Genomic DNA, 56605 nt, shown 5'->3' with positions numbered 1-56605 from the left:
ACGATTTGAAGGCCGCGGGGTTCAATGTCGGAAGCCGGTGTTCCGGTCGCTCCATCGCTATTTGGAGTTGGGCGGCTTTCCTGCTTCGGAAGAAGCGGAGCGTACCGCGCTCTCGATCCCCCTGTTCCCGTCGCTCACGGACGAAGATGTGGCCCAGGTGCAGGTCGCGCTGCGTTCGGAGTGGTCATGAAGACGCTCGAAACGGAACTGGCTCATCCATTCTATGCCACGACGTGGCGTTGGATTACGCCGGTTGTATCCGGAGCAACAGCCGGGGCCATCGCTTTGGCTATTCCCTCTGTTCGAGAACTCTTTCAGCTTGAAGGCTTGCGATGGTTACATATCTTTCTCTTTGCGTTTCTTGGTACCGGAGCCATGACCCCGCTGATGGTCAGGATCGGCCATCGATGGAACCTTGTCGATATTCCTGTTGATCGTAAGATTCATGTCTATCCCACTCCACGGCTCGGCGGTCTAGCTCTCTATGCCGGCTTCCTCGGATCGTTGCTGTTGAATTCCATCATACCCGATTGGATGGTTGCCATCCTGGTGGCCGGCTCGCTTCTGTTGATTATCGGCGTCATCGATGACATTCGAGAGCTGCCGGCCTCGGCAAAACTGTGTGGACAATTGCTGGCGGCGGGTATCGTGATTGCCTCGGGAAAAATCTTGACACTGTTTTCGCCCGGACTCCCCGGAGATGCGGCCAACATTGTTCTGACGCTTTTTTGGATCGTCGGCATTACGAACGCCTTCAATTTTTTCGACGGCATGGATGGATTGGCTACAGGTTTAGCGGTACTCATGGCCGGGTTCATGGGCGTCGTTTCGTTTGAAACCGATCAGGCAGGGTTAGGCTGGCTTGCGATCGCCATGATCGGAGCTGGTCTCGGGTTTCTGCCGTATAATTTTCGCGGCAGACGTCCGGCCGTCATTTTTTTGGGCGATGGCGGTTCGACTTTCATTGGATTCACGCTGGCCTGTCTGGCGGTGAAGGGCAGCTGGGCGGATTCAAGCCCGATCGTGTCCTTCAGCAATCCATTGCTGATCTTCGGAGTCCTGATCTACGACATGGTCCACATCACTGTCGAACGGGTTGCGACGGGAAAGGTCAAATCTGTGAAAGCGTGGCTGGACTATGTCGGCAAGGACCACCTGCATCATCGTCTCGAGCGCGCCTTAGGTTCCCGACAAGCCAGCGTCGCCATGATTTTTCTCTTCACGATCTGTCTCGGGCTGGCGGCCTTAGCGCTCCGACATGCCGGGACAATGGAAGCGGTGCTGCTCCTCATTCAGGCCGGCTTGATTGCCGCGATGATTACTGTGCTCGAAATCAGCGGCCGCCGCAGATAGGACTTGCACTCCTTCTCTATTCCCGCTAGAAGATCTCCCCATGGTTCCCACGGTTGAATGGAAGGACGGCGCCGTTCGCCTACTCGATCAACGCCGGCTCCCAGAAGTAGTGGAATTCCTCGACTGTCGGGACTACCAGACTGTCGCGGAAGCGATCCGTACTCTGAAAGTTCGTGGCGCGCCGGCGATCGGTGTGACAGCAGCCATGGGTGTTGCCTTGGGTGCACAGGCGATCAATGCGACTGAGTATTCTTCCTTCGCACCGACAGTCTTTAGGATCTGCGATGAACTCGCGGTGACCAGACCGACCGCCGTGAATCTGTTCTGGGCGATCGAACGAATGAGGCAAAAACTGGAGTCGTTGCGGGCTCAACCGGTCCCAGTGATCAAGCAGGCTCTTATCGCAGAATCTCAAGCGATACTTGAAGAAGACATTAATCTCTGTAAGACTATCGGGCGCCATGGAGCAGAGTTGATCCGCAACGGGCAGACGGTCTTGACCCACTGCAACGCGGGCTCACTCGCCACGGCAGGGTATGGGACTGCCCTTGGAGTGATCAGATCAGCATGGGAGCAAGGCAAGAAAATCAATGTGATTGCTGATGAAACTCGTCCTGTGCTTCAAGGTTCCCGTCTCACGGCGTGGGAACTCATGCAGGATCATATTCCCGTCACGCTGATCACGGACAACATGGCCGGCTCACTCATGAGGCAAGGAAAGATTCATCTCTGCGTCGTCGGCGCCGATCGAATCGCCGAGAACGGAGACGTAGCCAATAAGATCGGGACTTATTCCGTGGCGGTTTTGGCGAGAGCGCACAACATTCCTTTCTATGTCGCGGCCCCCTATTCGACCATTGACCTCAAAACAAAATCGGGGGCTGATATTCCGATCGAACAGCGAAATCCATCAGAGGTGACCACTATCCACGGAAGCCATCCGGTCGCACCCAAAGATGTGCTGGTCTACAACCCCGCCTTCGACGTGACCCCGGCCGAACTCATTACCGCCATCATCACCGAGCGAGGTGTCTTCAAACCCGGCGAGCTTGCCGACCAGTTTTGCCGGTAGCAGGACAGCTGCTCGAGCCGGGCTCTGTTGTTTCGGCAGATTGAATAATCGGTTAGCACTCGGGGAACTTGCTATACTACCTGCATAAGGGGAGGGCATGTACGAGCCGAATTATGCTGGATATACCCGATGATACCTTGCTGGCTCTGAAACTGTCTCCAGAGGGAATGGGGGAAGCGTTGCGCATGGCTGGAGCTGTCAAGCTGTTCGAGTTGGGGCAATTGTCTTCAGGGGCTGCCGCCCAAGCTGACGGTGTGTTCTCCAACCGCCGCCGCCACGATGTCGTTCCACCATGACCTGGGTCCCGGTGAAACGGAAGTGCTGATGCTGGCTGGTGAGGTTGGTGGTGTCGTAGCTGTGCGCTGAACAGCCCCTGCTAAGCCGCAGGAGAGATGTCCCGTGGATCGAGGCGGGAGATTTTTAGATTGGCCGCTCGCTTGGTGGCTTGAGCAAGGTCGTAGTCGAGCTGGAGGCCAAGCCAAACTTCAGGGCTGCTGCCAAACGCCTTGGACAGCCGGATGGCCATATCAGGAGAAATACCCGCCCGCCCGTTGACGAGGTTGTTAAGCGCCTGCCGCGTTACGCGCAAATGCCTGGCCGCGTCGGTGACGGTGATCCCAAGAGGCTCGATGCACTCCTGCCGGACAATCCGTCCTGGATGTGGGGGATGTTTCATCAGCATGGGTATATCCTCCTAATGATAGTCCAGAAAATCCACGTCGTACGCATGACCGTTTTCAAACCGAAAGATCACGCGGTAATTCGCCCGGACCGTCACGGCATAGAAGCTCTTTAAGTCGCCCTTCAGCGGGTGGAGCCGAAAGCCGGGGAGATTCATATCCTCCGGTACTCGGGCTCGGTTCAGGACGGCAAGAATATTTTCGATCTTCTCAAGATACTCAGCCCGAATCCCCTTGCGGTCGCCGTCCTCAAACAGCCGTTTCAAACCCTTGTGCCGGAAGCCCTGGATCACACAACGAAGGATAAACTGCTAAGTGGCACTTGTCAATTGTCTGAACGTGTGGCTGGCCCAAGCGCATGCTACTGAGATTTGCCGTCCAGCATGTAGTCTGCCACTGAATCGTTTTCGATTCAGGCCGACCATAGGTACACCACGTTCGTGATCTTCCCGGGTTCGTTCACAAAGCCTATCCAAATCAGCAGGAAAAACCATTTCTCATCTCAGCACCGTCCATCTCACTTCCCAAAGATGGGAGAGAAGTTCGCCGCGAATCCGGTCACGGGAACCGGCTCGATGACCGTTCCCATCGCCACCTCGCCAGGCCGTTCGGGATTTGGACCGCAACTTTCACTCTCTTACGATTCGTGCGCAGGCAACGGCCCATTCGGATTTGGGTGGAGTCTGTCTCTTCCGGCTATCACCCGAAAAACCGACAAAGGTCTGCCCAAATATGAGGACGCCGAAGACTCGGATGTCTTCATTCTCTCCGTTTCGGAAGATCTCGTTCCAACTCTGATTAAGAATGCGGCCGGAAAATGGGAGCCGGAAGTTATCCCCGACAGAATCGTCGGTAGTCAGGTCTATCGCATCAGCCGCTACCGACCTCGCATCGAAGGACTCTTCGCCTGTATTGAGCGCTGGACGAACAAGAACAAGCCAACCGATGTCTTTTGGCGCTCCATCTCCAAAGATAATGTCACCACCTGGTACGGCAAGACGGCTGAAAGTCGCATCCAGGACCCTACAGATTCCGCACGGATCTTCAGTTGGCTGATTTGCCAGACCCACGATGATAAAGGCAACGTACTGGTCTACCGCTATAAGCCAGAAGATTCCAAGAATGTTGATGCCTCGAAATCACACGAACGAAATCGCATCAGCCAGTTTCCTTCTTCCCAGCGGTATTTGAAGCGCATCCGCTATGGCAATCGTGCCCCATATTTTCCAGAGCTGAAAGCAGACACTGCCTGGCCCGAGCCGCCAGGCGTGCGCCTGCGCATTAGGCCGTCTAGGTGGCTGTAACGTGGATTCCATGAGCTTCAGCGAAAATCTTCTCAAAGGCGAGATAATCGGGAGCCTTCTCAAACAACGGCAGCCGCCAACCCGGCGATTCAGGACGTGGTAGGCAAGGCTTCCAGCAGGCAATCGGGGACGGCGAGGCATGGTGGATCTTCTAACGAAATCGAGGCAACTCTGTCATAAAAAGACTCCCGACCCTTTTTATGTCGGCTCAGTTCCAACGAGAGGCCAGGCAACATGAGGAGCGGGCTTTCCAGCCGGCACCCGCTCCTTGAGAGATCGAGGATGATGCCCGTCCCTTCGGACTGTGCGGAGCCCGACACCATGGCGTGAAACTGCACACCAACTCGAGGCGCAGCCCGCTGATCATCCACCTTCAGATTCATGACTGATCGACGCTCCGTCTTCCCATCAATGAGACCAATCGCTTCCCCCTCAGAAAGAAAATGGGAACAGATCGCTTTGTCTTTTACCGTGATGGGTTCACTGTGCGTTGTTCGTTCAGACACACATTATCCCGCGTAGGTATGTCAATCGGCAATAGCCAGTAGAGCGGAGGGGGAGGGAAACTTTGGCTAAGAGCCCTTCGGTCGTCCGCGTGGTCGTAACGTGGATTCCATTCCAAACCGTGTCGCAATGTTCTTCTACATCTCACAAAGCGCGGGCGGCCCATGTCCATTTATTATTGTCTGATGGTGGGGCGGGGCGATTTGAACCTCCGACATCCCGCTCCCAAAGCAGGCGCGCTACCGGGCTGCGCTACCGAAAAGAGGATTTGAACCTCAAACCCCTGGGTCCCGAACGCAGTGCGCAACCGGGCTGTGCTACCAGCAACACACTTTTAGTCCATCACCGCCAGGAGCCCTTTCTTGACAGTGCAGCTGTAACCCCCAGATCCGTAGTCTAGTGCTCTATCCATTGGGCTATGGGTGCAAGAGTAGTCGCCCAACCCGGAGATTCAGGACGTGGTAGGCGAGGGTTCCAGCAGCCAATTGGGACACAGCGAGGCATGCCAGAGTTTCTAACGAAGGCGTTGTACCTCCGTCAAGAAAAGACTTCCGATGATCATCTCGAAGGCTCCTCATGTGGAGTATAGAGTCTGCGTCGTGCAAGACGCGGCGGCTCTTCTCCACCTACACCGAGGAGGTTGCGATGAGATCTTATGCGGGAATCGATTTGCATGCGACGAACAGCGTTGTGGTGATCCTCGATGACGACGACCGCGTGCTCTATCAGAAGCGGCTGCGCAATAACCTCGCGCTGATCCTCACAGCACTGGAGCCGTATCGGACTACGGTGCAGGGCGTGGTCGTCGAATCTACCTATAATTGGTACTGGTTGGTCGACGGGCTCATGGAGGCCGGCTACCGGGTCCACCTCGCCCATGCGCCAGCCCTGCCGCAGTACAGTGGGCTCAAGCATGCCGACGATCAGCATGATGCACAGTGGTTAGCCCATCTGCTCCGTCTGGGCTTGCTTCCCACCGGCTATATTTATCCGAAAGCCGAACGGGCCGTCCGCGATTTGCTCCGCAAACGCAGCCAACTGGTCCGGCACAAGACCATGGTGGTCCTCAGTCTGCAAAGTCTCCTCACACGATTAACCGGGACACGGCTCTCTCTCCTCCGGCTCCGACAGCTCACCCCGGAGGGCGTCCGGGCTCTCGTCCCGTTTCCCGCACACGTGCAGACGGTCATGAGTTCGTTGGTGGTGCTGGAGTGTCTGGAGCAGGAGATTCGCACGATCGAGGGTACGGTCCGGGAGGCGGGAAGGACGCAGCCGGGCTATGCGCTCTTACAGACCGTTCCTGGCATCGGGCCGATCTTGGCCAGCACGATTCTCTTGGAAGTCGGCGACTTGCGGCGGTTTGCGACCGTCGGGCACTTCGCCTCCTACTGTCGCTGCGTCGGCAGCGAGCACGTGAGCAACGGCAAGCGCAAAGGGACCGGCAACACCAAGAAGGGCAACAAATATTTGAGCTGGGCCTTCATCGAGGCCGCCCACTTCGCGATTCGCGATGAGGCGGTGATGCGCACGTATGATCAGCGGAAGCAGGCACGGACGCATCCCCTCGTAGCACTGAAAGCGGTGGCGCATAAACTCGCACGCGCCTGCTCTCACCTGTTGCGCGAGCAGGTGCCCTTCGATCTGGCCCGCGCCTTCGGCTCGGCGCGGCAGAACTGGGGGGAGCTGGGAGCTCGCAAAGGGGTTGGGGTCTGCCCCCGCACTCCCGATTCGCCCCGGGCTTCCCCCTTCAACTCCCTCGCCACAGGCGTGGGGGACTGAGACGCCTCGGTCATGAGCCAGAACGGGGATGGCACCAGCCCGCTGGTCGCCAGACATCCTGTGCGTATATCCGGTGGACGTGACCGGGAACCGACGGTGGTCTGGGGCACGACGTGCCAGGGGCTGGAGTCGATCCTCCATGAGGCTCGCTCCTGTGCCGTGATCCTGATGGGTGACTGGGGCGGCTCAGATCAGAGCTGACCCTGATGACGAGGACAACCGGGATGCGACGGGGTCCCGCGACGGAAGGGCGAGGGGAGATGTCATCGTCTCATCCTTCGCCCCGTTTGCAGAATACGAAGGGCACGAGGTCCTATGCCGCTTGACCGGAGCCTTCGAGATGGGCGACCCCTTTTATTTTTGTTCTGTTTACCCTCGCTTTTCCCGTTCTCTTTAATTCCTTGGGAGCAAGTCTCGAAAGGTCAGGTAGCCGCGCTCCCCAAGCCGATTAATCAGCACGGAAGCTTGTTTTTGTACCTCTGGGTTCTTGCTTGTGGATCCGATTCCAAGGATGTGTCGCAGTTCTTTGGTCCAGCTATGGATATCCCATCCTTCCTTGTCACCCTCGACCATAAGGAAAGCGCACTCAATAGTTTCTTTCGACATTTCTGATGGCAGACTTACAAGCTGTTCCATCACCAAGTAATCTGGATCGACTTTGCCACCAGTTATCCTTAGAACATTAATCAGTTGTTTTGTCGACCAGGTGAAGTCAAACTTTCCAGAGCCAAACCACCATCCAAAGGCACTTGCTTCCTTCAAAGATGAAGCGGGGTTTTGATTGATCTCGCTGAATCTCCAATTCCACATTGCTAAAAGTCTGTTAGGCAGTTCTGGCGATATATCTTCATTCATATGTTTAGCACTACGACCTAAGAATTTGAGAGCATCAGCGCGAGCGCCATCATCGGCACAAGCAAAGAATTCAGCAATTAAGCCACTGGGTTCTATTTCAAGCAACCCTCGCCAATAGAAGACCATTAGATGTTGGGCGAGGTGTGAGTGTATCTTTGGGACGATCTCATGTGTTTTTGTTAAAGAACGCAGTTTTGTGATTGCGTGTCTGTATGTTGGAGTGAGAAGAGGTAATACGTCGTTGTATGGCTCACGGTATAGGATGTAGGCTTCCCATGCAGCGTTCCAACTATCCGCATTGTCTGGAGGAAAGATTTTTGATACTGCATTGGTTGCCCACTCTCGATCTAAAAGTGCCAGCCAAGGAAACCATGTCCCATATACTGCTCGAATGGCTAGACTATGATCGTTCTCATACTCTAGGTGTTTGTCTAGGACTTCCCTGACTTCCGGCATGACCGTAAAAGAGGACGGGAGTTTTTGTGCTGTATTGTCGGCCTCTAAACACCTCCTAACCCACAAGCCATATTCAATTACAGCTTCCATCGCTTTCCCTCGAACTGTATTTATGGCGTGCTGTAGATGGTGTCCTTCGTTGTGTTGACTCCGGTTGGCTTCGTCTTCTGTCGTTGGGTCAGGATCCTCTGTTAACGCTGAAAGGACGCTCCAGACTCTTGCGCGAGTTTCGATACGAAGGGTATTCGGGCCGCCATTGAATCCCGCACTCAGCAAGCGAGCAATCCTGGCTCTAGTCCACCCCCAATCGGTATCTGCTGACCACTTATCGACTATCCTGTCTCGAATGGTTCGATTCTGATTAACTGCCCAATGACAAAGGTCCAATACAGGTGTCCACGGAAACAGCGTACCGTTGCCTAGTGCTTGACCAATTCCTTCTAGAAAGGACCTCACATATGTGGGGTCAAGTCCATAGAATATTTCCACGCCATCAATGTATTTCGTAGGTTCAAGACTCACCATCTCTTCAATGATCTTTCCCAAGCCAGCTCGAGATGGGCCTTGCCTTGATCCTCTTGGTTCCGGTGTCCAACCTTTCAGAAATTCTCGAAGCTTAGACGGAGGCATTGACTTGAGGTCTTCGAGTGTTCGAGGGCTGGCATGACCAACATATCCAGAGGTCATATATGATTCAAATTCCGGATGCTCTGGGGCCGGTATTTCTGATGTTATGTGCGCATATGTTGCTGCCCACGGTTCAGGCAAAGAATCGTGTATAAGCACAAGCTGTTTCAGCTGCCAGTGCGTTTTGTAACTGGCTATTTCTTCAGCTGATGGGGGCTGGCCCGTTTCCTTCGACCAGTAAGCAGCACGTTCTTCGATGTCAGAAGGCCCGGTGTCTATCCATGTCAGTATTGTGTTTTGATCGGCTTGACTGAGGTCTTTGAATCGTTCTTTCAGAAGAAGAGCGTACTCATGGCGCAATCGGTGGTCCTCGAAAAACGCCTCGTTTGTGAGGGCGTGAGCAACCTCCGATTCATTTCCTGTTGGGAAAAGCCTCATAAGGTGTAAGCAAAGTCTCTCGATGATGTTGCTCGGCTTTGCGGGCAAATCATCCGATATTCTTGTTCCTCGAAGCAGTTTAAGAATTGCACGAAGCTCAGTTGAATGGTCCCGCAACAAGCTCTCTGCTGAGTCTCGTATGGCAGAGATCAATAGCTCCCGAACTGTGTCGTCATGATTCTGTTCATGGCTCTCAATGGCAGGTCGCCAAATATACGAATATTCGTCATCTGAATCAGGCGATGCCTTGAGGTAGGCGGCCAGCAGCTGACATAAGAGCTCGATAGTAGCGTCTCCGGCCTTTTCAGTAAGATTGGCAAGATTGTCTTCAAGAATAGAGCGATAATCAGAAAAAGAAACTCTAGTTTCTGGTTTTGTCGAATCAATACGATCTTTCTCTTCGTCAGCATCCCTATCAGTCTTTGGTCTGGGGGTAATGGCTAGCAGAGCGCGCGCAATTTGAAGCGCTCTATCAACTTCGTTTGATGAAGCCAGATAGCTTATGTATCTGCCAATGGTTTCATGGAGTGAGAGGTTGTACGGGGTATCAATCCATGCAATGGCATTCTGAGCTAGGCGTGCGGCATCGCTTCCCGGCAACTTCATAGCTGCCTTAATGAGATCTGCTCGGACTCTAGAGTTTTCAGTTTCAGGGACACTGAGAATTGTGTCCATGACGACAGAAGGATCCGTAGCGTCTCCGGCAACTCGTGCAAGGTACTCAGATGCTGGCCACGGAGGTATTCGAATTCTGTTGCCATCGGATTCTAGTTGAGGTGGCCTGTTAAATACTCCTTTCTCTTTTAGTGGCCGTATCCAATGTGGATTGTTAAGGCGATCGAGGAAATAACGGCTCTGCTCAGTTCGGCAGAGCATCGAAACCGCCCTATCTACTTGTTCAGATGTTGGTGTCTTCCAGGATTTCATCAAGCGACTCAATCGTGACATAGAACGCTCTACCAATCGACATTAGACAGGACTCAAATATTTCAAAATTGTGAATGATTTCTGGCCAGTCATAATCGGCATCGGCTTTTCCGGCACCATGACATTTCCCTACAGCCCAACTAACAATTCTGACATATTCCAAAAGTGCCGGACGAACTCCCTGGCCGTGTTTGTCGTCCTCTGGGGCAATAGCATTGAATAGCCTTCTCGCCTTGTCATAGGGTTTTTCTCGAGTGCGTGAATGATCATCCATCAACTTACTCAGTTTATCGTAAAGTTGAGTGGGAATTGGCACCGGATCAGCAGGCGTTGATCCATTTGCTGTAGCTAATGAGGTAATCGCTGAGACGACGCTCCGATGATCTTTCCATAGAGGTGAAAGTTCGTCCAAGCGATTTACATACTGAAGATTTGCAGTATTGTCTTCTTGCCCTGCCCAGTAGTCAGGCAATCGATTGCCAATTTCTCGAATGGCATGCGCGATAAATCTGACCCTCCCTGGTAGCTGATTTTCGCAAAGCATTATTACCGCGCCCTCGTATAACTCTGCTAGGCCTGGTGACTTGTTTCCTAGCCAGGTCCTCAGCTCGATACGCTGAGGATTCCAGGAAGGACAACTATTCTGGGCACGGGGCGACGTATTTGGGGCTGAACTTCCTTCTGGTTCCATCTAGCTTCAGGTAAGACGAGGGTTGAGCGGCATATTACTTTTTTGAGGGGGCTTAGGTCTATTCGAACCGTTCAATTGTATTGATCGGGACTTGCAGGTTGTTGGTTTACTGTGCAGCTCTTACGCTTTCCCTCTCTTGCACTCCTGCTCTCGGTCTAGGGAGGAACGAAATAGACCGGTATGAGGGACGAATAGGCGGATGGGATCGGGCGTTAACTAACTGTATCGCTGCCATCGGCAGATCTCGAAAGCCCGTAAGCTATAGAAAGGCAAAGCGACTATTTCAGGGATGTATCTAAAGGAAGTCGGCCAGGCTTCGGCCTGCACAAGTGCCGCCGCGGTAGCCAGATGCTCAACGCCGCGCCTTTCTTCCGCGGTAGGGGTGCGGCGGTCGCGAAATAGGTCCCAAAGGTGCCGAGGCTGGTTCCAGCCACGGAATTGATCGGCATGCTCCAGGCGCCCATGAAGCCTAGCGACAGCGGCAGGTGACGAAGCTCGGCCCACTTATCGTCCAGACGGAAGTCGGGGGTCACGACGACTGTTCCCGTTGCCGCTGAAGCCGCGCACGTGCCGACTTGGACGTTAGGTTTCAATCAATCGATCGCGCTATCGGCCAACTCGAGCCGCCATGGCGAAGTGAAAGAAATAACGGTCGAGAGAAGCTAAATCGCTGCCGTAGGTGTTCCCTCTGAACATCGCATCGCAGAGCAGCTCCCGCGCGCGGGTCAGTTCTTTGCGCCGGCCTTTCCACCGCTCATCCGCGATCGTCAAATCCAATAATTCTAGAGCACGATCGAACACCTGCTCGCAGCGCTGCGGATCCTTTCCATACCAACGGGCGGCGCGTGCCACGTCGCTCCCGACATTGGCCAGTTGCTCCACGAGCGAGAGGGTGTGCCATCGTCCTGCGGCTAATTGCTCGTGCTCGTGAATGGGTGCCATGTTAGCCCTGCACCAATCGATTGACGATGGCTGTCACGAGGTTCCGGATCTCCACGCGCTTGACGTATCGAGGACGGTTTCCATCGGAGTTAGGCCGATACCATGCATCGTGGCCCGTCAAATAGCCCAAAACGGAGGCATTGTAAGCTTTTCTCATTTTTTGGGTCCATCATCCCATTTAGAATCAGTTTCTCCACTTTCCAGGCTTTCGGAGTCCGGCTATAATACCGAAATGGAATCGATCAAATACATCTATTGGCAGGATGAAAACCACTGGCTCGGCTACCTGCAAGAATATCCCGATTACTGGACCCAAGGGGAGTCTCTCGAAGACCTGCAAGCCCACCTTCGCGATCTGTATTACGATCTCACCAGCGGTGAAATTCCCGGAGTGCGCAAGCTGGCAGAGCTCACACTTCAGTGAAGCGAAAAGACCTGATCCGGCAGCTCGAAACCAACGGTTGCGTGCTCGTTCGTCATGGCGGAAAGCACGATTGGTATCACAATCCCGTCACGAAAGTTTCCCAGCCTATTCCCCGCCACACCGAGATTAATGAACATCTCGCAAAACGCATCCTAAAAATGCTGACCAATCCCTAGCTTCTCCCGCACCGTATAATTTGATAGCTCATGTGATAGTCAGCTGCTTTGATTACACGGCTCCTCTTCTTTTTTACGTAAGGAGTGGTCAGATGATCCTTTACTGCGCGCATTGAGGGACCACAGCTTCACCGTGGGGCCTCAGCGAGGACTCTTCTCCGCTCTATATGCGGGGCAATCAGGTGCTTTCCTAATTGCGCGCATTGACCGAGCACCTCCCAAGGTCTGAAAGTCTGATCTGCCCCTGTGTGCGCGGTCAGCGAGCAGGGGAAAGTATCTGGTTGCCCCGTATTCCCTCCCGCCCTTGCATATCGTTCTTCAGCCCCCGTACAATATTCTATTTTGCGCGTAACTTATTGGCTTTCCAGTCATTTAGGAGTTTAAAGCGAGCAGGATAGGCTGAATGAAAGCCGAGTATTCAAAAGGAAATCGGGCGTCGAAGGAGCTGATTCAGCTTCACCGCCGGACCTCTTTTGAGGCCAGCGGCCGGAAGATGAAGGTGATGCTGATCTTCCCACCGGACTGGTACCCCTCCGAACCCTATCTCAGTCTGCCCTCTCTCACAGCCGTTCTTCGCCAGGCCGGTCATACGGTCATTCAAAAAGACATCAACTGTGAAATGTGGGACTGGTACTTCAGCGAGGATTTTCTGAAGAAGGTTTTGCGTCGGGTGCCGCAGCAATTGGATCGGCTTCGCAAGCTGGCGAAGAAGCGGGACTTGGCCGAGTGGGAGATGGATGTGCAGCTGGCGCTCTGCGATGTGACGCGCCCACGGATGGAGAAACTCATTCGAGATGCGGAAGAAGCGAAGGATATCGTCAGAAGTGAAAAGTTTTATGATATCGATAAATTAGAATGGGCGATACAAATCTTTCGCGAGGTCACCTCGGTCATTTCACTGGTCTATGCTCCGGCGCGGATCTGCATGCCGCCGATGGAAACCAATCTATCGTACAAGCCGTATGTCTCCGCCGAAGTGATGGATGCCGTGCAGGATGAACAGGTCAACGTGTACCGGGATGTGTTCAACCAGCTCGTGAAGCCGGCGATCGAGCAGGAACAGCCGGACGTGGTCGGGATCTCGATTGTCTTGCAGCAGCAGATGTTCTCCACCATGACCTTTGGTGCCCTCATCAAGCAGCACTTTCCGGACATTCATATTACGATCGGCGGCAATACGGTGACCCGCCTGCGCGACGTGCTGCGCGATTCACCGCTTTTTCAGTATTTTGACAGCGCCGTGGTCTACGAAGGGGAGACGGCGTTCACGCAACTGGTCGAAGCGATCGGCGCTAAACAGAGTTTAGCCAATGTGCCGAACACGATCTATAAGGACGAGATGGGCATTCATGTTTCTCCACTGAGTTATGCGGAGGATTTGTCGACACTGCCGCCGCCGGACTTCGACGGCTTGCCGATCGAGAAGTATTTTGTGCCAACGAGGATACTTCCCTATCTGGCGACGCGGGGATGTTACTGGGGGCGCTGCGAATTCTGTGACCATGGTGAGGGCTATACGTCCGGCTATCGGTCGAAGAAGATTCCGGACATTCTCTCTGACATCACCTATCTGCGCGACAAGTACGACGCCAAACATTTTCACTTTACCGACGAGTCCTATCCACCGGCTTTGTTCCGCAAGCTCACGAGCGGGTTAATTGAGAGCCGGATGGGGATTTTCTGGACGACTCATATGCGGTTCGAGAAGAGTCTGTTGGAAGATGCCGTTTGGCAGGATGCGAAGGAGTCGGGCTGCCGCTATCTTCACTTTGGGTATGAATCGGGAGTCGAGCGTGTGCTGCGACTGATGGACAAGGCGACGACGGCAGAGGTCATGACAAAGCACCTGAAGCTGACGGCGGAGGCGGGCATCTGGAACCACTGCATGGGCTTCTTCGGTTTTCCCGGTGAGACGAAAGAAGAGGCCTGGCAGTCGGTGCAGTTCCTTGAGCAGAACAAGGACCATGTCCATTCGTTGGGGTTCGGGACGTTCGACTTAGGCCGACACAACCCGGTGGCCAAACATCCGGAGAAGTGGGGCGTGACGGCCTACAAGAATCCGGATTGGGATCTGGCGCTCGATTACTACTACACAGTGAAAAACGGCATGAGCATCGAAGAGGCCGAGCGAGTATTTGAACAGTTCGAACGGAACCACAATCCCGGCTGGGATTTGCGTCTCTATATTCGGGAATATATCTTTCTTTATATCGCAAGGTTTGGTTTAGGAAAGCTGCCTGATCTTCAGTATCAAGCCGTCAAAACTACGGGAGTGGTGCCGACGTTAGCGGGAAAAATGTGAGTGGGGCCTGTCTGTTGATCTGATGATTTGTTGACACTGTTGAGTGTCCAGAAACCAACAGATCAACAGATTCTGTCAAATTGATGATCCAATGAGCGAACTGCTCCAAATAGACGGTTTGGCGCCGCTGACGAAGGGAATACGCAAGACTTCGAGGGTGATGCTCCTGTTCCCGCCTGAATGGGTTCCGACAGCACCGTACTTAGCATTGCCCTCGCTCACAGCCGTCTTGCGTGAGGCGGGCCATACGGTCATCCAGCGCGATATCAACATCGGCATGTGGGATCACTTCTTCAGCATGGAATTTCTGATCTGGGTGAAGGGCCGGCTGGGTATGCAGCTCAAGGCGCTGCACGCGAAGGAGAAAGCGGGGCTTCTCACGGAACGGGATGTGGACCAGGTGGCCGTCGTGGAGCAGGCCGATGCCGTCGATGTGTTCGATCTGGCGGATCGGGCTGAAGAGGCTAAACTGATTGTGCGTGGCGAACGTTTCTATGAGGCCGAGACGCTGGAGGGGGCGCTCAATACTTTTCGGGAGACGATGGTCTATATCTCTGCCGCCTACTATCCCGCCTCGCTCGTCTTTTATCCGATGGAGAGCAATTTGGGCTATCGCCCCGGTGTCTCCAAAGAAGTGTTTGCCTGTTTAGCAGATGAGCAGGTGAACGTCTATCGGGATCTCTGCAATCAGTTGGTTATGCCGGACGTGGCGAGAGAACAGCCGGACGTCGTCGGGATCTCCATCGGGACACAGATGCAGCTCCTGGCGGGCCTGACTTTCGCGAAGATGATCAAGGAGGTGTTTCCCCAAATCCATGTCGTGGTGGGTGGGAACATCATCACGCGGCTTCAAGAAGACCTCATCAACCATGAGAGGTTCTTTGCGGAAGTATTTGATTCGGCGATTCTCTATGAAGGGGAGCATGCCTTGCTGTGGCTCATCGAAGCGTTGAATGAGCAGCGGCCTCTCGCCTCTATTCCTAACCTCATGTATCGAGATGAGTCAGGTCTCCATCGGAATTCTGAAGTGTATACCGAGAAGACCAATGAGCTACCCTTGCCGGACTTTGAGGGCATGCCGCTGGATCGCTACTTCGTTCCGGAACTGATCATTCCCTACTTGGCGACGCGCGGCTGCTATTGGGGTCGCTGTACGTTTTGCGACCATGGTCAGGGTTACTTCGATCAGTACCGGGGGATGGCGGCTCAGCGGGTGGTTGACCAGATCAAGGCTCTAAGGGATAAGTACCAGTGCCGACACTTTCTATTTTCCGATGAATCCTATCCACCGGCACTCTTCAAGAAAGTTTCGCAGCTGCTAGTGGACCAAGACGTGAAGATCAAGTGGACGACGCTCATTCGGTTTGAAGAGACTCTGCAAGATCAAGCCACCTGGAATCTCGCGGCGAAGGCCGGCTGCTGCACCCTCTATTATGGGATGGAATCGGCGAACGAGCGGGTCTTGAATCTCATGGACAAGCACGCTCGGAAAAGCGTCATTGAACGCAATCTCCAAATGGCAGCGAAGGCGGGGATTTGGAACCACGTGATGGCCTTTTATGGCTTTCCCGGTGAGACGTTTGAGGAGGCCATGGAAACTCGTCAGTTTGTCCTCGATCATCAGCCGGTGATTCATTCCCTCGAACTCTTCTACTTCGTGGCCTACCGCCATACCCCAATGGTGCGTCATCCGGAAAAATTCGGCATTACGATCCACAAGCAGGAGGAGTACGATCTGCCGCTGGACTATTATTACACCTTGAATGACCCGAAGACACTGTCTTGCCTCGACGCGATGCAGCTCTGCGAGGAATTCTATAAAAACGATTTTCATCCCTGGGCCGTGCGGGTAAACTCTCGCGAACATGTCTTTCTCTATATCTCGAAGTTTGGGACGAACCGGTTGCCGCAAATTTATGCTCAGCAGACGCAGCCGGTGGGATCACCGGACGGAGTGTCAGGCTTGATTACCTGGCCGGTTGTGCATTCGCAAGGCGACGAAGGAATGTCACGTGTAACCAGTCACGACACCGGCTGAGGTGGGAAGCGTCAAATGTCGGGCGTGAGAGCAGATTGTTGTTGAGGATTACCGTTCGGCTTCGTCGGGAATAAACACGGCAGAGATCAATGCATAGGCGGCTTCGATCGTCCGAGTCATGTCTTCAGCTTTTTGAAACTGTTGCATGTATTGCTTCGGATTGTTGGTGAGACCGGCATAGCGCGTGGGATTCCAGTTGTAGAGCTGGACGCGTTTCGCCCGTTCCAGGTCTTCGGTGGTGATGGGCAGCGTGAGGTCAAGAATGTCCAACGCATGGGCGACATCCTGTTCGGTGATGTGGTTCATGGGCGGAGTCTGCCAAAGATAACGAGCCCTGTCAAATAATGGCGATTGTTTTTGATGGCATGGATTCTCAGGTGGTGCGATCCAGACGAGTTCGGGAGTGACCATGGTTGAGCAACGGTCTCTCAAATTCTACCAGGCCGACGTCTTTACCTCTCAACCGTTCGGGGGTAACCCGGTGGCGGTTTTCCCCGACGCGGATGGACTGACAGACGACGAGCTGCAACAGATTGCGCGGGAGATGAATTTGTCGGAAACAGTGTTCGTCTTACCACCGACCGATCCTGCTGCAGTTGCGCGGTTGCGGATCTTTACCCCGACCCAGGAAATTCCCTTTGCCGGCCATCCGGTACTGGGCACATTTTACGTGTTGGCCCAGCTCGGGAAAGTTTCTACTCGGGAACAAGTGACGCATGTCATGCAGGAATGTAATATCGGCCTATTCCCGGTGGAATTGCATGCAGAACAGAGTCGTGTGGTGCGGGTCGTTATGTCTCAACCCAAACCGGAATTTCTCGATCCTATCGACGCGATCGACGATGTGTATTTGGTCGGTGGAGCTCTCGGCTTGCCGAAGCACGTGATCGCCGATATGAAATGGCCCCTCCAAGTCGTGTCGACCGGCTTACCGGTCTTGATCGTGCCGGTGCGAACGTTGACGGCCGTCCGGTCGATCAACCCTGATGCGTCGGCCATCACCAATGTCTGCGAACGGTTTGGGGCCAACGGGATTATGGTCTTCACGACGGTGACGGTTGAATCGTTCGCATCTGTCCACGCGAGGATGTTTGCTCCGAAAATCGGCATCTTGGAGGATCCTGCGACGGGGAGCGCTGGCGGCGCACTTGGAGCGTACCTGGTTCAGAACGGCGTCGTTGAAGTTGGACCGAGGACGGACATCCTTGTTGAACAGGGCTACGAAATCGACCGGCCATCCCGGATTCTGGTGCAAGTTGAGTCGGATGACGATGTGATCCAAGGTGTGAAAGTCGGTGGGCAGTGTGTGATGGTGGTGGAAGGAGTGTTGAAGTTTTGAAATCGTGGGACCTGTCAGCGAGGAGCTCAACCGTCCTCGCACCCCGCCCGGTGTAGGGACCCCGCTGCGGGCGGTTGAGCACCCACCTCGCTGCCACCCACGATTTCAAGTTGTAGTGGAGAAAATGAAGAAATGAAGGTGGTACTTTTTCGCGAACATGGTGGGCCGGACAAGCTCTTGTACGAAGAGCTGCCGATGCCGAAGATCGGTCCGCAAGACGTGTTGATTCGGGTGAAGGCCTGCGCGCTGAACCATCTCGATATTTGGGTCAGGCAGGGGAGTCCTGCCTATGCCGTTCCCTTGCCCCATGTGGGAGGATCGGACGTCGCCGGGACTGTTGAACAAGTGGGGACCCATGTCGAAGGCATCGCTGTCGGAACACCAGTCTTTGTGTCACCCGGTATCAGTTGCTGGAATTGCGAGTTCTGCTTGGCTGGGCGGGACAATATGTGCCGAACGTACAACCTTTTGGGAGCCAGGATGCATGGCGGCTATGCCGAGTATGTGAAGGTTCCGTTTCGGAATGTGCTGCCGATACCAGAGAATATGACCTTCGAACAGGCCGCCGCGTTTCCACTTGTTTCCGTCACAGCGTCGCACATGCTGTTTGCGCTGGCCGGGCTCCAGTCTGGAGAAACTGTGCTCGTGATGGGAGCGGGGAGCGGCGTCGGGATGATGGCTGGTCAGTTGGCTAAGCTGGCGGGTGCGCGTGTGATCACCACAGTCGGTTCCGATGACAAGATTCCCAAAGCGGTTGTCTTGGGAGCCGATGCGGTGATCGATCACTCCAAGGAAAAGGTCTCGGAGCGGATCAAATTGCTGACGGAAGGGCGAGGCGTCGATGTGGTTGTCGAACATATCGGACCGGAGGTATGGGACAGCTGTTTGGAGTCGCTCGCAAAAGGCGGCCGGTTGATCACGTGCGGTGCGACCACCGGTGGGGACGTCAAGCTGGACCTTCGTTATCTCTATTCCCGTCAGCTCACGATCAAGGGGTCGTATATGGGCACGAGGGCTGAACTTGTGAAAGCGGCGGAACTCATGGGCCGGAAACGATTGACCGCCGTGATCGATCGTACGTTTCCACTGTCGGAGGCCCGTGCAGCACAAGAACTGATGAACAGCCGGAAGTTTTTCGGTAAGATCGTGCTCGTCTGCTGAGTCCTGAGTGCTGGCCACTACGCATGTCCTACTTTCCCCTACTCCGCAGCTTTGCGGCGAACACTCCGGCTCATGTGAGCGAACAACCTCGCACGTTCCACTCATTCATGATAATCTACGCTGGACCGAACGAAGCCGGCGTTCGAGCGTCGGCAATCCACTACGACAATATGAATATGAAAGGGGGAGGGAATGCCTACAGTTAGTCAAATTGCGAACAAGAGTCCAAAGTCCATCGGACTGAAGATGTCGATTGCCAGTGCAGCCAGGACAATGCGCCAGGCTCGTGTGGGATCGCTGTTGGTAAAAAAAGGCAAACAATTGGTCGGAATTGTAACGGACACCGATATCGTGCGCCGTGCGGTCGCGAGCGGCAAACCATTGGGCAAGTTGACGGTCGAGAAAATCATGACGGCGCCGATTTGCACGATTGAGGGGAGTGAGACGGTCGATGATGCCCAAGACATGATGGCTGAATTGGGTGTGCGCCATCTGGGCGTCACCAAAAACGACGAGATCATCGGCGTCGTCTCCGTGCGCGATCTGCTGCGGCATTACAAGCGGTACGCTCAGTCGAAGATTTCGACAGAAGGGATCTACGAGGAGCCGAAGATTACTCAGGATTGAGTCAGGAATGAGCGGTGAGGACTGAGATGAAAGCCGACGATCTTGCGGCCCTCAGTCCTCAACCCTATTTTGTGAGTTCTCTGACCAGGTGGCCCAGCTCTGGAAGGATGAGTTTTTCCATCGCGAGGCGGACGGCGTTTTCCGAGCCGGGGATGGAGAAAAGCACGCGACCGTCGATAATGCCGGCAGTGGCCCGGCTCATCATGGCTGATGGCCCGATCTCTTGATAGGTGAGCAACCGAAAGATTTCGCCGAATCCATCGAGCCGCTTTTGTAACATTCCGTCCAGAGCCTCGAAGGTCGAATCGCGTCGCGAGATTCCTGTGCCACCGTTGACGATGATGACCCGCACTTCCTCATTGGCTGTGCTTTGAGCGATCCGAAACTGAATCTGCTCCGGCTCGTCCCTGACGATATGATAGGCGGCGACACTATGGCCTTGCCCTTCAAGCAATTTCTGAATCAGTCGTCCGCTGCTGTCGGTTTCAGGCGTACGGGTATCGCTACAAGTGATGACGACGCACCCGATTGAGCTGGGAGCATGGTCCTTGTGCTCCTGATGGCTTGGTGTGGTCATGGGCTAAGGGACACGCTATCAGTAATCAGGTCGAGCAATCAAGCGGCAGTCTCATCTGACCGTTCGAAACGGACCGTCGATGACGAAGGTTATTTCCACACGGAATCCGGATTCAGCGTCGCTGCCGGTGTTCCTTTCGCGACATGTTCATCAAGAATGGTGACGACGTCCGCCTCAGTGACCTTGGAATACCAGGTGTTGTCCGGATAGACGACGACCGTCGGGCCCTGCTCACAGGGGCCGAGGCAACCTGTGGCGCTCACGAGGACTTCTCCGGGTGGGACGGATCGCTGCATCAGTCCCATGTTGAAGGCCATCAGCAGCTGCGCAGCACCGGCCGACCCGCAAGACGGTTTGGGGTGGCCGGGGGGACGGGAATTGGTACAGACAAGAATATGATATTTTGGTTTCGGCATAGTCTCCTCAATAGAAAATCGACATGGAACATGTCGCGACGGCACGTTAGCGAGGCCGATACGACTCCCACTCCTGGATCACTTCCTCCGGAAACTTCCACTGTTTGAGCCCTTTGAGCACCCAGTCCAGATAGTGGTCTTTGGGCTTAAACTTCCCGATCGGGTTTGCTGCGTAGGTGGTGACGAGTTCTTTTTCTCCGCTCGCTGCCGAGACGGTGACTTGGAGGTGGCGGTACGCTCCTTGCGGCACGTCCTGCTCAAACTGATCCATGATGTTCACGTCTTCGTCCGTTACTTCAAACACGCCGCCCCAGGTCCTTTCGCCTGGTGAAGGCACGATACTGACGAGTCCGCACCGCCATTGTGACGACCATCGGCAAAATTTGACGGTATGGTCCGACAGGGTCGCGAGATAGAGAAATCTGTGTTCGGGGGCTCGCCGCTTGAGTTGTGAGGGATTGAGGAGATCACCGTACAAAAAGAACTTCATGCACCGTACTCATGTTGTGCCGACCGCCTTGAAGCTTGCTCGTACTTGTAACACACCGGCTTTTCACCAGACAAGCGGCACTCATCTCGCGACCAATTCTCGACGCTGCATTGACATGGCGTCTAGGCCTTTCCTAAGATGCCGTGCAGTCAACAAGGGTCCTCGACTCTTGGTCTCCGACACGACGACAACACCCCGGCATGACTGACAGCAGTACCTTCTCTCGATCGCCCGGCATCCACCTCATCCGCTACGCAGTCGCTGCAGTCCTGCTGCTGGGTGGACTCTACTATGCATGGACCACGCTCCCGTCGACAACTCCGTCGAGAGACAAGCGAGAAGCTGAGGCATTGACCTTGGTGCAGGGTCATCCGGCAATTGGACACCCGACGATCCTGCAAGCCATGAACGAGCATGTCCGTATCATGAAGGATCGCGGGCAGGGGGTTCGCCTCGGCGAATGGCGAGTCAAGCATGTCGAGGGAGATATCTACGAGATCCGTGTGCAGCTTCGCGATCAGGGGGTGCGCGGTCAATGGTTCGAGCGAGACTTCATCTGGCATGCGCATCTCGAACTTAAAAAGGTCAATGCAGCCTCTTTGCCGGCGGATGGAGTGACGCCGAAAGGGACCGACAGTGACCCGTGAACCGCTCCTTCGCCGCATGCTCCATCACAACGTTAAGCCGGTCCTCTGAGAACCGGTGGAATGGCGATCTGAACTTCATCGCCTTGGATCTGAACCTTGCAGCACGCGACTTGGAAGTTCGGGTTGCCGACTCGTTCTCCTGAAATGACACTGAATTTCCAGCCGTGCCAGGGGCATTCGACAACCGCCTCGCACAGTTTCCCTTCTCCGAGTGGACCGCCCGCGTGGGGACAGGAGTTATCGACCGCATAAAAATTTCCATCCACGTTGAAGACCGCAACACAAATCCCGTCGACTTCCACGGTTCGTCCCGTGCCGGGTGGAATCTCGTGTGTGAAGGCCACTTTGACGAAATCGTTCATCATGGTCATCTCTTCATCGGTCCGCCCCATGCGGCATCAGAAGGGCGCTTGCTTGATTTCAACGCCACCTTATGGCATAGAACTATCAGCCTCTAGTCCTGAACAGTCCCTGGCCGCTGTGGAGGACGATTGGGGTGAGGTTCCTTTATGGAAATGACCCTCCTGCTCAATGCGACCTATGAACCCCTGCGGGTCGTACATTGGCAAAAAGCGATCGCGCTTCTCTGGCAAGGGAAAGTCGAAGTCTTGGAGGTATACGACAGGGAGATCCATGGGATTTCCCTATCGATCAAACTTCCAGCCGTGATGCGGCTGCTGAAACTGGTTAAACTGAAAGACAGTCATCGTGCCGTCAAGTTTTCCCGCATCAATATTTTTACGCGAGACGGGTACTGTTGCCAATACTGTAATCACAGGTTTCGGACGGAAGAGCTGACGTTTGATCATGTCGTGCCCATCGCCAAGGGTGGGAAAAAGACATGGGAAAATATCGTGACTGCCTGCTGGCGATGCAACAATCGGAAGAGTGGGCGTACACCGGAAGAGGCAGGCATGAGGTTAAAAAAGCGGCCCATGAAACCTCGATGGAGCCCCGTCATTACTATTACCATCGGCATTCGCAACACACCGGAAAGCTGGCGTGATTATCTCTATTGGAATCTGGAGCTCGATGCAGATCCAGCCGATACGTAACGCGCAGCCTTGAAGTAATCGTCGACAGCCAATCGACCAGAAAGGGCTCTCTCCGGCAAGTCTTCCAAGACCACGCACGAAGTTATTCCAGCCTTTCAAGCCTGCTGCATTATAGCGACGGACTGATCAAAAGGGGAAATGGAGTGTGGATTCCTGAAATCCCTCTTGCATGACGGAGGTCCATTCTCGGATACTGAGCCATTCGATCGAAACGGGAGTTGCGTCATGGCTGCCAATCCTGGTTTTCCCTTGGTCTTGGACGTGAGAGGCTGGCCGGTTCTGGTCATCGGTGGCGATGAGGAGGCATCGGAAAAATCTCAACGCCTGCTTGAGTCCGGTGCCCGGGTCACGGTGCTCAGTCCTACGCTGAACGAACCGCTACGCCTGCTGGCGGCTTCGGGGAAAATCATCCATCGCGGACGACTGTTTCGGGAAACGGATCTCGAACACGCTATTCTCATTCTCAATACTATTCGAGGCGATCGTGACTTCGCTCAGATGTTGTCGGCCAGAGCCCGAGAAAAGCGCGTACTGCTCTGGTCGGTAGACTACCCGGAGGCAAGCAGCGTCACGATGCCGGCAGTCGTGGCAGTGGGACATGTGCGAGTCGCGATCAGCACAAGTGGAGTGGCACCGGCCCTTTCGGGGTTCATGAAAGAGGATCTGGAACAGATCCTCGATGCAGAATTCATCGAGTTCGTCGAGTGGCTTGGGCATCTGCGTGAGCAGGCCAAGAAGAATGAGCCGGATTCCGAAAAGCGACGGGCACTGCTCCGCGACGCGTTGGACGGGTTTCGTTTCCTCGGCAAGGTAGGATATCCCAAAGTATGGGCAGAGAGGCGCACTGAGGCCCTGACGAACAAACAATCTGATACGGAGAAATAAGAAGGAGCATCGATGGTTCTACTGGAATTCAGCATGTCGCCCTTGGGAAAAGGCGAGAGTGTCGGGAAATATGTGGCCCGTTCCCTCGATATTATTGATAGGAGCGGAGTCGCGTATCGATTGAACCCGATGGGAACGGTCTTAGAAGGCGAATGGGAGCAAGTCTTCTCCGTGGTGCAGCAATGCTATGAGCGGATGAAAAAGGATTGCAACCGCGTTTCCTGTACGATCAAAGTCGACTACCGAAAGGGCTATTCCGGGCGTCTCCAGAGCAAGGTTGCCAGCGTCGAAAAGAAGCTCAAACGATCAGTTAAACAATAAGGAGGTGCACTTTCCGGTGCTCTGCTGTAGACCTCCTACGCATCAAGAGGTTCAGCTCCTCAGGCATTTCCCCCATCTTTGGACCGGCTTCCCCCCACTGATGCAAGGGGGCAACCCTTCGTATTGCAAAGCTCACGAAGTCGCCATATACTCCGCCAGCCATACGTGCTATTCCTGCAGGTGAACGCTGCAGGTGATCAAGACCTGTGGCCCTGTTCCGTCCTACGACCTTTGCAATGACTGCGCTGGAGGCGCCACCGTCCACTCCGCCACATAGACTTGTTGTCTTAGGGGATGACGCCATGACAAGCAGCACGATCGACATCGTCGAAGCCAAGATCGTCCCGAACATCGAACTCCTACCAAAAGATCGAACCATTCTTGAGCAAGGCGCAATGGCCTTTCGCCCGTTCGGTTTGGATGAACAGGGTCAAACAATCCGAGACCTCAGCGGCGTCAGCATCAGAGCGGTGACGGTCTTTTTAGAGAAGTTGGTCACGTCGGAAGGACGCGCGTCTGCTGGAAAAGAAGCAAGCGAGGAGTTGTGCCGCCTCTTGAATGACCGCATCAAGGATCCCGTCTATCACGTGACTCCGGAATTCTTGAGGAACCCCTGGAACAGTTACTCGTACGAATTCACCTCGTATTTGTATGAGTTCTGTGAACGGATCTCGGGCGACCCCCGCTTTGCCTTCAAAGCGGGGGCGGAAAAGGTGTCTCCCATCATGCTGGCCCTGACTCGTCCCTTTTCCCTGTCGCAGATCTACACGATGTTTCCCTACTTTGGGAATAAGTTTACGTCTGGATCTGTCGAGTTCCGCGTGGTGGAAGTCACGAGCAGTACGGCTGCGGTGGGGATGCGGTTCACTGACCGGACGCTTCGACAGTTCGGGCCCTACCGCAGGCGCTGTGCTTGCCTAGTCTGTCAGTCTGCCCAGGGCATCATGGTCGCAATGGCTGATCGCATCCACGGTCTCGCCCAGGCGGAAGCGATCGAGACCTCTTGCATCGGCAATGATGATGAATGGTGCCAGTGGACGATTCGATGGCAGGAAGAGAGCCGGTATCGGAAGCGATTCTGGCGAGTGACATCACCCCTTGAACAGACACGACCGACTCGACTGAGCAGTGAGTCGGTCGTCGGCGGAGAGAGTGCCCAAGAGGCACAGACTTCGGCAGAGACCCGTGTCGAGCCTTCGCCCCATGTGCAGCAGAGTGTTACATGGTTTTTATGGGGAGGGCTGTTGGGTGTTGCTCTCATGGCGGGAGTCGGTGTGCTCAATCCGGCGGTGAGTCTCGGCGAGGTGTTGTTAGTCGGATTGTGCCCGATCCTCGCTGTGGGCATCATGGTCAATCGACGGCTTCTTCGTGAGAGCGAGCGACGCGAGGCCTTGATCCAAGAGCAGATTACATTCGTCGAATCCAGGCATGAGGAATTGCGCGAAGCCTATTTGGAACAAGAGCAGATGCGGGTGGAGCTGCGCCGGAAAGTGGCCCAACTCACGGCGCTTCATCGAGCTGGGCTCTCATTCGGCTCGACCTTCGAGCGAGATGCTCTCTTGCATCAGGTGTTGGAAGCCTTGACGCACGAGCTCAACTACAACAGCGCCATGGTGTCCATGTTTGATCCCTGTGAAAATTCCGTCCAACATATCCGTCTGATCGGCGCGCCTCGGGAGGTTGAAACGTTCGCCCAGTCCTGTCGGATTCCAATCACCGATCGCGAGAGTCCAGAGGGGACAGTGGCCCTTCAAGGACGCCCCCTGTTGGTCAAGGATATCGAGTCGATACGGCACAGCCTTCATCCCCTCAATCAACGCTTAGCCGAATTGAGCGGGACCAAAGCCTTGGTCGTGGTTCCCATCAAGACCAAAGACCGTATCTGGGGGATGTTGACGGTCGATCGCTCGCACAATCAAAGCGTGACGGAAGACGATTTGGAACTGATGACGACGGTTGCGAGTCAAGTCTCTATTGCCTTGGATAACGCGTCAGCCTACCAGCAGATCGAAGCGTGGAATCAAGGGTTGGAGGCCAAAGTAAAAGAGCGCACCGAAGCCCTTGAGCGGGCCGACCGGTTGCGTGCGCAATTCCTCTCTCATGTGTCCCATGAATTGAGAACACCGCTTACCTCCATCAAGGGATTCATACAAAATCTGCTGGATGGACTGACCGGACCGTTGAACGAAAAGCAGCAGCGGTATCTTGTGCGTATGTCAGAAAACTCTGATCGGCTGGTTCGTATGATCGAGGATCTTCTCGATCGCACCCGTATCGAGACCGGGCGCTTGGAAGTGCATCCGGCCGATGTCGAGCTCGAACCTTGTCTTGCCGAGGTGATCGAGCAACTGAAGCCGCTGGCTCAAGCAAAACAACACGCACTGGAATTCCGTTGTGCCGACACCGAAGTCATCGTATGGGCGGATCGCGATCGTTTGATTCAGACGGTCGTCAATCTGGTGCAAAACGCCATCAAGTTCACCCCGCCGGGCGGAACCGTGTCGGTCGCCTGCGAGTTGCCGAATCACCGCAGGGCAACCGTTCTGGTTCGGGACTCGGGGCCCGGTATTGCTCCGGAATACCTTGACAAGATTTTTGAGCCGTTCTTCCGCATCCAACAAGGCCAGCGCACGGCTCCCAAAGGGTTGGGACTTGGACTTTCAATCGTGAAAACGCTGGTGGAGTTGCAAGGAGGAGAGGTGGCGGCTCGTAATCGACCAGAGGGCGGCGCAGAACTATCCTTCACGATTCCGATCCATGCCGTGAAGGAGCCACTGTTACTTGAGTCGCATTTCAGAGGCCAACACATCTTGGTTGTGGATGATGATGTCGACATTCAGCAACTGCTTCATGACCGGCTGAAGGCAGGCGGGTACCGGACATCCGCGGCGTTCGACGGCCGCCAAGCACTGACGATTCTCCAATCACAGGAGTTCGATGGGATGATTCTCGATATTGGAATCGGTCAGGTCGACGGCCTGGAGGTGCTACGACGGGTGCGCCTCACGAATCAATACCTTCCTATCATCATGATTACGGCGTCGGGATCCCAGGAACTCGCCGTGAGGGCCATCGGGTTGGGAGCCCAGGCCTACCTGCTCAAGCCATTCGACGCGGACCAGCTTCAGGAAACCATGGAGCGGTGGTTCCGACGTGCATGATCCGGATACGAGGCGGGCTCTGAGCCATTCGAGATTGCGCTGCGGTGGGCGACGGCATTCCTCTCGGAATAGCAGGCAGGTTCCTGTGCATTGGGGGCTCGCGTTTCTGACTCTTGTCCTTATCTCTTACAGTTCATCCTCTGTATCAGCTCAAGTCCCCCGCGTCTATGGACAGGGATCGGCTGCGTCCGGGATGGGTAATGCCTTCGCCGCGCAAGCAGACGATCCTTCGGCTCTTCATTACAACCCAGCTGGGATGGCGCAGCTTCGGGGAGTGCAAACGATGGCCGGCTTAACCTTCGTTGGAGGGACTACCGACTTTACAAGTCCGACCGGGATCTCGGTCACGGGGGACCATAATGGCGCCTTCGCATGGCCTGGTCCAGGCCATGCCTATATCACAGCGAATCTCCAAGGCCTTGGTGTTTCCCTGCTCGAGAAACTGACGGTAGGGGTAGGGGTGAACACCCCCTTTGGCTCGGTGATGAGATGGCCTGATGACGGTCCCTTCCGAACCGTGACCACATTTACCGCATTGCCCATGTTCGACATCAAGCCCACCTTTGCGTATCAACTGCTCCCAAACCTCTCGATCGGTGTGGGAGCGGACATCTATACCTTTGCGAGTTTCTTCGGCGAAGGGCAGGCAGAACGGCAGTTGATCTCGCCTGGCGGATTGGCGCCCGCTGGAAGCCAACTCGAAGTTAACGGAAAAGGCACGGCTCCTGGATTTAACATTGGAGCATTGTATACGGCACTCCGGAATGGAGAGGGGCAACCGGTGGCGAACGTCGCCGTGGTCTACAGAAGCCAAGCGACGCTCCACCTGGACGGGGCCTTGTTGGTCAACGGTGTGAAGGTCCAAGATGCGACGACGACGTTGGTGTTGCCTCAGGTGATTACAGGTGGAATCGCGCTATGGCCGGTTCGGAACACAGCACGGGAGTGGAAAGTCGAATTGAACGTGGACTATGTGGGTTGGAAATCGGTCCAAAATCTGGATATCCATCTGGCTAACGGAACCGTCATTCCGCAACCACAAAATTGGACGGGCACCTACGATATTTTGATCGGGACGGAGTATCGATGGATGAAGATCGATCGGCTGCCTGGCTGGGAAATCGCGCTACGCGGCGGCTATACCTACCAGCAAGCGCAGGTACCGGACCTCAATTTCAATCCCGGGGTTCCATCGGCCGATCTGCATGTCATTTCAACCGGTGTTGGGTTGCACTGTCGGAGAAATGGATCATTCTTTGGCCTGATACCCTGTGGTAGTTTGGGCGTAGGATCGGTAAAAGCAAGACTGGTCGGCGTGGACTTGTCGTACCAGACGTTCTTTTATGAGCCGCGAACGATTTCTGGAAATACAGGGCCTCGTGCCGTGGTGAATGGACTCTACAATACCACCCTGTACGCGGGCGCATTGTCTGTCCGAGTCAGTTTCTGATTGGGGCCTTCGACAGTGATCTTTGTAGACATGCGCTAACACGGGCCGAAGACTGTGCCTGCACGCCGATTTCGAGAGCCCATACCTCATCATGGTTAAAGTATCGCAACTACCGTTACCGCGATAGTTGCGTTCGTAGCACACAGACCCCCGACTCTTTTCGACCCCGACCCTGTACATGCCTTCGGACTCTTTTTACTGTCCCTCTTTCACCTCGGAGCCAACGTCTAACAAAACGATTCCCGATAGCTTTCGTCTCCTGGTTGTATCTGTTTTGATACCGTCAGCTATCCTTTTCGATACACTCTTCTCGCCTGAGTTCTCTTCCAGAAACAGCACATCCATTCGTATCGTTTGAACAAAGCAAGGAACACTTCTAAGTAATTGTCCCGGCATATGCGTTGCAGTCTCACTGCAATGTAGCGCGCGTTCGGATCGCGAGACTGCAAGTGTGTTTGCTGTAACAGAACAGACGTTCGGATTGCGAGCACCTTAATAGAATGTGAGAACCGGTTCGTCCATTCACCCGCATTGGGAGAGGGATATTCTCTGTCACACACGTAAGGAGATTCATGATGCACACAGGCAAATCGGGATTGCGGTCCTCGATATATTCAGGTGGCGCTCTGAATGCGAGTAATGGTGATGGGTGTCGGTGGACCGACCAACCAGATCGAATCGATAAGAGGCTGAGGCGTAGATGGCTCGTGACAGCGTCTCGGGCTATGGTGGAGATGACCCTGGTGGCCGTGGTCTCTTGTGCCGCCTTGCTCTCCTCACCGGCCTTCGGGCAGTCCACGGCCTCAACGCCCGACCCAACATGGCGGCAATCGGTCGAACACGTGATCGAGTCGTACATTCGGTCACATCCCGAGATGATTGAGCAGACGCTTCAGGCGTTGGAGGCAAAACGCCAAGACAAAGCACAAACGAGTGTGAAACAGGCGATCGTCGCGCATCAGAGCGAATTGCTGCACGATCCCGCATCGCCGGTGAGCGGCGATCCGGCCGGTGACGTCACGGTGATCGAATTCTTCGACTATCGCTGCGGATTCTGCAAACGGGTCGCCGGCTCCGTCACGCAGTTGCAGAAAGACGACGCGCGCGTGCGCATTGTCTACAAGGACTTTCCCATCTTAGGTCATGACTCGATACAAGCGGCGAAAGCGGCGTTGGCGTCCCGGGCACAAGGCCGGCATCAAGCGTTTCATGAAGCCCTCCTCGCGGCGAAAGGCGATCTATCGAAGGAGCATGTGCTTCAGATCGCGAGCGAGGTGGGCTTGGATGCCAAGAGACTGGAAACGGACATGGATAAACCTGAATGGCTCACGATCATTGAACGTAACCGGGAGCTGGCCAATGATTTACGCGTCACGGGCACCCCGGCATTCGTCGTGGGCAACGAGTTAGTGCCCGGTGCCGTTGATCTGCCGGTGCTCAAGGCTCTCGTCGCACGAGCCCGCACGCGAGCATCACACTGAGCGTGAACGGCTAGACCTGAGGCACGACAATGTTTGGTAGACCGTGCCAAAGACGGCCCGCGTACGGGAAGCAGAGGTACAGCTACGAGATGAGCTTGTTGCTGATAGCGAGGTGTGAACGTGCTCGAAGCCAACATGAGACGCCCGCAAAAGTGAGGCGTGGAGGTCCGGTCAGATGATGCTGAACACATCAGTCTTGGCTTGATTTCGATCTCAAAGGAGGGTGTTATGAAGTACCGGGTGAATACTTCAATTTGCTTCCTTATCTTTTTGTTCTGTCAAAGTCAGGTTGGCTTGGCGGTGAGTCCTGTAGATCCTAATCAACCGGGTCCGCCCTCTTGCGGAAAAGACGGCATTTGCAGGATAAACGAGTGCAAAGCAACCCCCGATCCCGATTGTAAATTGACGAACGGCTCACCTAGTCATCCGCCCATCCCCACAGATGTTCAACATTTGGCAAATCAGCCAGAGGACAGCAAGAACATATCCGGCAAGGCGCCGACGAACAAGACCTTGGCGAAGGAAGCGTGGCAGAACGATGCGATCTATGGCGTAACCATCGGTGAGGATTCCGATGATCCTTGTTATATGGAAATCAAGTATCGAGACCTAGCAACCCTGGAGACGCAACCGAGTTTAACCTTTTCGGGATGCGCCGGGCATAAAGTCGGCGACCTTCTCACGGCCTCGCTGCCGAGCGGCGTTTTTGCAACCGGCGTACGCATTTGCTTGAACTCGGATGGCGATAAATTGAAAGGCATTCAATTGATCGGCGCCTACGACGACTGCGTGCTTGGCGCGGAAAGCGTTCAGGTCCCGAATTCTTGCAAAATGTATAATTTATCCGGGCTTGAGTACCGTATCTGCGATCCCGATGGGCCCCCTTTCAAACCGCTTTCATGCAATATTCCTATCACCAAGTTCGTCGAACGGCCGAATTGCCAGGGATCGAGACATGACGAGCCGGATAACGATTGGGAAAAGATCGCATCTTGTCCTCCCAAGATGGTAGCAACCGGCATGAGGCTCAGAACCATCGATGGCAGCGGCAACCGCACGATGATCGACGGCGTCGCTCTGGAATGCGACACACTCCTTCCGCCAAGGGTCCCCGTCCCATCTGGGAGGAGGACCGAGACTCTCCAGGTCGATGGTCAGGAGCGTTCCTTTATTGTCTACATACCAGAAGGCGTCCGGTCGACCGATAAGCTCCCAGTAGTCCTCATGTTCCACGGCGCCGACGTCGCCAACGGCGACGCCGAGCAATTCTATAACATGAGCGGCTGGAAGGAGAAGGCCGATCGCGAGCGCATCGTCGCGGTATTCCCCTCCTCGCTTCAGTACGACTGTGTGATCCTTAACGGGGAGCAGATACGGAATCAGGACAGGTGGAACGACGATAAGGCGGAGCCTTGTGGAGCGACCGATGTGCTCGCGGACGATGTCAAGTTTGTCCGCCGGTTGGTCGATTTCCTCCAGAAGCACTATCCCACGGATCCCAAGCGCTTTTATGCGTCGGGCTTCAGCAATGGCGGCAGCTTCACCGCCAAGTTGGCCATGGCGCCCCCAGCCTCTTTGCCGCGATCGCTGCATCGGCCGGTAAACTTTGGGATACGACGCTCGTGCCGCGCGAGATCATTCCGTTTTACTCCTCGGTCGGGAACGAGGACATGAGAGCCTTGAACGGCGTGGCCCTCCCCTTCCCAATGACCCGTGAGGCGATGAGTCTTCCCGCTGTCCAAGCCGTTGTCTCCACGATGCTGGACAAGTTACGCCTGCGTCCGAGGTACACCTTGAGCAATGTGGCCCATACCAGCGTCGCAGTCTACAACCAGAGCCTCACGGAACACCCGGAAGAATTCCGCTTCCTGGTGGTGGAGGACCTCGGACATCAGTACGCGAATGGCAAGAACAACCCCGTGGTCTACGCAGACATCTTCTGGGAGTTCTTCCAGCGGTTCGCGCGTCCGTAGAGCCTTGGGGCTCACTCCAAACAGAGCAAGGGGACAGAACAATGCGATCAGACACCAGTGATTATGCCTGGCTCGGCGCTAACGTGACGGTGGAGAGGGATGCCGCAAGAAAGCGCGGCGGCTCTCAGCTTAATTCGTTAGGCACACCGTCTGTCACTGAATCGTAAGGAGGGAAAAAACATGACCGTAGAAATGATTGTCCGCTTGCGGTCGATACGGCGTCATGCAGGCATTACAGTACTTATGGCTTATGCAATATTTGCGGTGAGCCCCTGTACCACCTCGGCCGTGACTGTGATTGTGAATCCGAATGGGACCTTCACACCGAATCCGGTCAACATTCAGGCAGGGGAACAGATTCAGTGGGTGGGCCTGACCAGAACCGATTCAATCGTCCAAATCGGCGACGTAAGGAAATTCCCATTCCCCGCCTCTGATCCGTGCGGGATCAGGGACAATCATTTGGACCATGCATTCGCGGCGACTGATCCCAACGAGTTCACCGGACCGAGTCGTAAAGGGGTGTCGGGGATCTTCGCGCTGGGCCCAAATGAACCGGGACTAGTTCAAAAACTGTCAACGGAGACATGCACCTGCGAGACATTGGACGAGCCGTGCGTTCCCTTGCAGGTCGACTCACTGGATAGAAACTCGTACAAACTCTGCCCAAACGAGGGACCAATCCTCGGGACACTCGACACGACCTGGACCAATCCGGATCTCACCGGCGTCATCATACGCATCAACTGGAGCGACATTCAGATCGATAACAACGGCGTGATCGAGTTCCGTTGGGATGATCTCGACAGGGAACTGAACAAGGCGGTCGCAAACGGTAAGCTCTTCACGCTCGATGTGCGGGCTGGAAAGGGTGGCACACCTACCTGGATCTTCAACAATTATCCTGGTCCGGCAGGACCAGGTCCGGTAACCCCGCTCACCCTTAAGGACTGGGCCAGTGAGGCATCACCGACCAGAAACAACTGCGGATTCGACTTTACCCTCGGCTCACCCATGCACACCAACTACCGAGATCTCTACGTCGCAATGATCAATGAACTGGCAACCCACGTTGCGAGCGACTCACGTTGGTTTCAGGCCTTGGCTCACGTGAAGATCTCAGGCGCCAATTTACTCTCCTCTGAAGCGCGCCTGCCTAAGAGATGCTATGACGAAAACCCCAGCGATGGGATTCTAGATACGATCGGGAGGGATGATTGTTTGTGTAATTCGAAGATATGGGCTACCGAGGGCGACTATACGCCCAGCCGACTGTACGAATACTACCGGGTTATCGGCAATACGATCTACAATGCCTTCTTGCAGAGGAAGTCGATGGGGTACCAATTGATCCAAGCCGGGTTTCCACGGGTTGAGAGCCTCGCCAACTTCCAAGGGGATTCACTACGGGATCAACAGGGCAATCTCCTTCTGGATCCGCCCGGAGTGACCTCTGATGATCTCGGCCCTTTCATACAGACCAAGACGATTCTCCAGGAGGGACGTGAAGGACGCTTTATCGACCCACAACAGGTCGGCCCGCTAAGCAACCCGGTCGAAGGAAAGCTCTTCGTTCCTCAACACAGTGGCATCAGTCGTTTGCCCGAGGATGACGACCCAGCAGCTTCCTGTTCGCAGGCCGTGGCTGTCGATCCTGTAACCCAACGGGCGCGCTTCCCCATTGCAACCGGCACCGACGGCGATGGGGGTCCTGGCTGCCCCAACAGATGGGCCGTCGAGGAAGGAACGCTCTACTCGCAAATCATGGGATTCCAGACCCATAATCCAAGTGAGCTTGGCTCCGGAGTTGAGTCAGCGCTCTGGAATCTGACCATTAACTCTAACGGAGTCTTCATCGAGCTCTACGAGCAGCCGTTGTGGGAAATCTATCATTCACGCGGTACAGGCCCGACTGCTGCCGTGCTTGATCCCTGCCGAATGACCCGGAAGGCTAAGCCGGCGCCTTTCTCCAAAAACCTCTTTACCTGGTCAGAGGAACTTCACGACAGGAGGAAGATTGTGGTGGATCCGACCAATCCGCACCTTGGCGACCCTTTTCCGGCGTTCTATACCCACACGTTTTCAAAGGCGATCACCTTACCAGAAACCTATTACTATATCAACCCACTCTTGTCCAAAATAAGTTCTCAACAGGCCTCCGGCTTGTGAGTAGGATAGGTTGTTCAACGCACATCCATCCACGGCGTTCCCGCGCCGTGGCACCCACAAGCCGGAGGTGCAGTATGGTAACCGTCGCCAGTTGCTTTGCGCAAATGCTCGCCCTGATCGATCGCGCGGACTTCGCTCGGGCCGTTCGACAGCACGCCGCTGAGCGAGCAGCCAAGGGGTTCAGCTGCTGGGATCACTTGATAGCGATGCTGTTTTGTCAGATGGGTAGTGCGCACTCACTTCGAGAAATCTGTGGCGGCTTGGCCACCGCCCTTGGCAAACTCGTCCACCTTGGCATCCGTCGGACACCGACTCGGTCCACGCTGGCCTATGCCAATGCGCATCGGCCCTGGCAGCTGTACGAGACGCTCTTCTATCAAGTCCTCACCCGTTGCCAAGCCGTCGCGGCCTTGAAGCGCCGCCGGTTCCGGTTCAAGCACCCCTTGCGCACCCTCGACGCAACGATCATTGAACTCTGTGCCACGGTGTTCGATTGGGCCAGATTCCAGCGGACGAAGGGGGCGATCAAGCTCCATCTGCAGCTGGATCACCAGGGGTGTTTGCCCTGCTGGGCCCTCGTGACCGACGGCGACACCAACGACGTGCGGATCGCCCAACAGCTCACCTTTGCGCCAGGCACCATCGTGGTGATCGATCGCGGGTATCTCGACTATGCCCGCTATCATCGTTGGACGGTCGCCGAGGTGGGATTTGTCACCCGTCCCCGCACCAACATGCTCTACGAAGTGCTGGAGCAACGCTCCGTGCCGACACGCGGACCGGTGCTGGTCGATGAGGTAATCCGTCTCACCAGTTCCCATGCGGCTGACCGGTGCTCGGTCCCCCTGCGACAGGTGACGATCTGGGATGAGAGACTGACCCCGGTTGTCAATAGTGGACGCCATGAATTGCCGCCTCACGCCGCCAGCTGTTGACGAGCCCACTGCTGGGCAAACACCGCGGGCGAGCAATTTCCCAGCCTGGAATGCCGACGCTGACGGTTATAGAAGAGCCGATGTACTCCGTGATCTCTCGCCGAGCCTGCTCCCGTGTTTCATACCGCCGGTGGTGCACCAGCTCATTCTTGAGCGTTCCCCAGAAACTCTCCATCGGCGCGTTATCATAGCAGTTGCCCTTCCGACTCATAGACGGGGTCAGGCCGAACTGCCGCAATTGCGCTTGATAGTCCTGGGCACAATATTGAGAGCCGCGATCAGAATGATGAATGAGCCCCGGGGCCGGGCGCTTGGTGTCGAGAGCGTTCCTGAGCGCCCCCTGCACCAAGTCCGTCGTCATCCGCGCCCCCTCGCATGCCCAACCACCTCACATGTATACAGATCTTTGATCCCCGCCAGATACAACCACCCTTCTGCGGTGGGGATATACGTGATGTCGGTGACCCAGGTCTCGTTCGGGCGCGTGGCGACAAACGTTTGGGCCAAGACATTCTCCGCCACCGGCAGCGAGTGCTTTGAATCCGTCGTGGTCGTGAACCAGCGCACCTGTTTGCAACGTAGTCTCAGTTTCTTGCGTAGCCGTTTGATGCGTCCGACCCCAGCGGGGAACCCATCCTCACGCAATTCCGCTTGGAGACGTTCCGGCCCATAGGTCTGCCGGGTGCGCACATGCGCGGCCTGGATCGCCACTTCTAGGCGCGCGTTCTCCTGAGCGCGCTTCGAGGGACGGCGCGTGCGCCAGGCATAGTACCCACTTCGGGACACCTCCAGCACCCGACACAACACACTCAGGGGATACTGGGGCCGCAGCGTCCTCATGAGCGCGTACCGGGCAGCTGCGCCTTGGCAAAGTACGCGGTGGCTTTTTTTAAGATGTCGCGCTCCATCCGCGCCTCGGCCAGGTCGCGCTTCAGCCGAGAGACCTCGGCCTCCAGCTCTGTCACGGGCCGTCGGCTCTCCCCCAGCGTCGCGAGCTGACCGCGCCGGGCTCGACACACCCAGTTCTCGAGCGTCTTGCCCGACATGGCCAGGCGTCTTGCTACCTCTGGAATCGTCAACTTCTGTTCCAGGACCAGCTGCACCGCTTGCTCACGGAACTCCTTCGTATACTGCTGTCGCGGAACTCGTTCCATCTCACACCTCCAGACCTCAGATCATAGGTTGAAGGCGTCCACTTTTTCGAGCCTAGCACAAGACAGCAGCGGCCGCTACGGTTCCTGACCAATCTCATGCAGCTTGCGGCCAGCACGATTGCCGCCATCTATCGGGAGCGCTGGCAGATCGAACTCCTCTTCAAGGCCTTGAAACAGCATCTCCGGATCAAGACGTTTGTGGGCACGAGTGAGAACGCCGTACAGGTCCAAATCTGGATCGCCCTGCTCGCGATGCTGCTGTTGAAATTTCTGCAGCTGAAGTCCACGTGGCCCTGGAGTCTCTCGAATCTGGCCGCGTTGCTCCGCTTCAATCTGTTGACCTATCGGGATCTGTGGGACTGGCTCAATGCGCCCTTTGAACGGCCGCTGCTCATACCAGCGCCGCCCCAACAGAGGCTATTCGCTACCTGATCTTGGACAGCAGACCGGACAACCTGAACTGGATGGGTGACCAGAGACCGTCTCATATGCCGCATTCACGGGGGAAGAACTCGAAACAGCCGACTATTTTGGACAGCAGTGATATCAACCCCTCTAAATGCTCGATGACCATAGACCCGAACCGGGTGGGCCAGATCACAGTTGCTCCGTAAAGATTCCAAGAGAATAGGGAATGAAGTCTTGCGTGATGATAGCCGCGCCTACCGATGTCACAATGGCCACTGACGAAAAAGAAACTCTCCTAAAAGTCATCAGCAAAGCTGCGGGGTATCACGGAATTAAAACAGCCGAAGTTGCCGGAGACCTTCGGGAGGTTACTTCGAGGGCACCAGCAAAGGCTATCACCGTAGCAAGAGTTATGCATCGCAGTGGAAGTCACCGGTACTTGGATGTGGTTGTAGGAGCAGATTGAGGAGCGGCATCCCGACCTTGGTGCTCACCCATCCGCTGAAGACGAAGGCGATTGCCAGTGCGCAGATCGAGACTGAGAAGATCGATGCGACGAAGCTCGCGCATTTATTGCAAACGAATCTGCTGCCGGCGGCGTACCCCCCTCCCCCTTGCAGGCGTGGGTCTGTGGACTCAGAATCGTATTCCACTCGTAGTCTGATCAAAGAGGCGCGCCACCGCAGGATCTCTCGTATGTCGCAGCTCTACACGGCCACCTTGCACACCGGCGCGTTATCCGTCCGAGCCAGTTTCTAGTCAACATGCTGTTCAACGCGCACCCGGTTGGCTCCAGTCTCTGCGGACATCGATGAACGGTTGTGTGGGAGTGGATCAGCGCGCATTATTCACGAACGCTTCTGCTGTAATCGCGGATTCGCCGCTACGATAAGCCTGGCCGCGATCCGAGAGCGGCCAGGCAGGCGGGCTCGCCGCTCGGTCGGTCGACATACTGTTTCAAGTATGCCTCCCTTCCTCACGGCTCCGCGCGCCTATCTCACTTGGAGACTGCGCGATTTCGCGACGAACCGTCGTGAATAATGCGCGCTAAGAGGAGTGATAGAGTCTGGGAATCTGCGGACTGATGGCACACAGAACTTCGTAGGAGATCGTCCCCGTCCACTCGGCAATATCGCGGGCTGTGATTCGCTCGTGCTCCTGCTGTCCGATCAGTACCACTTCGTCACCGACGGCAACGCCCGGTATCGCGGTGGCATCCACCATCACCATGTCCATGCATACCAATCCCGCGATGGGAGCTCGCTGTCCACGGATGAGAACATAGCCTCGATTCGAGAGGTGTCGGCTCAACCCGCCTGCATAACCGATCGGGAGAACGGCAATCCGCGTGAGGCACTTTGCGGTGAAGGTGCGATTGTAACTGACCGTTCCACCCGGTTGGATGGTTCGGAGCTGAGCGATACGGGTCTTCAGTGAGAGCACCGGCCTCAGGTCCGGAGTCTCAACTGTGCCGGGTAGGGTGTGGTACCCGTACAACATGATGCCGGGCCGTACGAGGGAAAAGTGAGTTGACCGGAAGCGAACCGCTCCACCGCTATTCGACACATGAACGAGAGGAACTTGGAACCCACCATCCAGAACGACTTTCATGGCTCTGTTGAAGCGACTGATTTGTTCTTCGGTCGCGTCTGGGTCGGGCCCGTCCGCATCGGCCAGATGAGTCATGAGCCCTTCCAATTGTAGGGAAGGGGGAAACCGATGGGAGTTGATGAGCGTCTCCAGTTCATCGTGCGTGAGACCTAACCGGCCCATACCGGTCTCGATTTTGAGATGTATAGGGTAGGGAGTCGCACGCGATGCCGCAGCCTGTCCCAGCGCAGTGAGCACGGCAGGGTCGCTCACCACCGGAGTGAGTTGGTGTGCAAAAAGATCACCGAATTGTTCTTGGAAGACCGGTCCTAGAACAACGATCGGCACAGTGATGCCGGCTTGCCGAAGTGCGACCCCTTCTTCGGTCGAGAAGACGGCAAGGCGAGTCGCACCATGCCGTATCAGTGTCCGTGACGTTTCGATCGCGCCATGGCCGTAGGCGTTGGCTTTGACGACCGCCATGACGTCGCACCCAGGGGAGAGAATCCGACGAAATTGGGAGAGATTATGTGCGAGCGCCGTCAGATCGAGGGTGGCGACGGTCGGGAGGAATGTCGACGTACTCGGCACGCGAAGAAGTGAGAATCAGGAAGTTGGACTCAGACCTCCATGATTTCCTGTTCCTTTTTCTTGATCACGTCATCGATCTTCTGCCCATATTGCTCGATCAGCTTCTGGGTCTCTTGCTCGGCCTTGCGCAGTTCGTCCTCGGTGAGCTTGGCATCTTTTTGGAGTTTCTTTAACTCTTCATTCGCGTCTCGCCGAAAACCTCGAATCTGGACCTTCGTCTCCTCTCCATGCTTTTTGCAGATCTTCGTCAACTCCTTACGGCGCTCTTCCGTCAGGGGCGGAAGCGGGACTCGGATCACTTTACCGTCGTTTGAAGGTGTCACGCCCAACCCTGAAGTGGATATGGCTTTCTCGATTTCTTTGATCAGTTTCGGTTCCCAGGGTTGAATGATGATGAGCCGTGCTTCGGGGGTGGAGACGTTTGCGATCTGTTTGAGCGGAGTCATGGTTCCATAATAGTCGACACGGATGCCGTCGAGCAGCGCGACGGAGGCCCTCCCGGTTCGCAGACCGGACAGATCCTTCCGCAAGTGTTCGAGAGCCTGATCCATGTGGGTGATGAATGCCTGCCGAACCGGGGCTGCGTTGGACATGAGACACCTCGTGATGGGATCAGCGATCGCCGAGCGTAACCAGGGTGCCGATCGGCTCGCCTAATGCCACGCGTTTAAAGTTGCCCTTGACTTTCAGGTTGAATACGATGAGAGGTAATTTATTGTCCATGCAAAGGCTGATCGCCGTGGAATCCATCACCGTGAGCTTCTGGTTGAGGATGGACAGAAATGAAATCCTCTCATACTGCTTCGCCGACGGATGAGTGACGGGATCGGCATCGTAGATGCCGTCGACTTTCGTTCCTTTCATGATCACTTGAGCACTGATCTCCATCGCCCGCAGGACGGCGGCCGTATCGGTTGAGAAATAAGGGTTACCCGTGCCGGCGGCAAAAATGACCACGCGGCTCTTTTCAAGATGGCGGATCGCCCTCCGACGGATGTACCCCTCTGCGAGCTGGCGCATTTCGATGGCAGATTGAATACGGGTCATGATTCCGATCCGCTCGAGCGCATTCTGGAGAGCCAGCGCATTGAGCACCGTCGCCAGCATCCCCATGTAATCAGCTGAGGCCCGTTCCATACCGGATGCACTTGCTGCAATTCCACGAAAAATATTGCCTCCGCCGATGACGACCGCCACTTGAACGTCAAGGGCGACGACGGAAGCAAGTTCTTCCGCGAGGTTTTCCAGAATGGACGGCTGGATGCCGTAACCCTGCTCACCGGCCAACATCTCCCCACTGACTTTCAGAAGGAGGCGTCGGTATTTGGCAGAGCTCATGCTTCGCCTAACTGATAGCGGGTGAATCGGCGGATGTTCATGTTTTCGCCGATCTTAGCGATCTTCTGAGCGAGTAGATCTTTGATGGTGACGGCCGGGTCTTTGATGAATGACTGTTCCAACAGGCAGCTTTCCTGGTAGAACTTTTCAAGCTTGCCTTCGACGATCTTCGGCCATGCAGTGGGAGGCTTGCCCATTTCCTTGGCCTGCCCTTCGTAGATCGTTTTCTCTTTCTCGGCAACATCAGCCGGAACATCTTCGCGCTTCACGAATGACGGCTTTGCGGCCGCCACCTGAAGGGCCAGATCGTTGACGAAGGCTCTGAATTCCTCATTTCGCGCGACGAAGTCGGTTTCGCAGTTGACTTCGATCAAGACCCCGATCTTGCCGCCCATATGAATGTAGGAATGAATCAGCCCTTGGTTGGTTTCGCGCCCGGCCTTCTTGGCCGCCGCCGCGAGGCCTTTTTGCCGCAGATAGTCGACGGCTTTGTCGACGTCGTTCCCGTTTTCGTTGAGCGCCTTCTGACAATCCAGAATGCCGGCGCCTGTTTTTTCCCGAAGCTCTTTTACGAGCTGACTGGATCCTGCCATGATTCGTTCTGTTCCTTCGCTTGGTCGATGATGAGAATGAGCCGTTGATGGATCAATCGTGTTAATTTACGAAACCGGAACGCTTTCCACGCGCATGGGCTGGTTCTTTTCGCCGCCGGCTGGAGTTGCTTGAAACTCCGCTTCTTCCCGCTGGGCTTTCACATGCGCGCCCTCGATACAGGCATCGGCGATTTTGGAGGTAATCAGTTTGATCGAACGAATGGCGTCGTCATTTCCCGGAATCGGGTAGGCGATGTCGTCCGGGTCGCAGTTGCTGTCTAGGATGGCGATCACCGGGATATCAAGTCGCTTCGCTTCCTGGACGGCAATCTTCTCGACTCTTGTATCCAACACAAAGACCGCACCAGGAAGGCTGCGCATGTTCTTAATACCGGACAGGTATTTTTGGAGCTTGGCGATATCCTTCTGCATGAGAAGGACTTCTTTCTTTTTGAGACCATGCTCGCTGGGATTCAGGAGCGTCGTTTCCATCTTTTTCATCTTATCGATGCTGCGGCGAATGGTTTGAAAGTTGGTCAACATCCCCCCCAGCCAACGCTGGTTGACGAAAAACATGTTGGCGCGCTTGGCTTCTTCTTCGAGGATTTCCGCCGCCTGCCGCTTCGTGCCGACGAACAAGACGGAGTCTCCGGCTGCAACAAGGTCTCGGACGAAGGCATAGGTCTGCTCCATCCTCGCGACGGTTTGCTGAAGATCGATGATATAGATGCCGCTGCGTTCACCGAACAAAAACTTCTTCATCTTGGGATTCCAGCGGTTAGTCTGGTGCCCGAAATGAACGCCGGCCTCCAACAATTCCTTGATCACCACCACTCCCATGCCTTCACCTCCCTTCAAGCTTGCAGAGCACCCACGCCGGGTGAGGGAATCGCTCCCCTTATTCTCAAGCCGCGCAGCGTATCGACGCTGATAGAAATTTTATTAAATGGGGCCGTTCTCTCTTTGTGTCAGAAACGAACCCCTGCCGCACCCAGATCGGGGACGCTACCATAGTCCTGTCGAGGTTTCAAGCTGCCCTCGGTCTTTTTGAACTAGGATCGATAGCTCGCGTTAATGCGAACATAGTCATACGAGAGGTCTGTTGTCCACATGTGGGCATGGGCTTGACCCTGCCCAAGCTGAACGGTGACCGTAAATTCCTTTTGTTTGAAGACGGGCGCGATTTTCTGCTCTGCCTCGGGCCCCATTCCAACCCCTCGCCGCACCATGACAATGTCATCGAATCGCACCGTGACTCTGTCCGGGTCGATCGCAACGCCCGATCGCCCAATGGCAGCCATGACTCTGCCCCAATTGGCATCCTCTCCAAACAACGCGGTCTTGACCAGATTTGATGTTGCGATGGTGCCGGCAACTCGTTTTGCCGCTGTCATCGTGGCGGCTTCGTGCACCCGAATCGCGACGACCTTGGTGACCCCTTCTCCATCGCGGCAAATCATGAGAGCCAATTCCTGTGCCGCATCGGTCAAGAGTCGCTCGAAATCGCGATAGGGCTTGGTGCATTGTTGAATAGGTCGGTTCCTGGCCAGGCCATTAGCGAGACAGAGAACCGTGTCGTTCGTGCTGGTATCACCGTCTACCGTAATGCAATTGAAGGATTGATCGACTGCCGATTTCAATGCCGACTGGAGGGCAGCTGGAGCAATCGCAGCATCCGTCGTCAAATAGGCAAGCATGGTGGCCATATTCGGGTGGATCATGCCTGAACCCTTGGCCATGCCGCCGATGGTGACGACACGACCGCCGATTTTCGCTTGTCTCGCGACGGTCTTGGGCCGCAAGTCCGTGGTTAAGATCGCATGGGCTGCTTGATCGCCTCCTGGGATGCTGAGATGTGCGATCAGGGTCGGGACGGCTGCGGTGATGCGATCAATCGGCAGGACACGACCGATCACACCGGTCGAACCCACGAATACTTGGTGTACGGGAAGGGAAAGCTGCTCCGCCACAGCCCTAGCCATTGCTTTCGCCGCCGCCAGTCCTTGTTCACCCGTGCAGGCATTGGCGTTCCCACTGTTGACAATGATAGCTCGCCCGCGACGAGACCGAAGATGTTGTCGATCCAGGAGTACCGGTGCGGCGACAACGCGATTCTTTGTGAAAACCCCGGCGATCGGTCCGCTTGCGTCGGACACGCAGAGGGCCAAATCGAGCAGATCTGGTTTTTTGATCCCGCAATGGATTCCGGCGGCTTGAAACCCTAGCGGTGCAGTGATGCCGATGTGTCTTGGTCTCATAACGAGTTCTCGAGTCGTGTGACGATTGAGTACGCGATCGTCGAGGAGGTTGGTTAGGGATAACTGCCCGGTGCGGTAAGGCCGGTGTCCTCGGGAATGCCGAGCATCAAATTCATGGCTTGAATGGCCTGACCAGCGGCTCCCTTGACGAGATTGTCGACCGCCGCCACGGTGACGACCCATCCGGTGCGCGAATCCATGTACACGCCGATGTCGCAATAGTTCGTGCCTTTGATGTAACGCGGATTGGGAACGATGTCCTCGTAGAGCCGAACGAAGCGTTCACCTGTATAGAACTCTCGGTACAAGTCTCGAAGGTCAGAAAGTTGCACGGGCTGCGTCAGTTTACAATACGCCGTACTCAGGATACCTCGATTCATCGGTACAAGATGAGGAGTGAATGTCACGGTCACGGAGTCGACACTGTCCATGAGTCCGGAAAGTTCCTGTTCGATTTCAGGAGTATGGCGATGTTGACCGATCTTGTAGGGCTCCAGGGATTCATGCGCTTCCGGAAAATGGTAGGCCAGGGCAGGGCTCCGTCCCGCTCCTGACACGCCGGACTTGGCGTCGATCACGATCGTCTCCGGTCGTGCGAGCCGTTTGGCGAAGAGGGGCGCCAACTGTAGGACTGCGGCAGTGGGATAACATCCAGGCGACGCAACAAGTTTCGACTTGGCAATCGCGGTTCGATGGATCTCCGGCAAACCGTACACCGCATCTTGGAGCAAATGTGGGTATCCATGCGGAGTGTGATACCACTTCTCGTAGATGCCGACGTCCTTCAGCCGGTAATCTGCACTGAGGTCGACGACGGGCTTGCCTGCCTTGATGCATGCCGCAACGGGGTCCTGTGATTTTGTATGAGGTAGCGCGAGAAAAACGGCATCCGCCCGCTCCGTCAGGGCTTCCGGCGCCAAGGCTTCAAACTGATGGTCGACGATTCCCCTGAAACTCGGAAACACGGATGAGACCGACTGACCCGCTGACTTTTCAGACGTTACGGCGGTGATGGTAAAATAGGGATGGGCCGCCGTGAGTCGAACAAGTTCCGCGCCGGCATATCCGCTGGCTCCAGCAATCGCGATTCGAAATTTCTCACTCATCGGTCAATATGTCTATCCTAGGCCGACAGTTGTTTCACATAAAAGAGGACACAAAAAAGGGAAGGCATGGAGCCTTCCCTTTTCCTGGATCGTCGGCCCCTGCGCCTAGCGCTTGGAGTATTGGAACCGCTTGCGCGCGCCCTTCTGTCCGTACTTCTTTCGTTCCTTCACGCGCGAATCACGAGTGAGCAAGCCCTCTTTCTTCAGGGGACTGCGGGTGGAAGGGGTCATCGCGACAAGCGCCCGCGCGATGGCATGACGGAGAGCGCCGGCTTGCCCGGTCGGGCCGCCCCCATAGACGGTCGCGCTGATCGAGTATTTGCCCATCAGGCCGGCCATCTCGAGAGGTAGCTGGATAATTTGCCGCAGGGTGAGACGAGGGAACGCCTTCTCCAACGGCTTATCGTTCACGACAATATCGCCTTCGGTGCCTGTGACCCAGGCTCGGGCGACTGCGCACTTTCTCCGTCCCGTTGCGTATTGTGTCACCACTGCCATGCGACTTGTCTCCTTCTGTTTGAGGCCATGTCTCTAGAGAGAAATAGGTTCAGGACGTTGAGCGTGATGCGGGTGGTCTGGTCCGACATAGACGCGGAGCTTACGCGCCATCCCATTGCCGAGCGGGGTTTTCGGAAGCATGCCCTTGATCGCTCTTGTCAAGAGCTGCGTCGGGTCCTTCCGAAATACGTGTGCGGCGGAGGCGGTTTTCAACCCTCCCGGATACCCGGAATGGCGCCGGTACAGTTTGGTTTCCATCTTGTCGCCGGTCAAGTGAATCTTTTCCGCATTCACGATGACCACATGATCACCCAGATCGACATTCGGCGTGAATGTCGGGCGGTGTTTTCCCCGTAAGACGCCGGCCACTCGTGCCGCCAATCGGCCCAGGGTTTTCCCCTCTGCGTTCACCAGATGCCAGGTTTCTTTCACATGAGTCGGATTCGCGAAGTACGTCGTCATCTTTATCTCCACGTTGCAACTCTGTCAGCATTTGACAGGCGTTAGACTTCTTGGGCACCGATATTCTTTGTTTCCAGCTTGGACAACCACGCGTCCAGATTCTGACCGCTACGCCGTCGCCAAACATCCTGCGTAACGTAGATCGGCGCTTGGCATCGAAGCGCCAGCGCGATGGCGTCACTCGGTCGAGCGTCAATGGTGCGAATGACTCCTTTATTTTCGAGGAAGACGGTCGCATAGTAAGTGCTGCTCTTGACGTCCGTGAGGACCACTCGTTCCATCTTGATACCGAGGTGCTCGCCGAAACTCTTGATCAGATCGTGGCTCATTGGTCGTGGTGTGGTCGATGTGTCCAGAGCACGCCTGATCGCTTCACCCTCCGACGCTCCCACCCATACCATGAAATGGTCTGACGCGCCATCGGTTCGTGCCAGCACGACGATCCTGGTATCCGTCGTCGAGTCTTCTACAACTCGATTGACGGTAAGCCGTATCAACGGTTCGGTCGTTTGAGGTGCGTGCTCTTCCATACAACGGTCAACACATTCGTCAGGTGTCCAACTTTCCGAAGTCCTCTGGCTTCAGGTTTTCCAGCCACTGATCGAGTTCTTCTGAGCTCTGCTTGCGAATCACGGACTCACTCGCAAAAATCGGAGCCTCGGTCCGGAGAGCCAGAGCGATGGCGTCGCTGGGACGAGAATCGACGGTATACTCTGAGTCCGCGTAGGTCAGATGCACTTTGGCGAAATAGGTATGTTCATGCAGGTCTGTGATCACCACACTAATGACCTTGGCGTTGAATGCATCCAAGTACGACTTCATGAAGTCGTGGGTCATGGGACGGGGAGGGGCGACATTCTCGATCGCCAGGCTGATCGAACTGGCTTCCGATTTCCCGACCCAGATCGGTAACATTTCCGATTGATCATCGTCTCGGAGTATGATGATGTACGCATTGTTGTAGGGGTCAAACATGAGCCCCTTGACCTGCATCTGCGTGATCATCTTCGAACCGAATCCTCCCTCTTTCCCCGTTAAGAGAATGGGAATGGCAGAACGCGACACCCTAGCACTTTTGGATTTGCGATGTCAACGAACTCTGCGACAATCCAAGGGAAAACTTGAAGCTCACTGGCTAAACCGCTTCCGGAAGAAACGCGCGATCAGCCGGTCGGCGGACGATAGTTTTCGGCAACCTTCGACGAATCGACCTGTTCCCCTAGCTTCAAAAATGCTTTCATCTGCTTGCGAACGAGTTCACGTCCGCTCTCATCGCCGAGATTGACCTGATATTCATTGATGACCATCACGCGCATGCCTTCCCACTTTTTCCAGCAGTCGATGCAGACCTTGCTCTTTACCTCCGACTCAAGCTTGCCGAGAAACAAGGGAGCCGTAATCGCTTCTCCCGTTTGCCCGCATGTCACACACGAAACCTCTGCCATATCTGCGCGCTCCTTTTTCCTGCCACGTAAGGTTAAATAATCAAAGCTAAGATCCAGCTTCCCTCGTATTGACCGGCATTCTATCAGAGATGTTCCGATGAAGAAAAGATCAAGACTTCCTCCAAACAAGCGGAGCCACCTCTATTATCATCTTAAGAAGACGGCGGATCATATGTTGGAGGAAGCCGCATGGCCCTGGCAAAACGCCATAAGATGTAAGTGCTGCAATGGCCAAATTGGGATATGTGGTTTTAGGGGTAGAAATATGGTTGTCGACTGAATCCGAATACAAACGATCATGAGCGGTCAGCTCAATTTCTCTCCTGGTCAAAGAGAACTTCGCTATTTTGGAAGCGACCTTGCCGGAATGGCCGTGACTGCGGTAGTGCCGATGGTCACGCCGCACATGACGGTCATCACCACTGCCTGAAGGGGCTGAGGGTTACCGCGCTAGCCGGCTGCACGCCAGATGAAAATGATTGCGCGTCCTTCTGCATTGCGTCTCAGGATTGTCCCAGGTTAGTTTAGGACCGTCAACGGTCAGAGAGGCCGGAGAAAGGAAGATTACTTATGAGTAAATTGCTGGTTGTCGTCGGATCCTGTTCCCTTACGATGGCGATGTTTGTCCTCGTGCCTTTCAGCCGTCCGGTTCAAGCGGAATGGTATGTTGCAGGTCAAGTAGGCCCGAACCTCCCCGCAGACTTCAGTAGCGTGCGGTTGAGTGGAGGAGGAACCACGGTAGCGGTAAGTGACCTCGATTTACAGACTTCCGTAGCGTACGGAGGCAAAGTTGGATACTACTTTGCCTCCGTGAAATGGCTCGGCATTGAAACCGAAGTATTCAATGCCACGCCTCATATCAAACAGCAAGATTGGGTAATCAGCGGCAACTTCGGCACGTCCCCTCCCATCACGCTTCCTGGGATCTACAATCGGATGCTTACTTGGGCCCGGTGAATCTCGTAGTCCGGTATCAGGCGGGTGCATTCGAGCCTTACGTTGGCGTGGGGCTCGGAGTATTCTTTTCCCACCTGTCGACTTCTGGCTTTTCCAGCTCGAGCACCGATGTCGGACTGAACACGCAAGTCGGGCTTCGATACCGAATCACGAGTGCGATTGCCATGTTCGGGGAATGGAAATACAGCTGGGCAAGTATGGGTCACGACAACTTACTAGGTACTGGAGTAAACGTAGACATGGACTACCGTGCGAACAACTTTGTCTTCGGCGTAGGCTATCATTTTTAAGAGGAAGCGATTTAAAAGTCGGTTGCTGACGACCGCGTCTCACTCTAGCCTTCGAGCCTTCCAAGGAATAGGAAGTTGGGGTCGGACCTTGTACTATGCATAGTGCAGACGTGTAGGTGCGATCGTGCCAAAAGAAAGGAATGCACATAACAAGATCTGACCCCAATCATGATCCGCGACTACCTTGTTCTCGAGGGGTTCTATTGCCGGGCGCACTATTCCCCGGATCGACTTTTCTGCCCCAGGAGTATATATTCCTTCGGCACGAAATATGGTGGAAGAGAATGGTCGAGTAGGTGGACTGACTGACAAAGAAATCGAGCTGCTTGCGGTAATGAATCAGCGGGCCCTGTTTACTCCCACTGCTGAAGTGAAGAGGAAAGGCAGATGAGGTGCCGCCTGCAAGGAAGGAATCGGCCACATGGAAACCCAAAGCTGTTTGTTCTGTGGAGCGCCCTTGAGGAAAACATTTGTGGATCTTGGGATGCATCCCCTCTGTGAAAGCTATGTCAGCGAAGAGAAGCTCAATCAAATGGAACCCTTCTATCCGCTCCATGTGTATGTTTGTGAGAAATGCTTCCTCGTGCAGTTACATGAATATGTCAGCCCTGCCGAGATCTTTACCGAATATGCATATTTCTCCTCCTACGCGGACAGTTGGGTGCAGCATGCGAAGCGATATACGGAAATGATCATTGGACGTCTGGGTTTGACGGAGAAGAGTTTCGTCGTAGAGTTAGCAAGCAATGACGGCTACCTGTTGCAGCATTTTGTTGCCGAGGGCATTCCGGTCTTAGGAGTTGAGCCGGCCGTCAACGTGGCTGAGGCGGCTAGGGAAAAGAATGTTCCTTCGTTAGTCAAGTTCTTCGGTCTGAACACGGCGAATGAGGTGGTTGCCGAAAGAGGGAAGGCAGACCTTGTGTTAGGGAATAATGTGCTGGCTCAGGTTCCCGATATCAATGACTTTGTCGGGGGGATCAAACTCTTGTTAGCCTCTCGTGGCGTCGTGACCATCGAGTTCCCTCATTTGATGAGATTGATGCATGAGAATCAGTTCGACACCATTTACCACGAACATTTCTTCTACTTTTCCCTCATGAGCGCCGAACGGGTCTTTGCGGCTCATGGACTCGCGCTGTTCGACGTGGAAGAACTGCCGACGCATGGAGGGTCGCTTCGGATCTATGGACGTCATGCTGATGACGAGACGCAGCCCGTGACGGAACGGTATTGGGAGCTGATGAGGCGAGAAAAGGAGGTTGGCTTCGATCGAGTGGAAACCTATGCGCTCTTCGGCGAGCAGGTGAAGGAGACGAAGAGAAAGTTACTTGAATTTCTGATCGAAGCTAAACGGAAAGGGAAAACGATCGCAGGATATGGGGCGCCGGGAAAAGGCAATACCCTCCTCAACTATTGCGGCATACGCCAGGATTTCATCGACTTCACCGTCGATCGAAATACCTACAAGCAGGGAAAGTACCTGCCTGGCACCCGCATTCCGATTTTCGCCCCCGAGAAAATCAGGGAAACCAAACCTGACTATGTGCTGATTCTTCCATGGAACTTCAAGGACGAGATTATGGACCAGGTTTCGTACATCCGCGAATGGGGAGGACAGTTCGTGGTACCGATTCCAGAAGTTCGCGTCTATTCTTGAGGGTGAGATCCCGCAATGATCTTCTTGGAAACGTCTCTCCCCGGGGCATACGTAATCGAGGTCGAGAAGCTTGAAGATGAACGAGGCTTTTTCGCTCGCTCGTGGTGTGCGCTGGAGTTTGCCGCCAAGGGTCTCGACCCTCATCTCGTTCAGTGCAATGTGTCCTACAATAAACGGAAGGGAACCTTGAGAGGCCTTCACTATCAGATCCCTCCGCATGCCGAGGTAAAGCTGGTTCGTTGTACAAAGGGGTCTCTCTTCGATGTGATCGTTGATCTCCGGAAAGATTCACCCACATTCCTAAAGTGGGTTGGGATCGAACTGACCGCTACCAATCATAAAATGCTCTATATCCCAAAACTCTTTGCCCACGGGTTCCAGACACTCGAGGACAACACGGAGATCTTTTACCAGATGTCGGAATTCTATGAGCCGGCTGGCTCCAAGGGTTTACGGTGGAATGATCCAAGATTGGGCATCAACTGGCCGGACGTCGCTGGAGTCATGTCGCATAAGGACCAAACATATCCCAATCTAGAGGTCGGTTTTGTCGGCTTGTAATTTCCCATCTTTCGTCCGGTCACGATTCTCCAAATGAATGTGGTATCCGGCCTCAAATCAGAAGATCTCCGAGGCGTCGGCGAGGACATGGTTCGCATGATTGTGAAATTGTACCCAATCCGCCGTAGCATTACGGGGAGATATGGAGGCACCGGGCTGTTGAGTCCCTGTGAGATTCCCTAATCGTGAATGGCTCTTGAAGAGGAGAGGTGATGCAACATATTGCAGTAACTGGAATCTCCGGGAAAGTCGGGGATGCGCTGCGCCGTTTTCGACTTCGAAGAGCAACACTTACCGGCTTGGTCCACAAAACCGTTCCGGAAACAGAAAGCTTAGCGGAGGTCGTGCAGGATTTCGATTCTACTGATGAAGACAGAGTCAGAGACATTGTTAGAAAGTTGGCCGGAAATAAAGTCAGAACGATAATAAATTGCGCCGGCGAAACAGATCTTGATGGAGTCGAAGGACAAAGGTATGTAGCAGAACCAATAGCTCTCTCAGCGTATCAAAAAAACACCCGTAGCGCGGAAATTTTGGCAGGCGCTTGTGCGGAAGTCACCGCGGAGGGCGCGGAAATATTATTGCTGCATCTTTCCACTGAATCCGTATTTGGAGACAATGCCCATGGTAAAAAGTATACAGAAGAAGACAAGCTCAAAGTACCCAGGGACCACACTGGAGCAGTCAATTATGCCGATACGGTCATTATGCCGACGTTCTATGGCCTGACAAAGGTCTTGGGAGAACAAAAGGTCCTGGAAAGATATTCCGAGGGATCGGTCATAGTCCGGATGCACGGAGTGCAAGGACCGCTTGGAGGTTTTTTTAAGAGAACCTGTTCTGAGCTTCAAATGGGTAAGCCGTTTACGAGAGTAGATGACATGTACGTTGCTCATCTCGCAGATGCAACGGTCGCGGAAGCAATCTTTACGATTGAAGAAGCCATGCATGATCCTGAAAGGCGAACAAGAGGCATTTATCATCTAAGCGCGCGCAATCCGCTTACACCCTATGACATAAGTCTACGGTTCGCAGACAGATTAGGGAAACCGCGTAGTTTAATAACTCCTATCCCCCTAAAAGAGCTGATGGAGGCTGGTAGAAAGTCCGGCAAGTTTCTGGCCCCACGACCTCACTATACAATTCTTGACGTCGCGAAATTCGAACGGGATTTCCATCATTTGCCGAGCGCTGAAGCAGCAATCGATAAGTATGTCGATTTATACGGATATTTATTCGAGATGTGACCGATCTCGACAACGCTTCTAGCGATTATTATCGGATACATACTCGCGATCTCCCACCGCGTCGCGGGTTGTTGAGTTTTCTGACGAAGATTTGATCCTGAATCCGGCGTGAAAAACGATGGTTTCACAAGTTCAGCTTCTCAATCTTCTGCAAGGCATACCTCCATGACGCTTCTCGAGGACCGCTTGCTGGCAAGTTCAAGCCGGGACGATTTTCGACGCGCCGCAACTGTGCGGGCATCAGCAGGACTTTGTGACGGAGCGTTTGGAGCGTGGCGTTCTGGAAATCCGGGGGCAGGCACAGCCGCTTGAACCAGTTCACGAGATCGTAGGCCCGCAGGAGCAGATGGAAGTAGGTCTCGTTGGCAAAGAAGTGGCGGGCGGGGATGCTGCCTAGAGCGTAATCCCCTTTGAGTTGCTTGATGAGCAGCTCGACTCCGGCCCGGTCATTGTAGAAGCGTCAGAAGTTGAGCGGTTGCAACGGGATTCGTCACCAGGACCTGGTAGTGGTACTTGCCGAGCGTGAAGAGCGCAACTGGTTGGTTGGCTCGTCGGGCTGGGGGCGTCGCACGACGACGAAGCGATACGGATGTGACCAACGAGTCGAGCGATTGTTGCGTTGGAGAAGGCGTGCTTCCTGGGTCAGGAGCTTCCTCAACCGCAAGCGACCGAAGAAGCGATGGGGCAAGTATAATACGCCGCCGTAGTGGGTCAGAGAGGTCGTCCCAAATGTGATCTTGAGCTTCCGTGGCCCGTGTGGCGGCATGTCTCAAAATGCTATCGAAACGGTAGCTTTTGGCGCAATCTCAAAGATGGCTCTTCCGAAGCTTCTGAGCGCTCAGGTGACAGGCTGTGATAGGAAACTCACGCCGGATTTAGGTTGATTGGCTGGCGGCTGGCTGGGCTTGCTTCATAATCGCCACAATTGAGTCCTCGGAGAACCTCGATTGCCGCGCAGAATCCTCCTGGACTAGGAGCCTATCCGACATTAGCCCCCCCTTGTGTGCAGCCGCTGATTCGTGTACCTACGTAGTGAGGAGTGAGGCGGCTGCATGATGACCACTCGAACCTTTCGCCCCTATGATCCTGATGACTTGTGGCTGTTGCCGCCGCCATCGCGCGAGTGGTTGCCGGAGGACCACCTGGCGTACTTCCTGTCGGATCTGGCGGAGGAACTGAATCTCACGCCCATCCTCGCCACCTATGGCGGCGTGACGCGTGGCACGGTGCCGTATCATCCCCAGCTGCTGGTCACGGTATTGCGGTATGCCTATGCCGTGGGGATTCCGGCCTCGCGGCAGATTGCGCGGGAACTGGAAGAGGATGTGGCGTTTCGGGTGCTGGCGGTCAATCAGCGGCCGGATTTCCGGACCCTCAGTGACGTTCGCAAGCCGCATCTGACAACATTGGCTGATCGGTTTGTGCAGGTCCTGAAGCTCTGCCAGCGGGCGGGCTTGGTGAAGCTGAGGCACATCGCGCTGGATGGGACGAAGGTCAAGGCCAATGCCTCGAACAAGGCCATGAGTTATGGTCGGATGGTGACGGAAGCCGCGCGGCTCACGGCGGAAGTCGAACGGCTGCTGACGCAGGCGGAAGCCGCCGATGCTCAGGACGATGTGGCGTATGGCCTGGACCGGCGGGGCGATGAACGGCCCGCCGAACTTGCGCGCCGCGAGCAGCGGCTCCAGACCATTCGGGCCGCCAAGGCCGTGCTGGAGCAGGAGGCTCAGGCGGAAGCCGCGCTCAAACAGGTGGCGCACGAAGCTCGCAAGGCAACAGGATCGCGCCGAGGCCGGCCGCAGCCGCCTTGCTCGGGGCCGCACCCGAAGGCCCAGCGCACCTTCACCGACCCGGAGAGCCGGATCATGCCGGATGCCGGGGCCAAGGGGAGTGTCGTGCAAGGGGACCACGGCCAAGCGGCGGTCGATGCGAGGGCGCAGATTATTGTTGCGGCCGACGTCACCGCTGAGTCGAATGACAAACAGCACGCGCAGCCGATGCTGACCCAGGTGCTGGTCAATACGGCGCAGGTTCCCCGGACCGTCAGGTCAATGTCGGACAGGCTCCTAGAGGGTGGTTATGGTGTCAGAAGATTCTCCTTCTGATCTGTCCTAAGTTAGGGAGTATACATTATGAAAGTTGTGTTGTTTTGTGGCGGCTTAGGAATGCGCCTAAGAGAATATTCTGATTCGATTCCGAAACCCATGGTGCCCATCGGCTACAGACCGATCTTATGGCACGTAATGAAATACTACGCCCATTTCGGGCATAAGGATTTTGTGTTGTGTCTTGGTCATGCCGCCGATGTCGTCAAGAAATATTTCTTGAACTACGAAGAGGGCATCTCGAATGATTTCGTGCTCTCCGAGGGCGGGAAACATCTCGACCTGTTGAGTACTGACATCAGCGATTGGCGAATCACATTTGCCGACACCGGCCTCACTTCCAACATAGGTCAACGATTGAAGGCGGTGCAAAAGTATCTGGACGGGGAGGAGATGTTTCTGGCCAATTATAGCGACGTCCTTACGGATCTTCCGCTTCCCGCACAGCTAGATCATTTTTTCAAAGAGGACAAGGTCGGCAGTTTCGTATGTGTCAAGCCGCGTCTGAGCTATCATATTGTGACGTTGAACGGTCAGGACGATATCGAGAAGATTCAGGACATGAGTCAGACCAATATTCGGATCAATGGTGGATTCTTTATCTTCAAGAAAGACATCTTCCGCTATATCGGTGCGGGTGAGGAACTGGTTCGGGAACCTTTCCAGAGCTTAATTAAAGCGAAGCAGCTCATCGGATATATACACGACGGTTTCTGGGCTTCCATGGATACCTTCAAGGATAAGCAAGCTTTGGATGAGATGTATTCGCACGGTGGTGCCCCATGGGAGGTGTGGCGTCAACCCCAAGATATCTAGCAGGCTGCGGAAAAACTCGATTTTTGTGCTTCGACGGGCTCAACATGAACGGAACAGCTCAGTAAATTCAATGGCTGCTCCGCTCGTCCTGAGGCTCTCGAAGGATGAACGGAGGGTTCTTCCGAAGCCTGCTAGGGCCTGTTGACATTCAGAGTTCGCCTCCGCATTGTCATTGGTGCGGCACGGATCAACGCCCAAGAGGGGGGGGATGGCGAGACGGGAACTCCGGGATGATCAATGGAAGCACATCAAAGAGTTGTTGCCTGGCAAGGCGAGCGATCCAGGACGGACGGCAACCGATACCCGAAAATTTGTGGAGGTGGTGCTCTGGATCGCACAGACCGGCGCGCACTGGCGTGAGCTCCCGGACAGCTTCGGTGCATGGAACAGCGTGTTCCAGCGGTACAACCGGTGGTCAAATGCGGGCGTCTGGGAACGCGTGTTCCGTGCCCTGTCCGGCGATCCCGACTTTGAATACGTGATGATCGACTCCACCATCGTCCGGGCCTACCAGCACGCCGCAGGCGCAAAAGGGGGGCTCAAGAGACGGAAGCCCTTGGCCGTTCGAAGGGCGGGCTGACCACCACAATCCACACGGCGGTTGATGGCCTTGGCAATCCGCTCTGCTTCATCCTGACGCCGGGGCAGGCATCAGCCTACACGCAAGTCGAGCCGTTGCTGGCGGGATTTCCGGCGCACTACGTCATTGCCGACAAGGGATACGACAGCAAAACAATCGTCAAGGCTGCTGAACGGTCCGGCGCCACGGCCGTCGTCCCACCACGCGTCGGTGTCAAAGCTCCGCGTGACACGGACTTTGCCCTGTACGCCGAGCGCTACCGTATCGAGTGCTTCCTCAACCGGCTCAAGCACTATCGGGCCGCCGCGACTCGCTACGCCAAACGCGCCCGCAACTTCGCCAGCCTCATCTATCTTGCTGCGACCATGCTCTGGATGAAATGAATGTCAACAGACCCTAGCACTCGGAGCGTATCGTTCAACACATTTCCTAGACCATGGGTATGTATCTCGATTGTAATCGAACTCCAGCCGTCCACCATCATCGGTCTCCATTGCACTGGGACGGCGGACTGTGCCGAACAGAGGTGGGTCCGCTTGTTTGGACAGTTTCTGTCCGTTCTTAAGTGGCGCCTGACGGGATGAGCCTACGCGGCAGTGGGCCGTGCAGGCAGGTTCTCCCAGTACACGCGATCGGGCGTGCGTCCGTCACGCGCGCGATGCGGCCTGAGCTGATTGTAGAAGGTCATGTAGCGCCCCACCCCCTGCTGGGCGTCGGAGACGGTCTCGTAGGCATGGAGAGAGACCTCTTCATACTTGAGACTCCGCCACAGCCGTTCGACGAAGACGGTATCCCGCCAGCGCCCGGTCCCATCCATACTGATCTGAATGCCATAATCTTTCAGCCTATAAACGGCAGTTGAAGCAGCGGCCTGCTCGGGGATCGCCTGGCTGGCAGCGGATTGGGGGCACATTTCTTCGTACGAAGGGAGTCCCCCAATGGGTGAGGCATCACGCAAGGCCGTGGCAGGACAGAAGGGGGCGCTTGCGCTCGAGACGTGTGGGGGGCGAATCCACGTGGAGTGGGACCCTGCTGCAGCCGTGACCCCACTGGGACAACTGCCGTTCTGCATTGAGTGTCTCAAGGTGAGGGGCCTGTTCGAGGCCTGGGTGGCGGACTGCCCGCTCGCCTCCCACAGCCACCACGCATCGGCTACACGCACCGTGCTCGCCACCTTGCTGCTGGCGATCCTCGCCGGCCACCACCGCTACGCGCCTAGCACGGCGATGCGCCATGACGGCATCCACCCGAGGCTGTTGGGTGTTGCCGGATTCGTCTCGGAGGATACGGCGCGACGGGCGCTTGCCCGGATGGACGAATCATCGGGCGTGGCTTGGCTCGATCGGCACCTGGCGAAGACGCCCCACCCGTTGCTGACGACGCCGTGGTTCTGGATCTGGATACAACGGTGAAGGGCCTGTATGGGAAGCAGGAAGGGGCCGTCGTGGGCTACAACCCAAAGAAGCCGGGGCGACCGTCGCACAGCTATCACAGCGCATTCATGGCAAACACCCGGCTGGCCCTGGCGGTGGACGTGCTGCCGGGCAATGCGAGCGCCCCGATGCATCTGACCTGGGTTGTCAATAGTGGACGCCATGAATTGCCGCCTCACGCCGCCAGCTGTTGACGAGCCCACTGCTGGGCAAACACCGCGGGCGAGCAATTTCCCAGCCTGGAATGCCGACGCTGACGGT

The 56605-nt window shown here is 55.3% G+C and carries 61 protein-coding genes and 3 pseudogenes (1 of these 64 cut by a window edge); 37 read left to right on the top strand and 27 right to left on the bottom strand.

The window, feature by feature from the left end; genetic code table 11:
• The 4 genes from P0120_00320 to P0120_00305 all read left to right on the top strand — a co-directional run.
• Nucleotides 1-190: the 3' end of a DegT/DnrJ/EryC1/StrS family aminotransferase gene (locus tag P0120_00320; protein ID MDF0672774.1), read on the top strand. 890 nt of this gene lie to the left of the window's left edge; the window shows 190 of its 1080 coding nt (coding positions 891-1080); its start codon lies beyond the left edge, outside the window; its stop codon occupies nucleotides 188-190.
• Nucleotides 187-1353 carry an MraY family glycosyltransferase gene (locus tag P0120_00315; protein ID MDF0672773.1) on the top strand — a complete coding sequence of 389 codons (1167 nt, stop codon included), beginning with the start codon at nucleotides 187-189 and terminating at the stop codon, nucleotides 1351-1353. The genes P0120_00320 and P0120_00315 overlap by 4 nt, the downstream gene beginning before the upstream one ends.
• Before the next feature lie 40 nt (nucleotides 1354-1393).
• Entirely contained in the window at nucleotides 1394-2425 is a 1032-nt protein-coding gene (gene mtnA / locus P0120_00310) for an S-methyl-5-thioribose-1-phosphate isomerase (GenBank protein MDF0672772.1), read from the top strand.
• Nucleotides 2426-2538: 113 nt separating this feature from the next.
• Nucleotides 2539-2721, top strand: coding sequence for a UPF0175 family protein (locus P0120_00305; protein ID MDF0672771.1), 183 nt, complete (start codon nucleotides 2539-2541; stop codon nucleotides 2719-2721).
• An 80-nt stretch (nucleotides 2722-2801) separates the two neighbouring features.
• Here the strand turns inward: P0120_00305 and P0120_00300 are convergent, their stop codons facing one another.
• Both P0120_00300 and P0120_00295 read right to left on the bottom strand, forming a co-directional pair.
• Nucleotides 2802-3107, bottom strand: a complete 306-nt coding sequence (locus P0120_00300; GenBank protein MDF0672770.1) for a HigA family addiction module antitoxin — start codon at nucleotides 3105-3107, stop codon at nucleotides 2802-2804.
• Between the two features lie 12 nt (nucleotides 3108-3119).
• Complete coding sequence (locus tag P0120_00295; protein MDF0672769.1) at nucleotides 3120-3398, bottom strand: type II toxin-antitoxin system RelE/ParE family toxin; 279 nt, start codon at nucleotides 3396-3398, stop codon at nucleotides 3120-3122.
• Between the two features lie 237 nt (nucleotides 3399-3635).
• On the opposite strand from P0120_00295, the gene P0120_00290 reads away from it, so the two are divergent.
• Nucleotides 3636-4409, top strand: coding sequence for a SpvB/TcaC N-terminal domain-containing protein (locus P0120_00290; GenBank protein ID MDF0672768.1), 774 nt, complete (start codon nucleotides 3636-3638; stop codon nucleotides 4407-4409).
• A gap of 89 nt (nucleotides 4410-4498) precedes the next feature.
• Here P0120_00290 and P0120_00285 read toward each other — a convergent pair whose 3' ends face one another.
• Nucleotides 4499-4915 (bottom strand): PilZ domain-containing protein, encoded by a 417-nt coding sequence (locus tag P0120_00285; GenBank protein MDF0672767.1) that lies wholly within the window; start codon nucleotides 4913-4915, stop codon nucleotides 4499-4501.
• Between the two features lie 643 nt (nucleotides 4916-5558).
• On the opposite strand from P0120_00285, the gene P0120_00280 reads away from it, so the two are divergent.
• Together P0120_00280 and P0120_00275 are read left to right on the top strand one after the other, a co-directional pair.
• Nucleotides 5559-6692 (top strand): IS110 family transposase, encoded by a 1134-nt coding sequence (locus P0120_00280; protein MDF0672766.1) that lies wholly within the window; start codon nucleotides 5559-5561, stop codon nucleotides 6690-6692.
• Nucleotides 6693-6704: 12 nt separating this feature from the next.
• Nucleotides 6705-6893: a hypothetical protein gene (locus P0120_00275; protein ID MDF0672765.1), complete on the top strand. Its 189-nt coding sequence runs from the start codon at nucleotides 6705-6707 to the stop codon at nucleotides 6891-6893.
• Nucleotides 6894-7085: 192 nt separating this feature from the next.
• Here P0120_00275 and P0120_00270 read toward each other — a convergent pair whose 3' ends face one another.
• The 5 genes from P0120_00270 to P0120_00250 all read right to left on the bottom strand — a co-directional run bounded on the left by P0120_00270 (nucleotide 7086) and on the right by P0120_00250 (nucleotide 11785).
• Nucleotides 7086-9743, bottom strand: a complete 2658-nt coding sequence (locus P0120_00270; protein ID MDF0672764.1) for a hypothetical protein — start codon at nucleotides 9741-9743, stop codon at nucleotides 7086-7088.
• A 223-nt stretch (nucleotides 9744-9966) separates the two neighbouring features.
• Nucleotides 9967-10539, bottom strand: a complete 573-nt coding sequence (locus P0120_00265; GenBank protein MDF0672763.1) for a hypothetical protein — start codon at nucleotides 10537-10539, stop codon at nucleotides 9967-9969.
• A 425-nt stretch (nucleotides 10540-10964) separates the two neighbouring features.
• Nucleotides 10965-11279 (bottom strand): hypothetical protein, encoded by a 315-nt coding sequence (locus P0120_00260; protein MDF0672762.1) that lies wholly within the window; start codon nucleotides 11277-11279, stop codon nucleotides 10965-10967.
• 13 nt (nucleotides 11280-11292) lie between these two features.
• Nucleotides 11293-11628: a hypothetical protein gene (locus P0120_00255; protein MDF0672761.1), complete on the bottom strand. Its 336-nt coding sequence runs from the start codon at nucleotides 11626-11628 to the stop codon at nucleotides 11293-11295.
• 1 nt (nucleotide 11629) lies between these two features.
• Nucleotides 11630-11785: a hypothetical protein gene (locus tag P0120_00250; protein ID MDF0672760.1), complete on the bottom strand. Its 156-nt coding sequence runs from the start codon at nucleotides 11783-11785 to the stop codon at nucleotides 11630-11632.
• A 75-nt stretch (nucleotides 11786-11860) separates the two neighbouring features.
• On the opposite strand from P0120_00250, the gene P0120_00245 reads away from it, so the two are divergent.
• The 4 genes from P0120_00245 (at nucleotide 11861) to P0120_00230 (ending at nucleotide 16568) form a co-directional block, all read left to right on the top strand.
• Complete coding sequence (locus P0120_00245; protein MDF0672759.1) at nucleotides 11861-12052, top strand: hypothetical protein; 192 nt, start codon at nucleotides 11861-11863, stop codon at nucleotides 12050-12052.
• Nucleotides 12049-12228, top strand: coding sequence for a type II toxin-antitoxin system HicA family toxin (locus P0120_00240; GenBank protein MDF0672758.1), 180 nt, complete (start codon nucleotides 12049-12051; stop codon nucleotides 12226-12228). Before P0120_00245 ends, P0120_00240 begins: the two co-directional genes overlap by 4 nt.
• 403 nt (nucleotides 12229-12631) lie before the next feature.
• A complete protein-coding gene (locus P0120_00235; GenBank protein MDF0672757.1) occupies nucleotides 12632-14530 on the top strand; it encodes a cobalamin-dependent protein in 1899 nt (632 codons plus the stop codon).
• Between the two features lie 91 nt (nucleotides 14531-14621).
• Complete coding sequence (locus P0120_00230; protein ID MDF0672756.1) at nucleotides 14622-16568, top strand: radical SAM protein; 1947 nt, start codon at nucleotides 14622-14624, stop codon at nucleotides 16566-16568.
• A 48-nt stretch (nucleotides 16569-16616) separates the two neighbouring features.
• Here the strand turns inward: P0120_00230 and P0120_00225 are convergent, their stop codons facing one another.
• Complete coding sequence (locus P0120_00225) at nucleotides 16617-16874, bottom strand: hypothetical protein (GenBank protein MDF0672755.1); 258 nt, start codon at nucleotides 16872-16874, stop codon at nucleotides 16617-16619.
• 103 nt (nucleotides 16875-16977) lie between these two features.
• Here P0120_00225 and P0120_00220 point away from each other — a divergent pair, with 103 nt between their 5' ends.
• The 3 genes from P0120_00220 (at nucleotide 16978) to P0120_00210 (ending at nucleotide 19695) form a co-directional block, all read left to right on the top strand.
• Nucleotides 16978-17907 (top strand): PhzF family phenazine biosynthesis protein, encoded by a 930-nt coding sequence (locus P0120_00220; GenBank protein ID MDF0672754.1) that lies wholly within the window; start codon nucleotides 16978-16980, stop codon nucleotides 17905-17907.
• Between the two features lie 132 nt (nucleotides 17908-18039).
• Nucleotides 18040-19068: a zinc-binding dehydrogenase gene (locus P0120_00215; protein ID MDF0672753.1), complete on the top strand. Its 1029-nt coding sequence runs from the start codon at nucleotides 18040-18042 to the stop codon at nucleotides 19066-19068.
• A gap of 192 nt (nucleotides 19069-19260) precedes the next feature.
• On the top strand, nucleotides 19261-19695 hold the full coding sequence (locus P0120_00210) for a CBS domain-containing protein (protein ID MDF0672752.1): 435 nt from the start codon (nucleotides 19261-19263) through the stop codon (nucleotides 19693-19695).
• A gap of 64 nt (nucleotides 19696-19759) precedes the next feature.
• Here P0120_00210 and P0120_00205 read toward each other — a convergent pair whose 3' ends face one another.
• From P0120_00205 to P0120_00195, 3 genes are all read right to left on the bottom strand, one after another.
• Nucleotides 19760-20272, bottom strand: a complete 513-nt coding sequence (locus P0120_00205; protein MDF0672751.1) for a MogA/MoaB family molybdenum cofactor biosynthesis protein — start codon at nucleotides 20270-20272, stop codon at nucleotides 19760-19762.
• 89 nt (nucleotides 20273-20361) lie between these two features.
• A complete protein-coding gene (locus P0120_00200) occupies nucleotides 20362-20688 on the bottom strand; it encodes a (2Fe-2S) ferredoxin domain-containing protein (GenBank protein MDF0672750.1) in 327 nt (108 codons plus the stop codon).
• A 46-nt stretch (nucleotides 20689-20734) separates the two neighbouring features.
• Nucleotides 20735-21178 (bottom strand): gamma-glutamylcyclotransferase, encoded by a 444-nt coding sequence (locus tag P0120_00195; GenBank protein ID MDF0672749.1) that lies wholly within the window; start codon nucleotides 21176-21178, stop codon nucleotides 20735-20737.
• A gap of 200 nt (nucleotides 21179-21378) precedes the next feature.
• Here P0120_00195 and P0120_00190 point away from each other — a divergent pair, with 200 nt between their 5' ends.
• Nucleotides 21379-21825, top strand: a complete 447-nt coding sequence (locus P0120_00190) for a hypothetical protein (GenBank protein MDF0672748.1) — start codon at nucleotides 21379-21381, stop codon at nucleotides 21823-21825.
• Nucleotides 21826-21857: 32 nt separating this feature from the next.
• Here the strand turns inward: P0120_00190 and P0120_00185 are convergent, their stop codons facing one another.
• Nucleotides 21858-22217, bottom strand: a complete 360-nt coding sequence (locus tag P0120_00185; protein MDF0672747.1) for a Rieske 2Fe-2S domain-containing protein — start codon at nucleotides 22215-22217, stop codon at nucleotides 21858-21860.
• Nucleotides 22218-22334: 117 nt separating this feature from the next.
• On the opposite strand from P0120_00185, the gene P0120_00180 reads away from it, so the two are divergent.
• From P0120_00180 to P0120_00135, 10 genes are all read left to right on the top strand, one after another.
• Nucleotides 22335-22880, top strand: coding sequence for an HNH endonuclease (locus tag P0120_00180; protein MDF0672746.1), 546 nt, complete (start codon nucleotides 22335-22337; stop codon nucleotides 22878-22880).
• A gap of 225 nt (nucleotides 22881-23105) precedes the next feature.
• A complete protein-coding gene (locus P0120_00175; GenBank protein ID MDF0672745.1) occupies nucleotides 23106-23765 on the top strand; it encodes a bifunctional precorrin-2 dehydrogenase/sirohydrochlorin ferrochelatase in 660 nt (219 codons plus the stop codon).
• Nucleotides 23766-23777: 12 nt separating this feature from the next.
• Complete coding sequence (locus tag P0120_00170) at nucleotides 23778-24086, top strand: MTH1187 family thiamine-binding protein (GenBank protein ID MDF0672744.1); 309 nt, start codon at nucleotides 23778-23780, stop codon at nucleotides 24084-24086.
• 302 nt (nucleotides 24087-24388) lie between these two features.
• On the top strand, nucleotides 24389-27247 hold the full coding sequence (locus tag P0120_00165) for a response regulator (GenBank protein ID MDF0672743.1): 2859 nt from the start codon (nucleotides 24389-24391) through the stop codon (nucleotides 27245-27247).
• 85 nt (nucleotides 27248-27332) lie between these two features.
• Complete coding sequence (locus tag P0120_00160) at nucleotides 27333-28697, top strand: outer membrane protein transport protein (protein ID MDF0672742.1); 1365 nt, start codon at nucleotides 27333-27335, stop codon at nucleotides 28695-28697.
• Between the two features lie 707 nt (nucleotides 28698-29404).
• Entirely contained in the window at nucleotides 29405-30178 is a 774-nt protein-coding gene (locus P0120_00155) for a DsbA family protein (GenBank protein ID MDF0672741.1), read from the top strand.
• Between the two features lie 453 nt (nucleotides 30179-30631).
• Complete coding sequence (locus P0120_00150) at nucleotides 30632-31852, top strand: alpha/beta hydrolase-fold protein (GenBank protein MDF0672740.1); 1221 nt, start codon at nucleotides 30632-30634, stop codon at nucleotides 31850-31852.
• Entirely contained in the window at nucleotides 31849-32151 is a 303-nt protein-coding gene (locus tag P0120_00145; protein ID MDF0672739.1) for a hypothetical protein, read from the top strand. Before P0120_00150 ends, P0120_00145 begins: the two co-directional genes overlap by 4 nt.
• Before the next feature lie 180 nt (nucleotides 32152-32331).
• Nucleotides 32332-34320, top strand: coding sequence for a hypothetical protein (locus P0120_00140; protein ID MDF0672738.1), 1989 nt, complete (start codon nucleotides 32332-32334; stop codon nucleotides 34318-34320).
• A 74-nt stretch (nucleotides 34321-34394) separates the two neighbouring features.
• On the top strand, nucleotides 34395-35255 hold the full coding sequence (locus P0120_00135; protein ID MDF0672737.1) for an IS4 family transposase: 861 nt from the start codon (nucleotides 34395-34397) through the stop codon (nucleotides 35253-35255).
• Here the strand turns inward: P0120_00135 and P0120_00130 are convergent.
• A pseudogene (locus P0120_00130) lies at nucleotides 35237-36409 on the bottom strand (IS3 family transposase). The gene P0120_00135 and the pseudogene P0120_00130 sit on opposite strands and share 19 nt — an antisense overlap.
• A gap of 78 nt (nucleotides 36410-36487) precedes the next feature.
• Between P0120_00130 and P0120_00125 the strand changes: the two are divergent.
• Nucleotides 36488-36682: pseudogene (locus P0120_00125) on the top strand (transposase).
• A gap of 597 nt (nucleotides 36683-37279) precedes the next feature.
• Nucleotides 37280-37576, top strand: a complete 297-nt coding sequence (locus P0120_00120) for a hypothetical protein (GenBank protein MDF0672736.1) — start codon at nucleotides 37280-37282, stop codon at nucleotides 37574-37576.
• A gap of 288 nt (nucleotides 37577-37864) precedes the next feature.
• Here the strand turns inward: P0120_00120 and alr are convergent, their stop codons facing one another.
• The 12 genes from alr to P0120_00060 form a co-directional block, all read right to left on the bottom strand.
• Nucleotides 37865-38998 carry an alanine racemase gene (gene alr, locus P0120_00115; protein MDF0672735.1) on the bottom strand — a complete coding sequence of 378 codons (1134 nt, stop codon included), beginning with the start codon at nucleotides 38996-38998 and terminating at the stop codon, nucleotides 37865-37867.
• A gap of 29 nt (nucleotides 38999-39027) precedes the next feature.
• Complete coding sequence (gene frr / locus P0120_00110; protein ID MDF0672734.1) at nucleotides 39028-39591, bottom strand: ribosome recycling factor; 564 nt, start codon at nucleotides 39589-39591, stop codon at nucleotides 39028-39030.
• A gap of 19 nt (nucleotides 39592-39610) precedes the next feature.
• Nucleotides 39611-40336: a UMP kinase gene (pyrH, locus tag P0120_00105; protein MDF0672733.1), complete on the bottom strand. Its 726-nt coding sequence runs from the start codon at nucleotides 40334-40336 to the stop codon at nucleotides 39611-39613.
• Nucleotides 40333-40929: a translation elongation factor Ts gene (gene tsf, locus P0120_00100; protein MDF0672732.1), complete on the bottom strand. Its 597-nt coding sequence runs from the start codon at nucleotides 40927-40929 to the stop codon at nucleotides 40333-40335. Before tsf ends, pyrH begins: the two co-directional genes overlap by 4 nt.
• Nucleotides 40930-40995: 66 nt before the next feature.
• Complete coding sequence (gene rpsB, locus P0120_00095) at nucleotides 40996-41769, bottom strand: 30S ribosomal protein S2 (GenBank protein ID MDF0672731.1); 774 nt, start codon at nucleotides 41767-41769, stop codon at nucleotides 40996-40998.
• Between the two features lie 212 nt (nucleotides 41770-41981).
• Complete coding sequence (gene argJ / locus P0120_00090; protein MDF0672730.1) at nucleotides 41982-43187, bottom strand: bifunctional glutamate N-acetyltransferase/amino-acid acetyltransferase ArgJ; 1206 nt, start codon at nucleotides 43185-43187, stop codon at nucleotides 41982-41984.
• A 53-nt stretch (nucleotides 43188-43240) separates the two neighbouring features.
• Entirely contained in the window at nucleotides 43241-44293 is a 1053-nt protein-coding gene (gene argC, locus P0120_00085) for an N-acetyl-gamma-glutamyl-phosphate reductase (GenBank protein MDF0672729.1), read from the bottom strand.
• A gap of 105 nt (nucleotides 44294-44398) precedes the next feature.
• Nucleotides 44399-44791 (bottom strand): 30S ribosomal protein S9, encoded by a 393-nt coding sequence (gene rpsI, locus P0120_00080; protein MDF0672728.1) that lies wholly within the window; start codon nucleotides 44789-44791, stop codon nucleotides 44399-44401.
• Nucleotides 44792-44824: 33 nt separating this feature from the next.
• Nucleotides 44825-45253 (bottom strand): 50S ribosomal protein L13, encoded by a 429-nt coding sequence (gene rplM / locus P0120_00075; GenBank protein MDF0672727.1) that lies wholly within the window; start codon nucleotides 45251-45253, stop codon nucleotides 44825-44827.
• A gap of 41 nt (nucleotides 45254-45294) precedes the next feature.
• Nucleotides 45295-45783, bottom strand: a complete 489-nt coding sequence (locus P0120_00070) for a bifunctional nuclease family protein (protein ID MDF0672726.1) — start codon at nucleotides 45781-45783, stop codon at nucleotides 45295-45297.
• 19 nt (nucleotides 45784-45802) lie between these two features.
• Nucleotides 45803-46258, bottom strand: coding sequence for a bifunctional nuclease family protein (locus P0120_00065; protein ID MDF0672725.1), 456 nt, complete (start codon nucleotides 46256-46258; stop codon nucleotides 45803-45805).
• 158 nt (nucleotides 46259-46416) lie between these two features.
• Nucleotides 46417-46698, bottom strand: coding sequence for a Fe(2+)-trafficking protein (locus tag P0120_00060; protein MDF0672724.1), 282 nt, complete (start codon nucleotides 46696-46698; stop codon nucleotides 46417-46419).
• 570 nt (nucleotides 46699-47268) lie between these two features.
• Here P0120_00060 and P0120_00055 point away from each other — a divergent pair.
• The 8 genes from P0120_00055 (at nucleotide 47269) to P0120_00020 (ending at nucleotide 55294) form a co-directional block, all read left to right on the top strand.
• Nucleotides 47269-47655: a hypothetical protein gene (locus tag P0120_00055; GenBank protein ID MDF0672723.1), complete on the top strand. Its 387-nt coding sequence runs from the start codon at nucleotides 47269-47271 to the stop codon at nucleotides 47653-47655.
• 711 nt (nucleotides 47656-48366) lie between these two features.
• Nucleotides 48367-49602, top strand: a complete 1236-nt coding sequence (locus tag P0120_00050; protein ID MDF0672722.1) for a class I SAM-dependent methyltransferase — start codon at nucleotides 48367-48369, stop codon at nucleotides 49600-49602.
• 15 nt (nucleotides 49603-49617) lie between these two features.
• On the top strand, nucleotides 49618-50163 hold the full coding sequence (gene rfbC / locus P0120_00045) for a dTDP-4-dehydrorhamnose 3,5-epimerase (protein MDF0672721.1): 546 nt from the start codon (nucleotides 49618-49620) through the stop codon (nucleotides 50161-50163).
• Between the two features lie 212 nt (nucleotides 50164-50375).
• Nucleotides 50376-51410: a sugar nucleotide-binding protein gene (locus P0120_00040; GenBank protein ID MDF0672720.1), complete on the top strand. Its 1035-nt coding sequence runs from the start codon at nucleotides 50376-50378 to the stop codon at nucleotides 51408-51410.
• A gap of 253 nt (nucleotides 51411-51663) precedes the next feature.
• On the top strand, nucleotides 51664-51807 hold the full coding sequence (locus P0120_00035) for a hypothetical protein (protein MDF0672719.1): 144 nt from the start codon (nucleotides 51664-51666) through the stop codon (nucleotides 51805-51807).
• 655 nt (nucleotides 51808-52462) lie between these two features.
• Entirely contained in the window at nucleotides 52463-53515 is a 1053-nt protein-coding gene (locus P0120_00030) for a transposase (protein MDF0672718.1), read from the top strand.
• A 27-nt stretch (nucleotides 53516-53542) separates the two neighbouring features.
• On the top strand, nucleotides 53543-54331 hold the full coding sequence (locus tag P0120_00025; protein ID MDF0672717.1) for a sugar phosphate nucleotidyltransferase: 789 nt from the start codon (nucleotides 53543-53545) through the stop codon (nucleotides 54329-54331).
• 208 nt (nucleotides 54332-54539) lie between these two features.
• Nucleotides 54540-55294 (top strand): IS5 family transposase gene (locus P0120_00020; protein MDF0672716.1). Its coding sequence is split into 2 segments (ribosomal slippage): nucleotides 54540-54869 and nucleotides 54872-55294, totalling 753 coding nucleotides; the frame shifts between segments, so codons are not numbered across the junction.
• Between the two features lie 203 nt (nucleotides 55295-55497).
• Here P0120_00020 and P0120_00015 read toward each other — a convergent pair.
• Nucleotides 55498-55746: pseudogene (locus P0120_00015) on the bottom strand (integrase core domain-containing protein).
• A 103-nt stretch (nucleotides 55747-55849) separates the two neighbouring features.
• On the opposite strand from P0120_00015, the gene P0120_00010 reads away from it, so the two are divergent.
• Both P0120_00010 and P0120_00005 read left to right on the top strand, forming a co-directional pair.
• Nucleotides 55850-56323 (top strand): hypothetical protein, encoded by a 474-nt coding sequence (locus P0120_00010; GenBank protein MDF0672715.1) that lies wholly within the window; start codon nucleotides 55850-55852, stop codon nucleotides 56321-56323.
• Nucleotides 56320-56538, top strand: a complete 219-nt coding sequence (locus P0120_00005) for a hypothetical protein (protein MDF0672714.1) — start codon at nucleotides 56320-56322, stop codon at nucleotides 56536-56538. Before P0120_00010 ends, P0120_00005 begins: the two co-directional genes overlap by 4 nt.
• The last annotated feature ends 67 nt before the right edge of the window (nucleotides 56539-56605 follow it).

Source organism: Nitrospira sp. (assembly GCA_029194675.1).
Taxonomy (GTDB): domain Bacteria; phylum Nitrospirota; class Nitrospiria; order Nitrospirales; family Nitrospiraceae; genus Nitrospira_D.
This window is presented reverse-complemented; position numbering and strand designations above follow the sequence as displayed.

Excerpts from the sequence above, each read along its gene's own strand:
- P0120_00315 (MDF0672773.1), top strand. The coding sequence starts at position 187 with ATGAAGACGCTCGAAACGGAACTGGCTCATCCATTCTATGCCACGACG.
- mtnA (MDF0672772.1), top strand. The coding sequence starts at position 1,394 with ATGGTTCCCACGGTTGAATGGAAGGACGGCGCCGTTCGCCTACTCGAT.
- P0120_00305 (MDF0672771.1), top strand. The coding sequence starts at position 2,539 with ATGCTGGATATACCCGATGATACCTTGCTGGCTCTGAAACTGTCTCCA.
- P0120_00300 (MDF0672770.1), bottom strand. The coding sequence starts at position 3,107 with ATGCTGATGAAACATCCCCCACATCCAGGACGGATTGTCCGGCAGGAG.
- P0120_00290 (MDF0672768.1), top strand. The coding sequence starts at position 3,636 with ATGGGAGAGAAGTTCGCCGCGAATCCGGTCACGGGAACCGGCTCGATG.
- P0120_00280 (MDF0672766.1), top strand. The coding sequence starts at position 5,559 with ATGAGATCTTATGCGGGAATCGATTTGCATGCGACGAACAGCGTTGTG.
- P0120_00275 (MDF0672765.1), top strand. The coding sequence starts at position 6,705 with ATGAGCCAGAACGGGGATGGCACCAGCCCGCTGGTCGCCAGACATCCT.
- P0120_00270 (MDF0672764.1), bottom strand. The coding sequence starts at position 9,743 with ATGGACACAATTCTCAGTGTCCCTGAAACTGAAAACTCTAGAGTCCGA.
- P0120_00265 (MDF0672763.1), bottom strand. The coding sequence starts at position 10,539 with ATGCTTTGCGAAAATCAGCTACCAGGGAGGGTCAGATTTATCGCGCAT.
- P0120_00255 (MDF0672761.1), bottom strand. The coding sequence starts at position 11,628 with ATGGCACCCATTCACGAGCACGAGCAATTAGCCGCAGGACGATGGCAC.
- P0120_00250 (MDF0672760.1), bottom strand. The coding sequence starts at position 11,785 with ATGAGAAAAGCTTACAATGCCTCCGTTTTGGGCTATTTGACGGGCCAC.
- P0120_00245 (MDF0672759.1), top strand. The coding sequence starts at position 11,861 with ATGGAATCGATCAAATACATCTATTGGCAGGATGAAAACCACTGGCTC.
- P0120_00235 (MDF0672757.1), top strand. The coding sequence starts at position 12,632 with ATGAAAGCCGAGTATTCAAAAGGAAATCGGGCGTCGAAGGAGCTGATT.
- P0120_00230 (MDF0672756.1), top strand. The coding sequence starts at position 14,622 with ATGAGCGAACTGCTCCAAATAGACGGTTTGGCGCCGCTGACGAAGGGA.
- P0120_00225 (MDF0672755.1), bottom strand. The coding sequence starts at position 16,874 with ATGAACCACATCACCGAACAGGATGTCGCCCATGCGTTGGACATTCTT.
- P0120_00220 (MDF0672754.1), top strand. The coding sequence starts at position 16,978 with ATGGTTGAGCAACGGTCTCTCAAATTCTACCAGGCCGACGTCTTTACC.
- P0120_00215 (MDF0672753.1), top strand. The coding sequence starts at position 18,040 with ATGAAGGTGGTACTTTTTCGCGAACATGGTGGGCCGGACAAGCTCTTG.
- P0120_00210 (MDF0672752.1), top strand. The coding sequence starts at position 19,261 with ATGCCTACAGTTAGTCAAATTGCGAACAAGAGTCCAAAGTCCATCGGA.
- P0120_00205 (MDF0672751.1), bottom strand. The coding sequence starts at position 20,272 with ATGACCACACCAAGCCATCAGGAGCACAAGGACCATGCTCCCAGCTCA.
- P0120_00200 (MDF0672750.1), bottom strand. The coding sequence starts at position 20,688 with ATGCCGAAACCAAAATATCATATTCTTGTCTGTACCAATTCCCGTCCC.
- P0120_00195 (MDF0672749.1), bottom strand. The coding sequence starts at position 21,178 with ATGAAGTTCTTTTTGTACGGTGATCTCCTCAATCCCTCACAACTCAAG.
- P0120_00190 (MDF0672748.1), top strand. The coding sequence starts at position 21,379 with ATGACTGACAGCAGTACCTTCTCTCGATCGCCCGGCATCCACCTCATC.
- P0120_00185 (MDF0672747.1), bottom strand. The coding sequence starts at position 22,217 with ATGGGGCGGACCGATGAAGAGATGACCATGATGAACGATTTCGTCAAA.
- P0120_00180 (MDF0672746.1), top strand. The coding sequence starts at position 22,335 with ATGGAAATGACCCTCCTGCTCAATGCGACCTATGAACCCCTGCGGGTC.
- P0120_00175 (MDF0672745.1), top strand. The coding sequence starts at position 23,106 with ATGGCTGCCAATCCTGGTTTTCCCTTGGTCTTGGACGTGAGAGGCTGG.
- P0120_00170 (MDF0672744.1), top strand. The coding sequence starts at position 23,778 with ATGGTTCTACTGGAATTCAGCATGTCGCCCTTGGGAAAAGGCGAGAGT.
- P0120_00165 (MDF0672743.1), top strand. The coding sequence starts at position 24,389 with ATGACAAGCAGCACGATCGACATCGTCGAAGCCAAGATCGTCCCGAAC.
- P0120_00145 (MDF0672739.1), top strand. The coding sequence starts at position 31,849 with ATGAGAGCCTTGAACGGCGTGGCCCTCCCCTTCCCAATGACCCGTGAG.
- P0120_00140 (MDF0672738.1), top strand. The coding sequence starts at position 32,332 with ATGACCGTAGAAATGATTGTCCGCTTGCGGTCGATACGGCGTCATGCA.
- P0120_00135 (MDF0672737.1), top strand. The coding sequence starts at position 34,395 with ATGGTAACCGTCGCCAGTTGCTTTGCGCAAATGCTCGCCCTGATCGAT.
- frr (MDF0672734.1), bottom strand. The coding sequence starts at position 39,591 with ATGTCCAACGCAGCCCCGGTTCGGCAGGCATTCATCACCCACATGGAT.
- pyrH (MDF0672733.1), bottom strand. The coding sequence starts at position 40,336 with ATGAGCTCTGCCAAATACCGACGCCTCCTTCTGAAAGTCAGTGGGGAG.
- tsf (MDF0672732.1), bottom strand. The coding sequence starts at position 40,929 with ATGGCAGGATCCAGTCAGCTCGTAAAAGAGCTTCGGGAAAAAACAGGC.
- rpsB (MDF0672731.1), bottom strand. The coding sequence starts at position 41,769 with ATGGGAGTGGTGGTGATCAAGGAATTGTTGGAGGCCGGCGTTCATTTC.
- argJ (MDF0672730.1), bottom strand. The coding sequence starts at position 43,187 with ATGAGACCAAGACACATCGGCATCACTGCACCGCTAGGGTTTCAAGCC.
- argC (MDF0672729.1), bottom strand. The coding sequence starts at position 44,293 with ATGAGTGAGAAATTTCGAATCGCGATTGCTGGAGCCAGCGGATATGCC.
- rpsI (MDF0672728.1), bottom strand. The coding sequence starts at position 44,791 with ATGGCAGTGGTGACACAATACGCAACGGGACGGAGAAAGTGCGCAGTC.
- rplM (MDF0672727.1), bottom strand. The coding sequence starts at position 45,253 with ATGACGACGTACTTCGCGAATCCGACTCATGTGAAAGAAACCTGGCAT.
- P0120_00070 (MDF0672726.1), bottom strand. The coding sequence starts at position 45,783 with ATGGAAGAGCACGCACCTCAAACGACCGAACCGTTGATACGGCTTACC.
- P0120_00065 (MDF0672725.1), bottom strand. The coding sequence starts at position 46,258 with ATGATCACGCAGATGCAGGTCAAGGGGCTCATGTTTGACCCCTACAAC.
- P0120_00060 (MDF0672724.1), bottom strand. The coding sequence starts at position 46,698 with ATGGCAGAGGTTTCGTGTGTGACATGCGGGCAAACGGGAGAAGCGATT.
- P0120_00055 (MDF0672723.1), top strand. The coding sequence starts at position 47,269 with ATGAGTAAATTGCTGGTTGTCGTCGGATCCTGTTCCCTTACGATGGCG.
- P0120_00050 (MDF0672722.1), top strand. The coding sequence starts at position 48,367 with ATGGAAACCCAAAGCTGTTTGTTCTGTGGAGCGCCCTTGAGGAAAACA.
- rfbC (MDF0672721.1), top strand. The coding sequence starts at position 49,618 with ATGATCTTCTTGGAAACGTCTCTCCCCGGGGCATACGTAATCGAGGTC.
- P0120_00040 (MDF0672720.1), top strand. The coding sequence starts at position 50,376 with ATGCAACATATTGCAGTAACTGGAATCTCCGGGAAAGTCGGGGATGCG.
- P0120_00030 (MDF0672718.1), top strand. The coding sequence starts at position 52,463 with ATGATGACCACTCGAACCTTTCGCCCCTATGATCCTGATGACTTGTGG.
- P0120_00025 (MDF0672717.1), top strand. The coding sequence starts at position 53,543 with ATGAAAGTTGTGTTGTTTTGTGGCGGCTTAGGAATGCGCCTAAGAGAA.
- P0120_00010 (MDF0672715.1), top strand. The coding sequence starts at position 55,850 with ATGGGTGAGGCATCACGCAAGGCCGTGGCAGGACAGAAGGGGGCGCTT.